This is a genomic window from Arthrobacter sp. AB6, from assembly GCF_031844545.1.
In the GTDB taxonomy this organism is placed as follows: Bacteria; Actinomycetota; Actinomycetes; order Actinomycetales; family Micrococcaceae; genus Arthrobacter.
Map to the genome: position 1 here is coordinate 1 of NZ_JAUZVL010000009.1, position 55909 is coordinate 55909.

At 64.9% G+C, this 55909-nt stretch carries 57 protein-coding genes and 1 tRNA gene (1 of these 58 cut by a window edge); 21 read left to right on the forward strand and 37 right to left on the reverse strand.

Going from position 1 to position 55909, the window contains the following annotated elements:
- Positions 1-35: 35 nt before the first annotated feature.
- The 4 genes from Q9R30_RS09245 to Q9R30_RS09260 all read right to left on the reverse strand — a co-directional run bounded on the left by Q9R30_RS09245 (position 36) and on the right by Q9R30_RS09260 (position 4405).
- Positions 36-1706 (reverse strand): ubiquinol-cytochrome c reductase cytochrome b subunit, encoded by a 1671-nt coding sequence (locus tag Q9R30_RS09245; protein WP_104997998.1) that lies wholly within the window; start codon positions 1704-1706, stop codon positions 36-38.
- Entirely contained in the window at positions 1684-2757 is a 1074-nt protein-coding gene (locus Q9R30_RS09250; protein WP_104997997.1) for a ubiquinol-cytochrome c reductase iron-sulfur subunit, read from the reverse strand. Before Q9R30_RS09250 ends, Q9R30_RS09245 begins: the two co-directional genes overlap by 23 nt.
- Positions 2758-2855: 98 nt before the next feature.
- Positions 2856-3644, reverse strand: a complete 789-nt coding sequence (locus Q9R30_RS09255; protein WP_104997996.1) for a c-type cytochrome — start codon at positions 3642-3644, stop codon at positions 2856-2858.
- Between the two features lie 86 nt (positions 3645-3730).
- Positions 3731-4405 (reverse strand): heme-copper oxidase subunit III, encoded by a 675-nt coding sequence (locus Q9R30_RS09260; protein WP_267895209.1) that lies wholly within the window; start codon positions 4403-4405, stop codon positions 3731-3733.
- Between the two features lie 111 nt (positions 4406-4516).
- Here Q9R30_RS09260 and trpD point away from each other — a divergent pair, with 111 nt between their 5' ends.
- Positions 4517-5572 carry an anthranilate phosphoribosyltransferase gene (gene trpD / locus Q9R30_RS09265; protein WP_311217410.1) on the forward strand — a complete coding sequence of 352 codons (1056 nt, stop codon included), beginning with the start codon at positions 4517-4519 and terminating at the stop codon, positions 5570-5572.
- Between the two features lie 14 nt (positions 5573-5586).
- Here trpD and Q9R30_RS09270 read toward each other — a convergent pair whose 3' ends face one another.
- Positions 5587-5868: an Lrp/AsnC family transcriptional regulator gene (locus tag Q9R30_RS09270; protein ID WP_013601017.1), complete on the reverse strand. Its 282-nt coding sequence runs from the start codon at positions 5866-5868 to the stop codon at positions 5587-5589.
- Between the two features lie 103 nt (positions 5869-5971).
- A complete protein-coding gene (locus Q9R30_RS09275) occupies positions 5972-6364 on the reverse strand; it encodes a DUF3054 domain-containing protein (RefSeq protein ID WP_104997993.1) in 393 nt (130 codons plus the stop codon).
- 72 nt (positions 6365-6436) lie between these two features.
- On the opposite strand from Q9R30_RS09275, the gene Q9R30_RS09280 reads away from it, so the two are divergent.
- A complete protein-coding gene (locus Q9R30_RS09280; RefSeq protein ID WP_104997992.1) occupies positions 6437-6910 on the forward strand; it encodes a VOC family protein in 474 nt (157 codons plus the stop codon).
- Positions 6911-7252: 342 nt separating this feature from the next.
- On the forward strand, positions 7253-8065 hold the full coding sequence (locus tag Q9R30_RS09285; protein WP_234005373.1) for a BTAD domain-containing putative transcriptional regulator: 813 nt from the start codon (positions 7253-7255) through the stop codon (positions 8063-8065).
- Between the two features lie 638 nt (positions 8066-8703).
- Here Q9R30_RS09285 and Q9R30_RS09290 read toward each other — a convergent pair.
- Together Q9R30_RS09290 and Q9R30_RS09295 are read right to left on the reverse strand one after the other, a co-directional pair.
- Positions 8704-9117 (reverse strand): hypothetical protein, encoded by a 414-nt coding sequence (locus tag Q9R30_RS09290; RefSeq protein WP_311217411.1) that lies wholly within the window; start codon positions 9115-9117, stop codon positions 8704-8706.
- Positions 9118-9299: 182 nt separating this feature from the next.
- Positions 9300-9713: a hypothetical protein gene (locus Q9R30_RS09295; protein ID WP_199775231.1), complete on the reverse strand. Its 414-nt coding sequence runs from the start codon at positions 9711-9713 to the stop codon at positions 9300-9302.
- A 188-nt stretch (positions 9714-9901) separates the two neighbouring features.
- Here Q9R30_RS09295 and Q9R30_RS09300 point away from each other — a divergent pair, with 188 nt between their 5' ends.
- The 3 genes from Q9R30_RS09300 to Q9R30_RS09310 are packed head-to-tail and all read left to right on the forward strand — an operon-like array spanning position 9902 to position 12964.
- Complete coding sequence (locus Q9R30_RS09300; RefSeq protein ID WP_104997989.1) at positions 9902-11113, forward strand: type III polyketide synthase; 1212 nt, start codon at positions 9902-9904, stop codon at positions 11111-11113.
- 5 nt (positions 11114-11118) lie between these two features.
- The gene (locus Q9R30_RS09305) at positions 11119-11814 is read left to right on the forward strand and encodes a class I SAM-dependent methyltransferase (protein WP_311217412.1); all 696 of its coding nucleotides are present in this window, start codon (positions 11119-11121) and stop codon (positions 11812-11814) included.
- 1 nt (position 11815) lies between these two features.
- Positions 11816-12964, forward strand: a complete 1149-nt coding sequence (locus Q9R30_RS09310) for an NAD(P)/FAD-dependent oxidoreductase (RefSeq protein ID WP_311217413.1) — start codon at positions 11816-11818, stop codon at positions 12962-12964.
- A gap of 35 nt (positions 12965-12999) precedes the next feature.
- Here the strand turns inward: Q9R30_RS09310 and Q9R30_RS09315 are convergent, their stop codons facing one another.
- Entirely contained in the window at positions 13000-13413 is a 414-nt protein-coding gene (locus Q9R30_RS09315; RefSeq protein WP_104997986.1) for a nuclear transport factor 2 family protein, read from the reverse strand.
- 58 nt (positions 13414-13471) lie between these two features.
- On the opposite strand from Q9R30_RS09315, the gene Q9R30_RS09320 reads away from it, so the two are divergent.
- The 5 genes from Q9R30_RS09320 to Q9R30_RS09340 all read left to right on the forward strand — a co-directional run bounded on the left by Q9R30_RS09320 (position 13472) and on the right by Q9R30_RS09340 (position 17307).
- On the forward strand, positions 13472-14152 hold the full coding sequence (locus tag Q9R30_RS09320; protein ID WP_104997985.1) for a peptide deformylase: 681 nt from the start codon (positions 13472-13474) through the stop codon (positions 14150-14152).
- A 95-nt stretch (positions 14153-14247) separates the two neighbouring features.
- Positions 14248-15129: a putative RNA methyltransferase gene (locus Q9R30_RS09325; protein WP_311217414.1), complete on the forward strand. Its 882-nt coding sequence runs from the start codon at positions 14248-14250 to the stop codon at positions 15127-15129.
- A 125-nt stretch (positions 15130-15254) separates the two neighbouring features.
- Positions 15255-15719 carry an NfeD family protein gene (locus Q9R30_RS09330; protein WP_311217415.1) on the forward strand — a complete coding sequence of 155 codons (465 nt, stop codon included), beginning with the start codon at positions 15255-15257 and terminating at the stop codon, positions 15717-15719.
- A gap of 33 nt (positions 15720-15752) precedes the next feature.
- Entirely contained in the window at positions 15753-16694 is a 942-nt protein-coding gene (locus Q9R30_RS09335; protein ID WP_311217416.1) for an SPFH domain-containing protein, read from the forward strand.
- Positions 16695-16959: 265 nt separating this feature from the next.
- On the forward strand, positions 16960-17307 hold the full coding sequence (locus Q9R30_RS09340) for an RNA polymerase-binding protein RbpA (protein WP_013600997.1): 348 nt from the start codon (positions 16960-16962) through the stop codon (positions 17305-17307).
- Positions 17308-17415: 108 nt separating this feature from the next.
- Here Q9R30_RS09340 and Q9R30_RS09345 read toward each other — a convergent pair whose 3' ends face one another.
- The 18 genes from Q9R30_RS09345 to Q9R30_RS09430 form a co-directional block, all read right to left on the reverse strand.
- Positions 17416-18162 carry a polyprenol monophosphomannose synthase gene (locus Q9R30_RS09345; protein ID WP_311217417.1) on the reverse strand — a complete coding sequence of 249 codons (747 nt, stop codon included), beginning with the start codon at positions 18160-18162 and terminating at the stop codon, positions 17416-17418.
- 94 nt (positions 18163-18256) lie between these two features.
- On the reverse strand, positions 18257-19912 hold the full coding sequence (locus Q9R30_RS09350; RefSeq protein ID WP_311217418.1) for an amidohydrolase family protein: 1656 nt from the start codon (positions 19910-19912) through the stop codon (positions 18257-18259).
- 54 nt (positions 19913-19966) lie between these two features.
- Complete coding sequence (locus tag Q9R30_RS09355; RefSeq protein WP_311217419.1) at positions 19967-22900, reverse strand: DEAD/DEAH box helicase; 2934 nt, start codon at positions 22898-22900, stop codon at positions 19967-19969.
- Between the two features lie 19 nt (positions 22901-22919).
- Positions 22920-23714, reverse strand: coding sequence for a twin-arginine translocase subunit TatC (gene tatC, locus Q9R30_RS09360; RefSeq protein WP_104997978.1), 795 nt, complete (start codon positions 23712-23714; stop codon positions 22920-22922).
- A gap of 48 nt (positions 23715-23762) precedes the next feature.
- Positions 23763-24035, reverse strand: a complete 273-nt coding sequence (gene tatA, locus Q9R30_RS09365) for a Sec-independent protein translocase subunit TatA (protein ID WP_104997977.1) — start codon at positions 24033-24035, stop codon at positions 23763-23765.
- 27 nt (positions 24036-24062) lie between these two features.
- The gene (locus Q9R30_RS09370) at positions 24063-24416 is read right to left on the reverse strand and encodes a hypothetical protein (protein WP_104997976.1); all 354 of its coding nucleotides are present in this window, start codon (positions 24414-24416) and stop codon (positions 24063-24065) included.
- Between the two features lie 10 nt (positions 24417-24426).
- A complete protein-coding gene (locus tag Q9R30_RS09375) occupies positions 24427-26406 on the reverse strand; it encodes a WYL domain-containing protein (protein ID WP_311217420.1) in 1980 nt (659 codons plus the stop codon).
- A gap of 119 nt (positions 26407-26525) precedes the next feature.
- The gene (locus tag Q9R30_RS09380; protein ID WP_104997974.1) at positions 26526-26921 is read right to left on the reverse strand and encodes an FKBP-type peptidyl-prolyl cis-trans isomerase; all 396 of its coding nucleotides are present in this window, start codon (positions 26919-26921) and stop codon (positions 26526-26528) included.
- A gap of 106 nt (positions 26922-27027) precedes the next feature.
- A complete protein-coding gene (locus tag Q9R30_RS09385; RefSeq protein ID WP_104997973.1) occupies positions 27028-27954 on the reverse strand; it encodes an FKBP-type peptidyl-prolyl cis-trans isomerase in 927 nt (308 codons plus the stop codon).
- A 113-nt stretch (positions 27955-28067) separates the two neighbouring features.
- Positions 28068-29432, reverse strand: coding sequence for a Pup--protein ligase (gene pafA, locus Q9R30_RS09390; protein WP_104997972.1), 1365 nt, complete (start codon positions 29430-29432; stop codon positions 28068-28070).
- A gap of 13 nt (positions 29433-29445) precedes the next feature.
- Complete coding sequence (gene prcA / locus Q9R30_RS09395; protein WP_104997971.1) at positions 29446-30156, reverse strand: proteasome subunit alpha; 711 nt, start codon at positions 30154-30156, stop codon at positions 29446-29448.
- 1 nt (position 30157) lies between these two features.
- Entirely contained in the window at positions 30158-30976 is an 819-nt protein-coding gene (gene prcB / locus Q9R30_RS09400; RefSeq protein ID WP_104997970.1) for a proteasome subunit beta, read from the reverse strand.
- Positions 30977-31058: 82 nt separating this feature from the next.
- Positions 31059-31262: a ubiquitin-like protein Pup gene (locus tag Q9R30_RS09405; RefSeq protein WP_104997969.1), complete on the reverse strand. Its 204-nt coding sequence runs from the start codon at positions 31260-31262 to the stop codon at positions 31059-31061.
- 85 nt (positions 31263-31347) lie between these two features.
- A complete protein-coding gene (gene dop, locus Q9R30_RS09410; protein ID WP_311217421.1) occupies positions 31348-33018 on the reverse strand; it encodes a depupylase/deamidase Dop in 1671 nt (556 codons plus the stop codon).
- The gene (gene arc, locus Q9R30_RS09415; protein WP_104997967.1) at positions 33015-34766 is read right to left on the reverse strand and encodes a proteasome ATPase; all 1752 of its coding nucleotides are present in this window, start codon (positions 34764-34766) and stop codon (positions 33015-33017) included. Before arc ends, dop begins: the two co-directional genes overlap by 4 nt.
- 82 nt (positions 34767-34848) lie before the next feature.
- Positions 34849-35916, reverse strand: a complete 1068-nt coding sequence (locus Q9R30_RS09420) for a tRNA (adenine-N1)-methyltransferase (RefSeq protein ID WP_104997966.1) — start codon at positions 35914-35916, stop codon at positions 34849-34851.
- 91 nt (positions 35917-36007) lie between these two features.
- On the reverse strand, positions 36008-37174 hold the full coding sequence (locus tag Q9R30_RS09425) for a site-2 protease family protein (RefSeq protein ID WP_311217422.1): 1167 nt from the start codon (positions 37172-37174) through the stop codon (positions 36008-36010).
- Positions 37167-37910, reverse strand: coding sequence for an HAD family phosphatase (locus tag Q9R30_RS09430; protein WP_311217423.1), 744 nt, complete (start codon positions 37908-37910; stop codon positions 37167-37169). Before Q9R30_RS09430 ends, Q9R30_RS09425 begins: the two co-directional genes overlap by 8 nt.
- A gap of 151 nt (positions 37911-38061) precedes the next feature.
- Here Q9R30_RS09430 and Q9R30_RS09435 point away from each other — a divergent pair, with 151 nt between their 5' ends.
- Positions 38062-38967, forward strand: a complete 906-nt coding sequence (locus tag Q9R30_RS09435; RefSeq protein WP_104997964.1) for a PAC2 family protein — start codon at positions 38062-38064, stop codon at positions 38965-38967.
- 9 nt (positions 38968-38976) lie between these two features.
- Here the strand turns inward: Q9R30_RS09435 and mshC are convergent, their stop codons facing one another.
- Both mshC and Q9R30_RS09445 read right to left on the reverse strand, forming a co-directional pair.
- Positions 38977-40254, reverse strand: a complete 1278-nt coding sequence (gene mshC / locus Q9R30_RS09440; protein WP_311217424.1) for a cysteine--1-D-myo-inosityl 2-amino-2-deoxy-alpha-D-glucopyranoside ligase — start codon at positions 40252-40254, stop codon at positions 38977-38979.
- Positions 40255-40269: 15 nt separating this feature from the next.
- Positions 40270-41103, reverse strand: coding sequence for an undecaprenyl-diphosphate phosphatase (locus Q9R30_RS09445; RefSeq protein WP_104997962.1), 834 nt, complete (start codon positions 41101-41103; stop codon positions 40270-40272).
- A gap of 52 nt (positions 41104-41155) precedes the next feature.
- On the opposite strand from Q9R30_RS09445, the gene Q9R30_RS09450 reads away from it, so the two are divergent.
- Positions 41156-42091: an aldo/keto reductase gene (locus tag Q9R30_RS09450; protein WP_104997961.1), complete on the forward strand. Its 936-nt coding sequence runs from the start codon at positions 41156-41158 to the stop codon at positions 42089-42091.
- Between the two features lie 10 nt (positions 42092-42101).
- Here the strand turns inward: Q9R30_RS09450 and Q9R30_RS09455 are convergent, their stop codons facing one another.
- Positions 42102-42368 carry a hypothetical protein gene (locus tag Q9R30_RS09455; RefSeq protein ID WP_104997960.1) on the reverse strand — a complete coding sequence of 89 codons (267 nt, stop codon included), beginning with the start codon at positions 42366-42368 and terminating at the stop codon, positions 42102-42104.
- A 40-nt stretch (positions 42369-42408) separates the two neighbouring features.
- On the opposite strand from Q9R30_RS09455, the gene Q9R30_RS09460 reads away from it, so the two are divergent.
- Positions 42409-42642: a DUF5703 family protein gene (locus tag Q9R30_RS09460; RefSeq protein ID WP_104997959.1), complete on the forward strand. Its 234-nt coding sequence runs from the start codon at positions 42409-42411 to the stop codon at positions 42640-42642.
- Between the two features lies 1 nt (position 42643).
- Here the strand turns inward: Q9R30_RS09460 and Q9R30_RS09465 are convergent, their stop codons facing one another.
- Together Q9R30_RS09465 and Q9R30_RS09470 are read right to left on the reverse strand one after the other, a co-directional pair.
- A complete protein-coding gene (locus Q9R30_RS09465) occupies positions 42644-43804 on the reverse strand; it encodes an acyl-CoA dehydrogenase family protein (RefSeq protein WP_311217425.1) in 1161 nt (386 codons plus the stop codon).
- Between the two features lie 11 nt (positions 43805-43815).
- Complete coding sequence (locus Q9R30_RS09470; RefSeq protein ID WP_104997957.1) at positions 43816-45120, reverse strand: M20/M25/M40 family metallo-hydrolase; 1305 nt, start codon at positions 45118-45120, stop codon at positions 43816-43818.
- Between the two features lie 170 nt (positions 45121-45290).
- On the opposite strand from Q9R30_RS09470, the gene Q9R30_RS09475 reads away from it, so the two are divergent.
- A tRNA-Leu gene (locus tag Q9R30_RS09475) sits at positions 45291-45373 on the forward strand.
- 418 nt (positions 45374-45791) lie between these two features.
- On the opposite strand, the gene Q9R30_RS09480 is transcribed toward Q9R30_RS09475, so the two are convergent.
- Complete coding sequence (locus Q9R30_RS09480) at positions 45792-46487, reverse strand: HNH endonuclease family protein (protein ID WP_311217426.1); 696 nt, start codon at positions 46485-46487, stop codon at positions 45792-45794.
- A 179-nt stretch (positions 46488-46666) separates the two neighbouring features.
- On the opposite strand from Q9R30_RS09480, the gene Q9R30_RS09485 reads away from it, so the two are divergent.
- Entirely contained in the window at positions 46667-47323 is a 657-nt protein-coding gene (locus tag Q9R30_RS09485; RefSeq protein WP_311217427.1) for a GDSL-type esterase/lipase family protein, read from the forward strand.
- Positions 47324-47661: 338 nt separating this feature from the next.
- Here the strand turns inward: Q9R30_RS09485 and Q9R30_RS09490 are convergent, their stop codons facing one another.
- Both Q9R30_RS09490 and Q9R30_RS09495 read right to left on the reverse strand, forming a co-directional pair.
- Positions 47662-48633, reverse strand: a complete 972-nt coding sequence (locus Q9R30_RS09490; RefSeq protein ID WP_311217428.1) for a glycosyltransferase family 9 protein — start codon at positions 48631-48633, stop codon at positions 47662-47664.
- Entirely contained in the window at positions 48630-49772 is a 1143-nt protein-coding gene (locus Q9R30_RS09495) for a glycosyltransferase family 9 protein (protein ID WP_311217429.1), read from the reverse strand. The genes Q9R30_RS09490 and Q9R30_RS09495 overlap by 4 nt, the downstream gene beginning before the upstream one ends.
- Positions 49773-49978: 206 nt before the next feature.
- Between Q9R30_RS09495 and Q9R30_RS09500 the strand changes: the two genes are divergently transcribed.
- The 5 genes from Q9R30_RS09500 (at position 49979) to Q9R30_RS09520 (ending at position 54634) form a co-directional block, all read left to right on the forward strand.
- Complete coding sequence (locus Q9R30_RS09500) at positions 49979-50281, forward strand: DUF4193 domain-containing protein (RefSeq protein WP_066275770.1); 303 nt, start codon at positions 49979-49981, stop codon at positions 50279-50281.
- Between the two features lie 159 nt (positions 50282-50440).
- Positions 50441-51181, forward strand: coding sequence for a M50 family metallopeptidase (locus Q9R30_RS09505; RefSeq protein ID WP_311217430.1), 741 nt, complete (start codon positions 50441-50443; stop codon positions 51179-51181).
- Between the two features lie 9 nt (positions 51182-51190).
- The gene (locus Q9R30_RS09510) at positions 51191-52303 is read left to right on the forward strand and encodes a glutathione S-transferase family protein (protein WP_311217431.1); all 1113 of its coding nucleotides are present in this window, start codon (positions 51191-51193) and stop codon (positions 52301-52303) included.
- A gap of 25 nt (positions 52304-52328) precedes the next feature.
- Positions 52329-53438, forward strand: coding sequence for a serine hydrolase domain-containing protein (locus Q9R30_RS09515; RefSeq protein ID WP_311217432.1), 1110 nt, complete (start codon positions 52329-52331; stop codon positions 53436-53438).
- A gap of 77 nt (positions 53439-53515) precedes the next feature.
- On the forward strand, positions 53516-54634 hold the full coding sequence (locus tag Q9R30_RS09520) for an FUSC family protein (RefSeq protein WP_311217433.1): 1119 nt from the start codon (positions 53516-53518) through the stop codon (positions 54632-54634).
- On the opposite strand, the gene Q9R30_RS09525 is transcribed toward Q9R30_RS09520, so the two are convergent.
- The gene (locus Q9R30_RS09525) at positions 54631-55542 is read right to left on the reverse strand and encodes a MaoC/PaaZ C-terminal domain-containing protein (protein ID WP_311217434.1); all 912 of its coding nucleotides are present in this window, start codon (positions 55540-55542) and stop codon (positions 54631-54633) included. The genes Q9R30_RS09520 and Q9R30_RS09525 overlap by 4 nt on opposite strands.
- Positions 55539-55909 carry the final stretch of a 3-oxoacyl-ACP reductase gene (locus Q9R30_RS09530; RefSeq protein ID WP_311217435.1) on the reverse strand. The gene runs 970 nt beyond the window's last position, so 371 of the gene's 1341 nt are visible here — the last part of the coding sequence; its start codon lies beyond the right edge, outside the window; the stop codon is at positions 55539-55541. The genes Q9R30_RS09525 and Q9R30_RS09530 overlap by 4 nt, the downstream gene beginning before the upstream one ends.

Consider the following 55909-nt stretch of genomic DNA (forward strand, 5'->3'; position numbering starts at 1 on the left):
AATGGACCGGGCCTTCCATGTTTCCCGTGTAAACCCTAGTGGGACAGGCTCTTTGCTTCCTCGGGTGCTTCCACCGCAGCGTGGCCGTGGCCGTGCGCAGCTTCAAGCTCAGCAGGAGTCGCAGGTGCTACCCGGTCCTCGAAGAACCACTTGGAGAGGAACGCGCGTCGCTTTTCCTTGCGGGTTACGACGCCGTGTTCATTCGGTACGGCGGGGAGAACCTCTGGCGATTCGAAGCCCACCAGCTTGTAGCGCTTGTACTCGTCCAGGGGCGCGTGAACCTCGATGAACTCGCCGTGCGGGAGGCGGACAATGCGGCCCGTCTCGCGTCCATGCAGGGCGATCTCGCGGTCCTTGCGCTGGAGGGCCAAGGCCACGCGCTTGGTGACGATGAAGGCGATGACCGGGCCAATAAAGAACAGGGCCCGCAGCCAGTACGTGACGTCGTTCAGGGAGACGCTGAAGTGGGTGGCGATGAGGTCGGACCCTGCAGCTGCCCACATCACGCAGTACCAGACGAAGCCGGCCATACCGATGGCCGTACGGGTGGGAGCGTTACGGGGACGGTCCAAAACGTGGTGCTCACGTTCGTCCTTGGTGACCCAGCGCTCGATCCACGGGTACATGAACATGACCGTGAACAGGATGCCTGCCGGGACCAGCGCCGGGAGCAGGACATTCAGCGTGAGGGTGTAACCGAAGATGACGTACTCGAAGTGGAAGTCGCCAATCACACCCGGCATCAAACGCAGGGCGCCGTCGACGAACCCGATGTACCAGTCGGGTTGGGTACCGGCGGACACGGGGGAGGGGTCATACGGGCCGTAGTTCCAGATCGGGTTGATCGTGAAGAAGCCTGCCATGAGGGCCAGGACACCGAAGACGATGAAGAAGAATCCACCGGCCTTGGCTGCGTAGACAGGACCCAACGGGTAGCCGACAACGTTGTTGTCGTTGCGGCCGGGGCCCGGGTACTGGGTGTGCTTGTGAATGACCACCATGAAGAGGTGAAGGACGATCATCAGCAGGATGAGTGCCGGCACCAGCAGGATGTGCAGCATGTACAGGCGCCCGATGATTGCGGTGCCCGGGAATTCTCCACCAAAGAGGAAGAAGGAGATGTAGGTACCGATGACAGGGATGGACTTGATCACACCGTCGATGATGCGCAGGCCGTTTCCGGAAAGCAGGTCATCAGGCAGCGAATAGCCGGTGAACCCGGCGGCCATGGCCAGGATGAGCAGGACGCCGCCCACTACCCAGTTCATTTCGCGGGGCTTGCGGAAGGCGCCGGTGAAGAAGACCCTCAGCATGTGCACTGCGATGGAAGCCACGAACAGCAGTGCTGCCCAGTGGTGGACCTGGCGCATGAACAGGCCGCCGCGGATGTCAAACGAGATGTCCAGCGACGAGCTGTACGCCACGGACATCTCGACGCCCTTCAGGGGAACGTACGAGCCGTCGTAGTGCGTCTCGGCCATGGACGGATCAAAAAAGAATGTCAGGAACGTGCCCGAAAGCAGGAGGATGACAAACGAGTAGAGGGCCACTTCGCCGAACATGAAGGACCAGTGGTCCGGGAAGACCTTGCGGCCGAATTCGCGGAGGATTCCGGAACCGCCCACACGGGCATCGACGAAGTCGGTAATCCGGCCCGTCTTGGTTTTGGCGACGAAAGCCGGCTCAGCTGGTGATGCTGCGCTCATGCATATCACGCTCCCAATAACTTGGTCCTACAGGTTCTTTGAAGTCGCTGGTAGCGACCAAGTAGCCCTCGTCGTCAACTGCGATGGGCAGCTGGGGGAGAGGACGGCTGGCGGGGCCGAAGATCACCTTGCACTCTTGGGTGAGGTCGAAGGTGGACTGGTGGCACGGGCACAGCAGGTGGTGCGTCTGCTGCTCGTAGAGGGCAACAGGGCAACCGACGTGGGTGCAGATCTTGGAGTAGGCGACAATGCCGTTGTAGCCCCAGTCCTCACGGCCCTGGGAGGGGTTAAGCGATGCCGGGTCCAGCCGCATGAGCAGCACAACGGCCTTGGCCTTTTCGTTGAGCTTGCCCTCGTGGAGGTCGTTGAGCCCTTCCGGAATGACGTGGAAGGCGGAGCCGATGGTGACGTCCGAGGCCTTGATGGGCGTTCCGTCAGGGTCCCGGGCAAGCCGCTTGAGCTTGCCTTCCTGGGGTGCCCACATGGTGTGGGCCAGTTTGTCGTCCGGGCGAGGTCCGAGGTCACCGAAGATGGCGACGGCGGGCAGCGGCGCAAGGGCGACGGCACCGAGGAGGGTGTTCCGGATCAGCGGACGGCGCTTGATGCCCGTCTCTTCGACGATGTCATCGACGATGCGGACTGCCGCCTGGCGGTCCTCCTCGTAACGGATCGCGTGGCGTTCCTCGGAAACTTCGTGGTCCGGCATGAGGGCCTTGGCCCAGTGCACAATGCCGGTACCGATGCCGAGCATGGCAAACGCCGTGCCAAGGCCCAGCAGCATGTTCTGAAGCCGGATGGTGCCGATGCTCGATTCTTCGCCTCCCAGGTCAATGGCGAAGTACGCCACCAGGAAGATCAGGGTTCCAACAACAGAGATGCCAAATAGTAAGGCGACCTGCCGTTCTGCCCGCTTTGCGGCCTTCGGGTCCGTGTCAGCCAGGCGCAAACGGTGCGGAGGGATTCCAGGATCCTGGAATTTCTCCACCTCATTCTGACCAGCCGTAGCTACGGTGCCCGAGTGGTTCGGACTGCCGTCACTATGGTTGCCCATAATTCGCCTCATCCTTCTCTCGTCCCGGCGGGTGCCGGGTTAGTTTCTAATATCAAGCTGCTGACGGATCAGCAGAAGTGTGTGGTGGTTCCCAGGGGTCAGGACGTCCGGGAAGTCAGCCAGATCGTGAAGGCGATGATGACACCGAGGCCTGCAACCCAAACAAACAGGCCTTCCGCCACCGGGCCCAGGGACCCGAGGTCTGCTCCGCCCGGCGAGCCGCTGGTTTCGATCTGCTTCAGGAAGGTGATGATGTCCCGCTTGCCTTCGGGGGTGATGTTCGAATCACTGAACACCGGCATGTTCTGGGGGCCGGTGGCCATGGCTTCGTAGATGTGCTTGCCGGACACGTCCGCGAGTGCAGGGGCGAACTTGCCGCGGGTCAGGGCGCCGCCGGCTGCTGCCGCGTTGTGGCACATGGCGCAGTTGGTGCGGAACAGCTCGCCGCCTGCTGCTGCGTCGCCGCCTTCGTCAAGCAGGCTTTCTTCAGGAACCGCCGGGCCGGCACCCAGGGAAGCGACATAGGCCGAAAGCTGCCGCGTCTGCTCATCGTTGAACTGGACGGGCTTCTTCATGGCCTGCGGACCGTTCATCTGCATCGGCATGCGGCCGGTACCCACCTGGAAATCGACAGCTGCTGCGCCAACGCCAACCAGTGAAGGCCCGTCCTGGCTTCCGCTGGCACCCATGCCGTGGCATGTGGCGCAGTTGGCCGCAAACAGCTTGCCGCCCTCTTCCACGTCATTGGCGCTGTAGGAAGTGCTGGAGGCCTTGGCCTCGTTGACGGTGGTAGCCGCGGCGTACAGCCCACCCGTGATGAGGAGCCCCATCAGGAGCAGCGCTAGTGCTGCTAGTGGGTGACGCCGCTTTTGTGAGAGTGCCTTCACGTGGTGGTTCCTTTATTCGATCCTGCGCCGGCTCCGGGAGCCGCTACCTGAAATTCTGCCTCTTGTAGAAAAAGAATCAAAGCTGGCTACTTGAGTACGTAGATGACCAGGAAGAGGCCGATCCACACGACGTCCACGAAGTGCCAGTAGTAAGAGGTGACAATCGCTGACGTCGCTTCAAAATGCCCGAACTTCTTCGCGGCGAAGGACCGGCCCATGATGAGCAGGAAGGCGATGAGGCCGCCGATGACGTGGAGGCCGTGGAAGCCGGTGGTCATATAGAAAGCGGAGCCGTAGGCGTTGGAGGACAGCGAGACGTGCTCAGAGACCAGCATGGCGTATTCCATGGTCTGTCCGGCTACGAAGAACGCGCCCATCAGGAACGTCAGGGTGAACCATTCGTTCATTCCCCAGCGGGCGAACTGGAAAGCGCCCCCGGTCCGGCGCGGCTGAAGCCGTTCAGCCGCAAAGACGCCCATCTGGCAAGTAAAGGAACTGGCCACGAGGACGATGGTGTTGACGAGCGCAAAGGGGAAGTTGAGCTTGGCTGTCTCATCGGCCCACATCTGCGCACTCGTGGAGCGCAGCGTGAAGTACATGGCGAAGAGACCGGCGAAGAACATCAACTCGCTGGACAGCCACACAACGGTTCCAACGGAAACCATATTGGGGCGGTTCAGCGTGGGGTGCGCCGGGGTACTGGGGGCATGGGTCGCAGATGTCACATAGACATTATGTCTGTAAAAGTCCGTGCTGCCCAACGCAAACCGCCTTTTCGGGGGACTTTTTCTACAAAGACGCGAAATCGCCCGGAAAAGTTCCCGGAGGGGTTCACATTGGTCACGCCCCGGCACGCTCGATAGCATCAGGAGGTGACTTCACAGGCTTCCGCACCGTCCGGCAATTCTTGGCCCCGCCTGATCTCCGCCTTAATTGGCGGTACTGACCTGACAGCGGACGACACCTCCTGGGCGATGGACACCATCATGTCGGGAGAGGCCACGCCCGCCCAGATTGCCGGATTCCTGGTGGCGCTCAGCTCCAAAGGCGAGACGGTTGAGGAGCTCTCGGGCCTGGTGGCTGCAATGCTTGCCCATGCGAGGCCTGTGACCATCTCCGGCGAGAAGCTGGACATCGTCGGCACCGGGGGAGACCAGTTAAACACCGTGAACATCTCCACGATGGCAGCCCTGGTCGCCGCAGGGGCCGGCGCCAAAGTGGTCAAGCACGGCAACCGGGCCGCGTCGTCGTCGTCCGGCTCCGCCGACGTACTTGAAGCCTTGGGTGTGCGGCTCGACCTGACCGTCGACGAAGTGGCCCGCAACGCCGAAGAGGCCGGAATCACGTTCTGCTTTGCGCAGGTGTTCCATCCCTCGTTCCGCCACACCGCCGTTCCCCGGCGGGAGCTGGCTATCCCCACCGCTTTCAACTTCCTCGGCCCCCTCACTAACCCTGCCAACGTGCAGGCCTCAGCGGTCGGCGTCGCAAACGCCAGGATGGCGCCGCTGGTAGCTGGCGTGCTGGCGCAACGGGGGAGCAGGGGCCTGGTTTTCCGCGGCAACGACGGCCTGGACGAGCTCACCACCACGGGGCCGTCCACAGTGTGGGAGATCCGTGATGGCCGGGTGACAGAGCTGACGTTCTCTCCGCAGGACCTGGGCATCCGCCTTGCCACCGTGGAACAGCTGCGTGGTGGAAACGCAGAGGTGAACGCGGCCGTTGTCCGGGAGGTCCTCGCCGGCAAGGAAGGACCCGCCCGGGACGCCGTCCTGGTCAACGCAGCGGCCGGACTGGTGGCCTTCGACCAATCGGCCGAGGGCCCGTTCCTCGACCGGATGCGGACGGCTTTTGCCCGCGCCGCCGAATCCATTGATACCGGGGCCGCCGCAGCCGTCCTTGGGAAGTGGGTCGCGCTCACCGCCCGGTGAGCACGGCCAGTTGCCTACTGCTCAAAGCCCAGCGAGAACGCTGCGTCCAGGTCATGCTGGGAGTAGGCGCGGAAGGCAATATGGGTTGTGGTGTGGACCACGGCAGGGACCTTGGAGAGCCTGTCGGCGATGACGTCGGCCAGGTCCTCGTGCCGGTGGACCCGTGCCACGGCAATGAGATCCCATTCTCCGGTGACGGAATAAACCTCGCTGATTCCCTCGATCGCGGAGATTTCCTCGGCTGTTTCAGGAATGCGGGCAGCGTCGGTCTTGATCAGAACGAATGCAGTGATCACGTTGAACCCTTCCGGATCTGTTGCGCCGTAGCAGTGCCCGGCAAGTTTCTGCTGCCAGCCTATTACATTGGCAGGAGCCTGCGGCCGGGCACCCCTGGCCTGTTCAGGCGCCGCGGCGGCGCCGGAACATTGCCAGCAGCAGGCGATAGCCAAGCAGCAGGAGCCCCAGGCTAAGCAAGGCCACCATGACAAACGGGAGCACCACGGTCTGGCCTGTCAGGGCGCGCAACACCATCCCTCCTGCCACGCTGCCGAGCCAAACGGCAATGCCGGCGGACCGTACCGAGAGGGGATCCCGCCATGCCCTTGCGATGATCCACCCCATCGCAGCACCCGCCAGGAACGGCCAGGCGGTCAGCATCACGCCGGTCACCACGTCGCCGCGCTGGTGGGCGTCGCGTCCGACGGCGGCGAACACCAGGATCATGACGGCGTCGGCTCCCGCCGCTGCCAGGGGCAGGCGGACGGCATGCGGTTTCACATTGCGGGAAGTCATGGATCCGAGCTTAACGCCAGCCGTTGTGTGCCGTGGACCGCGGCATTAGGCTCAAGCCGGAAGGGAGCCACCATGCCTCGAAAAATCGGGACCTGCCTCTGGTTCGACAACCAGGCGGAAGAAGCGGCACAGTTCTACACTTCGGTTTTCGACGATTCAAGAATCCTCAACATTTCGCGCTTTGGTGATGGCGGACCCGGCGCGGCGGGCGAAGCGATCGCCGTCGACTTTGAACTCGAAGGGCGGGGCTTCACCGCCCTGAACGGTGCCCGGGGATCCGCCTTCACTGAAGCTGTCTCGTTCGTGGTGGACTGCGAGGACCAGTCCTCGGTGGACCGGTACTGGGCAGCTCTGACAGACGGCGGCTCAGAGAGCCAGTGCGGTTGGCTGAAGGACCGTTTCGGCTTGTCCTGGCAGATCGTCCCCTCAGTCCTCCCGTCCTTGATCGCAGGCCCCGACCCCCACGGATCGCAGCGTGCCATGCAGGCCATGTTGGGGATGCGTAAGCTGGACATCGCCGAACTGCAGAAAGCGTATGACGGCTGACCCTGCCGGGAAACCCGCTGCAGTCTCCGGTGGACCCGTGTTGCCGAAGTATCTGCTGTTGGAGGCCGGGTGAACAAGCCACTGTGGATCTGTTGCCTCGTTGGCGCCGCTGTTGGAATTACCCTTGGGCTCGCGGTCTTTGACAGTCCGTTCCTTGGTTTTGCACTGGGACTTGGGATTGGGGCCGTGGTTGGCGCCGGGATCGGGTCCACGCGTTAGATTCCGTACGGGGTGGCCTCCGCTTCGGATAGGGACCTCTCCCTTAGGAAGTATGGGGATGGCCCCATTGACAGGACCCACCGTCCTGAGGATGCTCATTCGTACCATCCACCACATGTTTTGTTGAACCGAAATCAGGTTCCCATGGGCGCCGACGGCTATGGAGAGTTGAAACTGGAACTGCTCGGGTCCTGGCGTCTCTGCCGGGACGGCGTGGTTGTGCATGTTGCTGCGCGCCAGCAGCGGCTGATCGCGGCGCTGGCCATCAAGGGTCCGCTTCTCCGAACCTATCTCGTCGGCTTGTTGTGGCCCGAGTATCCGGATTCCAAGGCGTTGGAGAGTCTGCGCGTCAGTGTCCACTTGGTTTCACGCCAAGTGCCCGGGCTGATCGTCAACGAGGGCCGGATGCTGTACCTCAGCGACAACGTGGACGTTGACCTGAGGCGGGTCCGGCTGCAGGCCAGGACGCTGGGCGGTGCAGGGCTGAAGGGAGACCCTGCATCCTTGCTGGACGGGCTAAGTGATGCCCAACTGCTTCCCGGCTGGTACGAGGACTGGATGATCGTTGAACAGAGCCGGCTGCAGCAGGACCGCTTACGGGCTTACGTAGCCATCGCTTCGTATTCACTTGCCGTGGGTGACACCGGGACGGCAGAGGCAGCCGCCGAGGCCGCGGTGGAGATCGAGCCACTCTATGAGACTGCCGTGAAGCTCCTTATTGAGGCTGAATTGCAGCACGGCAATCCCGCCGCCGCGCTCAGGGCTTACGAAGGCTACCGGAAGCAGCTTGGGGAAGAAATGGGTTTGCTGCCTTCGGACTCGGTGAGCGCGCTTCTCGCCGGGGCCCTTGAGCGGCGGCCGGGTTTGGGGACGGAACAGTCAGTTCCTCCCCGTCACCCCTGGCTGAGCGGCCAGCCAGCGCTTGACCACGCTTAGGACCTCCGCGGGGTCGGCTGTGGCCACGGTCCTTTGAGTGCTGCTGGGAGTCTGTCCGAAGGTTATCCTCGCCCGAAAACCCTGTGGGTGGCCGGGCTCGTGCCAGGTTCGGATGACCATGAAGCCGGCGGAGGGGGGCTCCTGCCCTGGTCGTTGGTCGCCCGCTGGCTCGGACCAATGCTGCTCTTGCATCATCCCGGTCACCCCGCCCCGTCCTGGCTCAAATGCTTGTGGGAAGGTACAGGCTTCCGCCGCGCCGATCCCCTGGCTGCCAGAAGTGCCCTCCGTTGAAGTGGAGGGCTTACCCTTCGTCCCTTTGATCTTGGTGGAGGAAAATCAGGAGTTGGCTCGCGTTTCCGAAATATTGACGCAAGATTGGCGGCGGGGCTCCCATCCAGTGCACGTGGTGCCGTTACCGGTGCCGTGAGCCGCAAGCCCGCTCACGTTCTGAAAGTGACCGTTCCGGGTGAGGGGGAGCGGCGCAGTTCCACCGCGAGCGTGTGTGGTCCGAGTTGGGTGAGTCCGGAGCGGACAGTTTTTGGAAGCGGGAACTGCACATATCGCTCCGAGTCCTATGCGGGCGCTGCAGTTCCCGCTTAGCTGTCGGTTTCCCGTTCGTTCCTTGCTGCAGTCGGCTATTAGAAATACATACCGAATATGGACGCCACGTAAGCAAGGAGCAGGACGTATCCCAGTGCGAAGGCCGTTTGGTAGGGCCATCGAGTGCGGCGAAGTTCCCGTTCACCTACTGAGTGCTGAGCGGCCGTCCCGGGGCGGACCGCCCGAATTGGAGGCAGCTGGACTCGAAAGATGCTCACAGCGAAAACTTGGAGGATTGCGGCCGCGAAGGCCAGCAAGGGCTGGCCGAGGAAACCGGTGACGGCGGGAAGCAGGAGTTCCACTCCGATGGCTACCACGTTCCCTGCCAACTGGAGCCGTTCGAAGAAGTGATCCGCTCGGGATCCTTCCTTGATGGGGAATCGATAGCGTCCGGCTACGCAGACTGCCACTGAAGCAAGGACTATGGCCAGCAGTATCAGAAACCGTTCCATCTGGGTCACCTCCTGCTAGCCGTCGGGGCACTGCGATCATGGATACGGGGATCGCAGTGCACTCCAATGAGGTCCCCGCGCACTAGCAGCCACGTCCCCAGGGAGAAGCCTCGCAGATCATCCGTCACGAGACCGACCTTAGTTGTTCGCGGACCGACCGTGCTGCAGCGAGGTCAGGCGCGTCAGGATCCCAGAGGAGTCAAACGCGCACCACCTGCGTAGCCGGCCATTGGGACACCGGCGTCAGCGGCGTGTTTGTGAATGACTTGGTAGCTGTAGCCCAGGGCATTTGCGACCAGGGTGGGTGGCAGTTCTTGGACGAGGCCGCGCAGAGCGGTGTTCCGGGCTCCGCCGGTGTGGATGCCCAAGGCACGTAGTTGGCCCATCATCGCGTCGGCGTGGATGTGCTGGCCCGGCAAGGTGCCGGGGAAGAGCCACTGGCTCCCGCCGTTGCCGGTCTGCTGGTTGGGCCGGTCGTGCAAATAGTCCCAGAACATAGGGGCAATCTGCGCAGGAACCAGGACGGGGACATTGCCCAAGCCCAGGTGCAGCCCTTCGGGCAGGGCCTTATCCCAAAACGGGGAAGCGGGTATCACCAGGTCCTATTCTGCATATTCTGCAATTGGATCACTTCTACTTGACATAATGTAGATTATCGGCGTTTCTGGGAGGGTCGGGACCACGGGTCCACCAGCGCAGTATTACCGCCCGGGACCGGTAACTCCGCAGGTCAACGCCCAGGCCTACCGTTGCCTTAATCCAAGGGCTCGCTAAGAATGAACCAATGACGGTCTACGTGCGTTCACTTGAAACTGCAGTTCCGAAAACGAAGCTGATCCAGTCGGAAGCCCGGGATGTCTTTGCGGCGCAGCCTGGCCTGTCCAGGCTGGGTGCCCGGCTGGTGAACACGTGCTTCGATTCGGCCGCCATTGACACACGCTTTACTGCCGTCGAGGAACTGACCAACGACTTCCGCTCGGATGATCCGCAATTCTATGACCCTGCCACCGGCCTGCTCCTGAACCCCGGCACCAAGGCCCGGAATGAGATCTTCGGCCGCGAAGCCACCAAGCTCTTCGTCGAAGCTGCCCGCTCCGCCGTCAACGCCTGCCCGGAACTCAATTTACTTGACATAACTCACCTGGTGACCGTCTCCTGCACGGGATTCTTCAACCCGGGGCCCGACTACAAGATTGTGCGCGAGCTTGGCCTGGATCCGGCCGTCCAGCGCTACCACCTCGGCTTCATGGGCTGCTACGCGGCCTTTCCCGCGCTGCGCGCAGCAAAGCTGTTCTGTGAAGCGGACCCCAACGCCGTAGTCCTGGTGGTCTGCGCGGAACTGTGCTCGCTGCACGTCCGTACCTCCAACGACCCCGACACCATCATGGGGTCAGCCCTTTTCGCCGATGGAGCGGCAGCCGCCGTCGTCACCGCCCGGCACGGCGCCGAAGACCATGCCCTGATGCAGCTGGACCATTTCGAAACAGTCCTCACCCCCGTCGGCGAGGATTCCATGGCCTGGAACATTGGTGACCACGGCTTCGAGATGGTCCTGGGCAACTACGTCCCGCACATCATCGACGACCACATCGTCGGGGCGCTGGCGCCCCTCCTGGCGCGGGAACCGGAACTGGCAGCACTCCCCTACTCCTCCATCCGCCACTGGGCCATCCACCCGGGCGGCCGCAGCATCCTTGACAAGGTCGAGTCCAGGCTCGGCCTGACGCAGGAACAGCTGGTGCCGGCCCGCGAGGTCCTCCGCAATTACGGCAACATGAGCAGCGCAACCGTCCTGTTCGTCATCAAGCACATCCTGGAACAGGACCCGGAGCCGGGTGACGAAAGGATTTGCTCCATGGCCTTCGGCCCCGGGCTCACCGTGGAAACGGCGGTCTTCACCAAACTGCGGCAAGCGCCGCGTACAACGCGGCCGGGGCACAATTCCCCCGAGGAACAGGCTCAGGAGCGGCTGCCGGCGGAAGCGCCAGTGGCCTGATCCCCGTGGATCTCCTGCTGCGGCGGCGCGCCGCCTGGGCGGTGGAAATCATGGACCTGCCCGACTGCGACCCGCAGGCCCTGGACAACACGTACCGACAGTTCGCTGTCATTAACCGGATGCTCTCCGGCTGGCGCCGGCTCTACGTGCGGGAGCTGCGTCCTTTCCTGGCGGGCAGCCCCCGGCCCGGGACGCTCCTGGACATTGGCTCGGGCGGAGGCGATCTCGCCACCCTGCTGTCGCGCTGGGCCGCGCGCGACCACCTGGCCCTGCACATCACGGGCATCGATCCCGATCCCCGGGCCGCCGCCTTCGCCGAGCGGCGCCCTGAAGTTCCGGGACTCACTTTCCGGCAGGCCCACAGCGCCGACCTGGTCAGCGAGGGACGGCAGTACGACTTCGTGATTTCCAACCATGTCCTGCACCACCTTGATGAGGCGCAACTGCAGGAACTGCTGGCGCATTCGCAAGTGCTGGCCGGAAAGGCCGCGCTGCACAACGATCTCCGCCGCAGCCCGGTTGCCTATGCCCTTTTCAGTGCCGCTGCCCTGCCTTTCCGCCATTCCTTTATCCGCGCGGACGGGCTCACGTCCATCCGGCGCAGTTACACGCGTCTGGAACTGGCGGCCATCGCTCCCCCCGGCTGGGTGGTCAGGCCAGGCAGTCCTTTCCACCAGGTCCTCGCTTATTCGAGGGACTGACGTGGCAACAGACGTGGTCATCGTCGGCGGCGGCCCGGTGGGCCTTTACCTGGCGGCTTCCCTGCTCCAGGAGGGCGTCTCCGTACGCCTCCTCGAGCAGCGGACAGAACGCAATATCCACACGCGTGCCATCGGAATCCATCCTCCTGCCCTCAAGGCGCTGGACGGCATCCACCTGGCCGATGCCATGGTGCGGGAGGGCATGCCGATAACTGCGGGTTTGGCCCTCAGCGGCGGGAGGACCGTGGGCACCATGTCGTTCGCAGGTGTTTCGGAGGCCTTTCCGTTCGTGCTGGCCCTCCCCCAGTACCGGACGGAACAACTCCTCGAGGAACGCGTCCATGCCCTCGATAGCGGGGCCATCGTCAGGGGCGTGCGCGTCACAGGAGTGAACGACGACGGCGCTGCGGCCGCCGTCGCCGTCGAACCTTCCAGCGATGCAACGGCAGGCGATGGCAGCTTTGAAGCGTCATTCGTGGTCGCCGCCGACGGCGCAAGGTCATTGCTGCGCGATGCCCTCGGTATGCCCGTCCGCACCAAGGCCTATCCGGACCACTACCTGATGGGCGACTTCGCCGACTCCGGACGCCATGGGCAGATGGCTGTCCTTTTCCTCGAGCCGGAGGGGATTGTAGAGTCCTTTCCGCTCCCGGGCGGCCTGCGGCGGTGGGTGGTACGGCTCGGCCGGCCCGCGGGAGGAGCCGACGCCGGCCGGCTGGCACGCCTGGTCCTGCGGCGGACGGGAATACTGCCGGACGTTCGGACCAACACCATGCTGAGTGCCTTCAGCGTCCGCTCCACGATGGCCCGGCGGACCGTGGCCGGGCGGGTAGTGCTGGTGGGCGACGCCGCCCACGAAATCAGCCCGATCGGCGGCCAGGGCATGAACCTTGGCTGGCTGGACGCCCAAGCCCTTGCTCCCGTGCTCCGGGAGGCCGTGGCGGGAAAGCCGGTGGACGGGCGGCTGAAGGAATTCGCCGCCGCCCGGCGGCGTGCCGCTGCGGTTGCCAGGCGCCAGTCCGAAGTGAACATGCTGTTGGGACGCCCGCTGCCGCCGCCGCTCCTTAGGCTCCGTAACCTTGCCATCGGCGGTGCCGCTTCAATCCCGGCCATGAACAGGTGGACGGCCCGGCGCTTCACCATGCAGTAGGGCCGGTAAAGCGCGGACATGGTGCCCGGCGGGAGTCAGCGGAAGTAGCAGTCGTAGCTGTCCTGGCTCACGATTTTTCCGTCAGCAACCTCAAAAACCGACGACGTCCGGGCCCGGATGGTCTCCCCCCGGTCCCAGTAGCGGAGGTCCATCCGGACTGTCGCGGACCAGTCTGCCTCCACGGCCACCCTTCCGCCCTCACAGGTTGTGCGCCTGATGTGGAACTTCTGGTCCGACACCACCTCGGAGCTTTGGTCCGCGCCGGCAAGGACCGAAGCGAGCGTGCGGGTGGAGCCTTCCGGAGCCAGGAGGTGCGGTGCTTCCACCAGCACGAAGGTGTCCGCCAGGAAAGGCCTGATCTCGGCGGCCCCTCCGCCTGCTTCCAGGGCCCGGATGAATCCGAGGACCCGCTCCAACGGAGAGATGCTCAGGGGAGGGTGTTCAGCCATGGAAACGACACTAACCCACTGTGGCCGGCAGGACGACGGAGGCCAGTAGGCTTTCCCCATGAGCCCCATCCCGCCGGAGACCACCGTCAGCGATGAACAAATCCGGGAAGCCGTGGAGCGGATCCTTTCGGCCGAAACCATCCCGCCCATCGTGCAGGCCGGCCACCCCGCCCTCCGACAGCGCGCCGCCGCTTTTGACGGTCAACTGTCCTCCGACCAGCTGGAGCGCCTCATCGCGCTCATGCGGCAGGTGATGCACGAGGCCCCCGGCGTGGGACTGGCGGCACCGCAGCTCGGCATCCCCCTCCAAATCGCGGTCGTCGAGGACCGGTTCGACGTCGATCCGGAGGCCGCTGCGTTGCGCAAGCGCAGTCCGTTGGAGTTCATCGCACTCCTAAACCCCCGATACACCCCGCTGGGCACGGAGTATGCGTCCTTTTACGAGGGCTGCCTTTCCCTGAACGGGCTTCAGGCAGTGGTGGCCCGTCCCGAGAACGTCCTGCTGGACTTCCAGGCGCCGGATGGCTCGCCGGCCCGGCGGGAGTTCGCAGGCTGGCAGGCCCGGATTGTGCAGCACGAAACCGACCACCTGAACGGTGTCCTGTATGTGGACCGGGCCCAGCTGCGGTCGCTCAGCAGCAACGCGGAGTACGCCGCCCACTGGGCGGAGCCCGGGATCAGCAAAGCCCGGGCAGGGCTTGGATTCGACACCGGCCCGGTCAGCGTCGCAGGCTCCTAGCTGGACCCGTCCGGGTCGCCGCCTGCCCGCGGCCGCCACCGGCCCTGGCGGGCAGCCACGCGGAGAGTCAGGCCTGCCGCCCTAAGATGGTGGCTATGCCCGCTCCCAACCTTCCCTTGCTGTGCCCGGTGTGCTTCCAGCCTCTGGAGCCGGCGGGACCGCATCCCGGCGGCCAAGGCCGCCTTGTTTGCGGCTCTTCCCACAGCTTTGACGCTGCCAGGCAGGGGTATTTCAACCTGCTGGTGGGAAAAGGCACCGCGTTCGAGGCGGACACGGCGGAGATGGTGGAGGCCCGCTTCAACTTCATGGGGAAAGGGCACTACCTGCCGCTGGCGGAGGCGGTGGCAGCCGCCGTCGTCCCTTCCCTGCCCAGGGATCCCGCTGTCGTCCTGGACTCAGGTACCGGCACCGGGCACTACCTGCGTGTTCTGCTTGACGCGGCGGAGGCCGATGGCCTTGATGTGGCTGCCCTTGGCCTGGACATCTCGAAGTTCGCCCTGCGGCGCGCCGCGCGGCTCAACCCGGAGGCGGTGAACCTCGCCTGGGACGTATGGCAGCCGTTGCCGGTACGGGACAACTCTGTGGACGCGGTCACGGTTATTTTCGCACCCCGGAACGCAGCGGAGTTCGCACGCGTGCTGCGGCCGACGGGCCTGCTGGCTGTGGTGACACCCCGGCCCGGTCACCTCGCTTCCATTGCGGAATCGGCTGGCATGCTGAGGATCGAAGAAGGCAAGGAGGACCGTTTGGCCGGGGCCATGCAGCCGCACTTCAGGATCGAGAGCGCCCGGGACGTCGACTTCCCCCTTGCGCTCACCCGCCGGGAGGCAGCGGACCTTGCGCTCATGGGCCCGGCGGGGCATCACAGCGACCGCACCGCCATCGCCGCCAGGCTGGAGGGCCAGCCGGAGCCTGTTGCGGCCGAGGCCCGGTTCCGCCTCACAGTCTTCCGCCCCGCCTGGCCCCGGAAGCAGTAACGACTTGGCCACTATCCCCGGCAACTCCCGGCGGCCCGCCCACAGGAAGGCTACCCGCATTAGGATGGAAGAACAGTTACTGGAGGGTCCGCGGTAGCGGCTCCCCGTAGCGAAGGGGGAGCACGTTGTTCGAATGGTTGGGCGAAAACTGGTGGGCACTGTGGCTCACCGCTTTCCTCGCTTTTGCAGTGATCGAGATGATCACCCTTGACCTGTTTTTCATCATGCTCGGCGGAGGAACCCTCGCCGCCCTGGTGGCTGATTTCGCCGGCGCCGACCTCTGGCTGCAGATAGTGGTTTTCTGCGTCGTCTCCCTGCTCATGATCGCCTTTGTCCGTCCGGTGGCCCTGTCCCACTTGAAGAAGGGGCCATCCGAGCAGCGCACCAACGTTGACCGCCTGATCGGTGAGCAAGCCGTCGTCATGGAATCTGTCTCCTCAGCCGGCGGCCTGGTGAAAATCGGCGGCGACATCTGGAGCGCCCGCTCAGCGGCAGGAGTCCTTCCCGCCGGCCAAAAAGTTGTGGTGGCCGCCATAGACGGTGCCACCGCCGTGGTTTCGGCAGCATCCGAACCCGACGCCAAGTCCTGACACAGCCTGATCAATTGGGGAAGAAGGAAATGTATGGATAACGCAGGAGGAGCCGCACTCGCCATCGTGCTGGTGGTCCTGATCGTGTTTGTGATTATTGTCCTGGTCCGGGCGGTCCGGATCATCCCACAGGCACGGGCGGGCGTTGTTGAAAGGCTGGGCAAATACCAGCGGACGCTCAATCCGGGACTGACCATCCTTATTCCCTTCGTTGACCGGCTCCTGCCGCTGCTGGACCTGCGCGAGCAGGTGGTCTCCTTCCCGCCGCAGCCTGTCATCACCGAGGACAACCTGGTGGTCTCCATCGACACTGTGGTGTACTTCCAGGTCACCGACCCGCGCGCCGCCACGTATGAGATTGCCAACTACATCCAGGCCGTGGAGCAGTTGACCACCACAACTCTGCGCAACGTGGTGGGCGGGCTGAACCTCGAGGAGGCGCTCACGTCCCGGGACCAGATCAACGGACAGCTGCGCGGCGTCCTGGACGAGGCTACGGGCCGCTGGGGCATCCGTGTGTCCCGCGTGGAACTGAAGGCCATTGATCCGCCCCACTCCATCCAGGACTCGATGGAGAAGCAGATGCGCGCAGAAAGGGACCGCCGGGCCGCGATCCTGACGGCCGAAGGAACCAAGCAGTCAGCCATCCTGACCGCCGAGGGCCAGCGGCAGGCCGCCATTCTCAAGGCGGAGGGTGATGCGAAGGCCGCCATCCTCCGCGCCGACGGTGAAGCGCAGGCCATCCAGAAGGTCTTTGACGCCATCCATCGCGGCAATCCGGACCAGAAGCTGCTGGCGTACCAGTACCTGCAGACCCTGCCCAAGCTGGCGGAGGGCTCCTCCAACAAGCTCTGGATCATCCCCAGCGAAGTAGGCGAGGCACTCAAGGGGATCGGCAACGCCCTGGGCGGAACCAGCCTGGAGTCCACCGGAGGGCTATTCGACGAAGCGGGAGCCAAACCGACGGAGCCCTAAGGCCCAACAGCGGAAGGACCGGCTGACAGTCCTTGCCGGTTTCGATGAGGGGTTCGCGCGGCCGCGGGCCCCTCTTTTGGCTGTTCATGCTTAACGCCGGTATAATTGTGTATTTGTCCGGCTGGAGCAGATCCGCTGGAACAACAAAGCTTCGCGATGCGTTGAATCTAAAGATGCAGCACAGAGCACACAGTAGTCCGACGGTACGTGTTTACCGCCGGCCGGCGCGGTGTTGTCCACCGCGCACCGACCAAAGGGAGAAATCATGAGCGATCGCAGCCTGCGGGGCATGCGCCTTGGCGCGCAGAGCATGGAGACCGAGTCCGGAGTCGAGCCGGCTCCGCGCCAGCGCGTCGAGTACCGGTGCGAAGACGGTGAGCAGGTCTTCGTTACGTTCTCCTCAGAAGCGGAAATTCCCCCGGTGTGGGTTTCCAAGACCGGCAAGGAAGCCCTCCTGGTTGATGGCGAACGCCCCGACACCAGCAACGACAAAGCGGTCCGTACCCACTGGGACATGCTCCTGGAGCGCCGCTCACTCCCCGAACTGGAGCAGATCCTCGAAGACCGGCTGACCATCCTGCGCGAACGCCGCGGAGAACGGCGCTCCGCCTAGGGGAACCAAGCCCGAGGCTTTTAACAGGAAGGGGGCTGTCCCTGCACTTGGTGCAGGGACAGCCCCCTTCCTTGTTTAACCCGGCTTCTACGCGCGGCGTTGCACCGGTTAAGGCTGCTGCGCCGGTGCCTTCTTGCCGGTCAGGGTGTGCCAGCGGGCCTGCAGGCCCCACTTGGTGACATTGACCATGGCCTCGAGCACGATGTTGCCGCTCATCTTGGAGGCTCCCAGCTCCCGCTCGACGAAAGTGATGGGCCGTTCTTCGATGCGGAGCCCCATGCGGGCCACGCGGAACGCGAGGTCCACCTGGAAGCCGTAGCCAACCGAGTCCACCTGGTCCAGGTTGAGCTTTTCCAGCGTTGTCCTGCGGAACGCGCGGTAGCCGCCCGTGACGTCCTTGATCTTCAACCCCAGCATGAGGCGGGCATAGGTGCTGCCTACCCTGGAAATCACCTGCCGGTAGAGGGGCCAGTTGACGACGCTGCCGCCGGGTACCCACCGGGAGCCCATGGCAAGGTCCGCGCCCTGCTCAACGGCTTCCAGCAGCAGGGGAAGCTGCTCGGGCTGATGGGAACCGTCAGCGTCCATTTCAACCAGGACGTCATATCCGGCGTCCAGGCCCCACCGGAAGCCGGCAATGTACGCGGCGCCCAGGCCTTCCTTGCCCTTTCGGTGCAGGACGTGCACCTGGGAGTCCTCGGCAGCGAAACGGTCCGCGAGCTGGCCGGTGCCGTCCGGGCTGTTGTCATCCACCACCAACACGTCCGACGCAGGGACCGCCGCGCGAAGCCGCTGCAGGGTCTTGGGCAGCGATTCCAGCTCGTTGTAGGTGGGAATGATCGTGAGGACGCGCACAAAGGGCCTTTCCTGGGGGAAACGGTCAGAGCGCCCGGCCGCGAACAGGGCCGCGGCAGGCGCAACTACCAATTATAGGGTGGTGGCCGCCCGGTCAGGACCGGAGCGCAGGACTTGCGAAAAGTTCGACGCCGTTCCGGACCGTCTGCAGGCACACGGGGTCGCTGCCGGTGTCCAGGGCAGGCAGCAGCGGTGTCCGCGCCCTCGGGTCGGTGCTCCAGGACTGGACCCGGCCGTCGGCCACCTGGACCATGAGTTCCTCGACCTCCCAAACGGCGAAACTCGCAGGAGCTCCCGGCACAAGCTGTCCTGCCATGGGGTCGGAATATTTGGCCGCCCGCCATCCTGCACGGGTGTGGCCCAGGAACGCTGCGCGGGCTGAGATCCGCTCATCCTGGTTGTGGTGCTCCAGGCAGGCGCGGACGCTGGACCATGGCCGCAGGGCCGTCACGGGGCTGTCGCTGCCGAAGCACACGGGAACCCCGGCGGCATAGAGCCTGGCAAAGGGGTTCATGGACCGGCTCCGCTCCCCCAGCCTCTGTTCGTACAGCCCTCCGGGGCCGCCCCAGGCAGCGTCGAACGCTGGCTGGACGCTGACCGTTACCGCGTACCGGGCCAGGGTTCCGACGGCGGCGGCATCCACCATCTCCACGTGTTCGAAGCGGTGGCCGGCGGCGCGCACCCGCTGCTCACCCACCTCACGGGCTGCCAGCTCGAGGGCGGCCAAGGCAGTGTCCAGCCCGGCGTCCCCAATGACGTGGAACCCGCCTTGGACCCCTGCAAGCGAGCACGCAGCGAGGTGGGCTGCAGCTTCATCAACAGTCAGGTACAGGTTCCCGTGCTCGCCCGGCGCGTCCGCGTACCCGGACCTTAGTGCCGCCGTCCGTGATCCGATGGAGCCGTCGATGTTGAGGTCGCCGGCCAGCCCCCGCACGCCAAAGCCAAACTGGTCCAGGAGCCTGCGGGCATGTTCTTCGGAGGACGCCAGTTCCCCCCAGTAGGGAAGGACTTCAGGAACTCCGGCACTTTCCGGGCCACCATTGTTCCATCCGGCGGCAAGCCGGAGGTCCTCCACTCCGCCGATGTGCGGTGCGCCCATTTCCGCGACTGCCACGTAACCGTTTGCCGCCGCTTCGGCCAATGCACGGCCCTGATGGCGCCGCAGCTCGTCGTGCGGCAGCCGGCGGGTAGCCTGGCGGGCGGCCGTGTGCGCTGCCCGGCGGACCCTCGCCCCGCCGTCGAACCCATCCAGCTCCCGGACGCCCGCCGCGTGGGCCAGGGACCCGGATACCAGCGCGGAGTGCACGTCCACCCGGGAGAGGTACACGTGGCGCCCCGCGGACGCCCGTTCCAGTTCATCGGCGGTGGGCAGGGTGTCATCCGTCCAGGTGGTCTCATCCCAGCCGTGGCCCAGGACAGGTCCTTTGCCGGGTACGCAGGCTACGGCGTCCAGCAGTTCCTTGGCTGAACGGATTCCGCCCAGCTGCAGTGAGTCCAGCGCGATGCCGGTCTCGGTCAGGTGGAGGTGCGAGTCCACGAAACCCGGCGCCACCAGGGCACCCCGAAGATCGATGATCTCCATTGAACTGTCAGCGATGGACGAGGCCGCCTGTTCGGATCCCACCCAGGCAACCGTGCCGCCGTCAACCACCATGGCCGTGGCAAAAGGGTCTGCCGCGCTGTAGACGGACCCGTTCCGGTAGAGGACAGTCTTGGCTCGGGCAGCGGGCAGCGGTTCAGGCTGGGACATGCGGGGCAGTGCTCCTGGGGTTGGTGTGGGCCGGTGGGTGGCCGGCGAAGCTTGTCAGAGTACGGAAGAGTAGGCCACGACGCCACGGCGGATCAGCGAGATTGCTTCGGCGCAGAGCCGGGCAAGGCCGGGTTCCAGGCCGGGAATCTTGGCGAGCTGGTCGAGGAGGTCGACAACCTGCTTCACCCACCGGACAAAGTCGCCCGCTGCCAGGTCCGTGCCGCTCAGGACGTCCTGCAGGTGGCGGCCGCGGGCCCACTTGTAGATCGGCCAGACGAGCCCCAGTTCGGGTTCGCCGGTCAGCGGAAGCTTGTTCTCCTCTTCCACGTCCTCCAGGGCAGACCATTCGCGGATGACGATATCCACCGACGTCTCCAGGGAAATACTGGGCATCCGCGGCCGGAGTCCCCGGTCTTCCCGCTTTGCCTGGTACACCAGCACGCTGGCCAGGGCGGCAACTTCCACGGCATCCAAGTCATCGAACGCGCCCAGCCGCAGGGACTGGGAAATGAGGAGGTCCTTCTCCCCGTAGATCCGCCGCAGCCGCTGGCCATCGGGGCTGATGCCCAGCCGGCCGTCGGCAGCTGGCTCCAGATACCCGTAGGCGGTCAGGACGTCGCACACACGGTCGAAGGTCTTGGCGATTGTGTTGGTCCGGCCCTGGATCTGGCGCACCAGCCCGTCGGTTTCCCGCCGCAGCTTCCACCAGCGTTCGGACCAGCGGGCGTGGTCCTCCCGTTCGCTGCAGCCGTGGCACGGGTGGGCCCGGAGGGCGCGGCGGAGGTCGGCGATGCGTTTTTCCTGGTTGGGCAGGGCCGTTGCAAGGCCGAAATCATGGTTGCGGTTGTTGCCCGGGGCGGGCGAACGGTTTTCCCGCAGCGCGTTCCGGGCCGAGGACGCGAGATCACGGCGGGATTTGGGCACTTTGGCGTTGAAGGACTTGGGAATGCGAATGCGCGTCACCGGCGCAATGGGGCCTTCCAAGTCATCGGTGCCGATTCTCCTCAGTTGATTGTCCAGCGTCAGGACCGCAGGCCGGGGCTCGCGGCTGGTGTGGTCCGAACTGAGCACAATTGCCGGGCCGGGCGCCCTGCCCCCGGGAACATTCACCACATCGCCCGGCAGCAGGCGGGCCAGGGAATCGTCACTCAGCGATTTCCTGACGCGGGACTTGGTGCGCGAACCGGCGTTTTCGGCGTCGGAGAGTTCCCTCCGCAGCCGGGCATACTCGGTAAAATCGCCCAGGTGGCAGGTCATCGACTTGGCATAACCCGCCAGCGACTCCTCCCGGCTGCGCACCTGCTTGGCAAGCCCCACCACGGAACGGTCAGCCTGGAACTGGGCAAAGGAAGACTCAAGGATTTCGCGGGCCCTGGCGCGGCCGAACTGGGCCAGGAGGTTGATGCTCATGTTGTATGTGGGCCGGAAGCTTGAGTTCAAGGGGTACGTGCGCCGGGACGCCAGGCCGGCGACCGCCGTCGGATCCGTTCCTGGCTGCCACAGCACCACGGCATGGCCTTCGACGTCGATGCCTCGGCGGCCTGCACGGCCGGTCAGCTGGGTGTACTCACCGGCGGTGATGTCCACATGGGCTTCACCGTTGAACTTGTCCAGTTTTTCCAGCACCACGGACCGGGCAGGCATGTTGACGCCCAGGGCCAGGGTCTCCGTGGCGAAAACGGCTTTGACCAGGCCGTCCGCGAAAAGCTTCTCCACCACCTCCTTGAAAGTGGGCAGCATGCCCGCATGGTGGGCGGCGAAGCCCCGGATGAGTCCGTCACGCCAAGTCCAGAAGCCCAGGATGTCGAGGTCGTCCGGCGGGATGTCCTGGCCGGCTTCGTCAACGCGCTGGGCGATGATCCGCTGTTCCTTCTCGGTAGTAAGCCACAGCCCGGAGCCGACGCACTGTGCTACGGCGGCGTCACAGCCGGCCCTTGAGAAAATGAAGGTAATGGCAGGGAGCAGGTCCATCCGGTCCAGGCTTGCGATGACCTGGGGACGGCTGGCGGGACGCACTCCACGCTCGTCCCCGCCCCCGCCAGGACGGTCGTTGCCGCGCCGCCCGCGCTGGCCGCGTCCGCCGGGTCCCCCCTGGCGGCTGCGGAAACCCTGCTGGATCTCGCTGCGCGCTACCTTGAGGAGGTCGGGATTGACGTCGAAGCCGCGGCCCTTCGCGCTGTCCTTCGACGAAACCGGCTGCGTCTCCCCCTCGTCCACCGGCGGAGCGATTTCGTCGAAAGTGGTTTCGCCGGCGAACAAGTCCATGATCTGGCGGCCAACCATCACGTGCTGCCAGAGAGGTACCGGCCGGTGCTCGGAGACGATGATGTCGGTATCACCGCGGACGGTGTCCAGCCACGCTCCGAACTCCTCGGCATTCGAGACCGTGGCGCTGAGTGAGACCACCTGCACCTCGCTGGGGAGGTGGATGATCACTTCCTCCCAGACCGCGCCCCGGAACCTGTCGGCCAGGTAATGCACCTCGTCCATCACCACGTAGCCGAGGTGGTCCAGCGTTGCCGAATCCGCGTACAGCATGTTCCGCAGGACTTCCGTGGTCATGACGACGACGGGGGCGTCACCGTTGATGCTGGTGTCGCCGGTGAGGAGGCCAACATTCGCGGCCCCGTATTTCTCAGAGAGTTCTGTGAACTTCTGGTTGCTCAAAGCTTTGATGGGGGTTGTGTAAAAAGCCTTCATGCCGCGCTGAAGCGCCAGGTAGATGGCGAATTCACCGACGATGGTCTTGCCGGCGCCTGTGGGTGCCGCCACCAGCACTCCCCTGCCCTCCTGGAGGGAGCGGCATGACTGCCGCTGGAAGTCGTCCAGTTCGAAGTCAAGGGTCCGGACGAAGGCTCCGAGGTACGTTGCCGCTTCGGCCCTGCGCTCGGCGCTGGCACGGTACCGCTCGGCAGGAGAGAGCTCTTCAGTGTCGGTGGGCCCGGCAGGAAACGGTCCAATGGAAGAAGGCCCGGTGTTGGAGGACATACCCCAAGCCTAACGGGGCTCAGAGGTTCTTGAGCTCACTTCCGGGGGTGGCGATATCCGCTGTGGCCTCGGTTTCAGCTGCCCGCTTGGCTGTCCTGCGTTCGCGGCGCTTGTCGTTCATCAGGCAGATGCCGATCGCGGCAAAGAAAAGCACCAGCAGCGGACCTGCAAGCATGAACATCGAGATGGCATCTGCTCCGGGAGCGGCGATGGCAGCGAGCACGAACACGAGGAACACTGTGATGCGCCAGGCCTTGAGGATAGTACCGCCGGAGATGATGCCCGCCATGTTGATGCCCACCAGCACCACGGGAACCAGGAAAGCCAGGCCCAGGACCAGGACCATGCGGGTCACGAACTCGATGTAGGTGCGGGCATCGATAACGCTGGAGGACCCCTCCGGGGTGAACTGCGTCAGGGCGTGCACCACCTGCGGCACAACCAGCCAGCCGGCCCAGATGCCGGCCAGGAACAACGGAACGGCCGCCGCCATGTACCCCAGCGTGTACCGGCGCTCCTTGGAGGTCAGGCCGGGCGTGATAAAGGCCCAGAGCTGGTAGATCCAGATGGGGCTGGAAATGACCACGCCGATGAGGAGTGACATTTGCAGCTTGAAATCGAACGGAGACGCAATGCTTCCGAAGTTAATGGCCGAGAGCCCGCCGGTCTGCTCGGAGATGCGGTTGACCGGCTCGGCAAGGGCCTTCAGCAGCGGATCGTAAAGTATCCAGCCCCCGATGCCGCCAATGACGACGCCGATCGCCGACTTTATCAGCCGGTTTTTGAGCTCTTTGAGGTGGTCCCAAAGAGCCATCCGCCCCTCGGGGTTGGCTTTACGGGCCCGCGACAGTGCCACTGGGGGTCAGGCGCGGTTCGACGGCGGAACGTCAGTGCCGTCTGTCGGCTCACCGGGCTTCGCCTTGGGGTGGTTGACGATGGTGCCTTCCACCGGGCCTGAAGCGTCAGTGGAATCGGTCTTGCCGTCGTTCTTCATTTCCTTGACTTCGGACTTGATGATCCGCATGGACTGGCCAAGGCTGCGGGCCATGGCCGGAAGTTTGGGCGCGGCAAAAAGGAGCAAAGCAACAACGATGATAATTACGATGGGCCAAGGGCCATCAAAGAGTCTTCCCACGGGAAATCCTTTCGTCTCAATACAATTTTACTTCGGGGTGAAGTCCAGATCGCCGAGTGCCTGCGGCTGGCCCCGGTCTATCTTGCGCTGCACCCGCCGAAGGCGGCGTTCTTCCTGTCGGGACGACTTGGATGCCTCGTAATCATGTCTCATGACAGTCGGCGAGGCAAAAACCGCGGACCCCGGGCGGGGCGTCACCGGCGCTGTGGAGGCCCCGGACGTTTCAAGGGGGCCCAACTGCCCCAGCTTTTCACCGGCCGCCCCCAGGTCCTTGACGGTTGCCATGAACTGGCGGAACAGCCGGATGCCCAAAAGGACATAGAAGAGCAGCGAGAGCGCTATGAGCGCCACCCATATCAGGATCCAGGACCACCAAGGCATGCTTCGAAGTCTAGCCGCCGTACATGGCCAGGGATGCCGCCAGCCAGCTGCGGGCCGCCTCCGCCAGCTCCGCAGGAGCAAGAATCCGGGCAGAACCGCCGTGCTGTGCCACGAACATAGGCAGCCATGCGGTGTTGCCGAAGCGGATGTCCGCCACCAGTCCGCCGTCGGGCAGTTCCGCCGTACGTTCCGCGTAATAGTCGTCTGCCAGTCCCCTCCCCTGCCGGGTGAGCTGGACGGTTACGGTGGTGTCGTCGTCGTTGGCGGTGAAAAGCTTTGCAGGCACCCCTTCCGCCGGCGTGATGCCGGCGGGAATCGGAGCACCGTTCGGGTACAGCTCCTGGACCCTGTCCAGGCGAAAATTCCGCAGCCCGCCGACTGCGTGGCAGTAGGCCTCGAAGTACCAGGTGTTGTCAAGGGAATAGAGCCGGAGCGGGTCGACATCGCGTTCGGATACGGCGTCGCGCTGGGGCGACAGGTACGCCAGCCGCAGCTGGGAGCGGGACTCGATCGCCTGCCGCACTGCGGCGTGAGTGGCGGCATCTGCCGGTGCGACCTCGGGCCCGGCAAGGGAAGCCGCCCTGAGCCCTTCTTCACCGGCTGCCGCCAGGAGTTTTAGCGTCACCGATTCCAGGGCGCCGCCCTCGGCTACTTCCGGCAGCCCGTTCAGTGTCTCCAATCCGGTCAGGAGGGCGCAGGCCTCCTCCACAGTGAAACGGACCGGTTTCGTCAGGTCCAGGTCCTGGGTGATGTACACGTGGTCGTCGTCCCACTGGATGTCCAAAAGATCATCGGGGTATCCCTCGGGAAGCCCGGAGCAGATCAGAATCTGCAGGTCGTCCTCCAGCTCCTTCCTGCTGACGCCGAAGTGATCGGCGACGTCCTGGATGTGCAGGCCCTGGTTGTGCACCAGGAAGGGCACCAGTTGGAGCATGCGCTTAAGCTGGTCCTCGGAAGTGCGTTTACGGACACTTCTGGCGCGAGCCTCGCTGAAGCGGTAGGAGGGCGCAGGTGCCGCGCTAAAATCCGCGGCGGCGCGCAGCCTCCGGCGGACGGCTTTGACGAGCCCGGCGGGTGACACTGCCCGCGCATCCGGGCCGTAGGAGGCGAGTTCCTCGGCCAGGCTCTCGGGGTCCCTGAATTGCAGGGCCAACCGCTCATAGCCCGCCACGGGCGCGCCGTCGGCGTTGCCTGCCTCAGAGCTCCGCCGGCGCAGTGCCAGCAGGCGTCCTTCCCTGACGTCCACGATCGCGGTGCGCAGCGGAAGTTCCGGGAGGCGGGCCAGTTCCTGCCGCACATTGAAGTCCGCGGGCGGAGTGTAGAGCTCTTTGTCCAGGGTTGTCACCGCACTGGTAATGCGGGAGAGCCGGAAGTGCCGGGCGGCATTCCGCGCCCGGTCGTGGCCCATCAGGTACCACTGGCCAAACCGGCTGCCCAGGCCCCACGGTTCCACCGTCCGCAGTTCTTCCTTGCCGGTGGTACCCGCAAGGTATGCGAATGTGACGGGGTGCCGGGAGTGCATCGCGGCGACCAGGTCATCGAAGGCCTGACCGGCAGGTTTGATCCGTGGCTGGACGCCGGCGGGCAGGCCGACGTCGGCCATTCGGCCGGAGGCCTTGAGCTTCCGGAGGGCGCTTTGGGCAGAGGTGCCCAGGGCGGCGCGTTCCCACAGCTGGGAGGCAAGGAGGAGCACGGTCCATTCCTCGGGACCCAGCTGGACATCAGGAAGGCGGTTCGATTCCTTGCCGATCCGGTAGCGGGTGGTGGCAGGATCGTCCTCGCTCCATCCCATGTCCGTCAGTGTCTCCACCTCGAAGCCGAACTGGCGCAGGTCGTTCTTGTCGCGTTCGAACATCCGGCCGAAGGCAACGTCGTTTCCTGACTGGTCGTGGTAGACCTTTTCGCGCAGCTCACTGCGGCGCAGGCCGTACCGGGTGTTCAGGAGCGCGATGAGCAGGTTGAGGAGACGTTCAGTACGGGATACGGACACTCTGGTTACGTTACTAAAGTCCGGGCCGGAACGCAGAAAGCGTGGCAGGCCCGGGTGTCTAAGGTCCTGGGCCTGCCGCGCTTTCCGCGGTGATGGATACCGTTGAGGGCTGATCCCCGTCAGCGCACCCCTACGAGGTCCACTACGAAGATCAGGGCTTCATTCGGAGCGATGGCTCCGCCGGCGCCGCGTGAGCCGTACGCCAGCTCGGAGGGGATCTCCAGGCGACGGCGGCCGCCCACCTTCATGCCAAGCAGGCCCTGGTCCCAGCCCTGGATGACCTGGCCGACGCCTACGCGGAAGTCGAGCGGTGCGCCGCGGCCCCAGGATGCGTCGAACTCTTCACCTGTTGACCAGGCAACGCCCACGTAGTGGGTGGATACGGTGTCGCCCGCCTTGGCTTCCCGCCCGTCGCCCTCAATGAGGTCGGTGATGACCAGTTCCGTTGGGACATCGCCTTCGGGAAAGTCGATCTCGGGCTTCTGGCGGTCGAAATCACGCTGGCCAAATGACATGGTTACTCCTTAGGTCTGTTAGATCTGTGCTGTTTGTGTCTTGCTGCTCGCGTCTGGGGCTGCTGTCCGGTGCCGCGGCGAGGCAGCGGCCCGACTGTAAGTGTTGCTACTTCGCCCCGAGGATGTCCACTACGAAGACGAGATCCCCCTTGGCCTCGCCCTGTCCGGCGTCGCCGTAGGCAAGGTCCTTCGGGATGACCAGGAGGACGCGGGAACCAACCGTTTTGCCGGCAAGGCCCTGGGTCCAGCCCTTGATGACGCCGGTGAGCGGGAAGCTTGCGGGTTCGCCGCGTTCGAAACTCGAATCGAACTTGGTGCCGCCAACGAGGGTCACGCCTACGTAGTTGACGGTGAGGGTGTCCGATTCCTTGACGGTGGCGCCCTTGCCCTTGATGAGGTCCTGGGACACCAGGGCCGTGGGGGCGGCTACGCCTTCGACGTTGATTTCGGGGATGCCGTCTTTTTCGGTAACTGTGGGCAGTCCTGCCGGTGGGGTCACGGTCTCGCCCTCGGGCTTTTCCAGGACGGGTGCAACATCCTCAGCGGACAGGACCTTGATGACCAGCAGCTGGGTGGGCTGGGCTTCGGCTCCGGCTGACGCGGCCTGGCCGGGCACGGCCAGTGCCAGGCTGGAGCCTACTTTCGACCCGACGAACGCGTTGTAGATGACCTCGCTGCCGGTCTTCAGCTCCTCGTTCAGCTCAAGCGGTTCCGGTTCACCCGGGAATGTGTCCTCGAGCGTAGTGCCGTCGGTGCCGTTCAGGGCGAGGATGGAGATGTTGGCAACCTGGTTGGCCTTAACCGTTTCGCCGCTGCCCTCGGTGACCACCTTGATGGTGGGCTCTGCCACTTCCAACGGCTTGGTGAATTCAACACCGGGGGCTTTCTTGTCCCCGTTGTCGGTCAGTTTGAGGGAGTCGAACTTGGCAGTCTCACCGGCGGAAACGCTGGTGGGTTCCGGCTCTGCGGTTGAACCGCCGCAGGCGGTCAGCAACAGCAGGCCGGGAAGAAGGATTGCTAGTAGTCGGCGCACGTAGAAAACTTTCGTCGGGGCAGGATGGATGCGATGTTCCGCATGGCAACGGCCGGCATCGCGCAGGGCCCCTTATAAAGGGCCCTATCCAGAATAGCCCCTGAAGCTGGGTGTCAGCCCATAGAGTCAAGGAGCGCATCCACACGCTCGTCGACGCTGCGGAAGGGATCCTTGCACAGGATGGTCTGGTGCGCCCGGTCATTCAGCTTAAGGTGCACCCAGTCAACCGTGTAGTCCCTGCCCAGTTCCTGGGCGCGGCGGACGAAGTCGCCGCGCAGCTTTGCGCGGGTTGTTTGGGGCGGGACGTCAACGGCGTCTTTGACCACGGTATCGTCCACAATACGGCGGACTGCACCCCGGGACTGAAGCAGATAGTAGAGGCCGCGGCTGCGCGAGATGTCATGGTAAGTAAGGTCCAGTTGGGCGATCCGCGGAGCGTCCAGGCCCAGCCCATGGCGTTCACGGTAGTTGTCCATGAGCTTCTTCTTGATGGCCCAGTCGATTTCGGTGTCGATGCCGCGGAAGTCGCCGCTTTCGATGGCCTTGAGCGTGCGCTCCCAAAGGTCCAGGATCAGCGGGACGTGGGGGTTGTGCGCGCCGTGCTCTTTCACGAAAGCGGTGACCTTCGTCAGATACTCCTGCTGGATTTCGAGTGCCGTCAGCTGGCGTCCGTTCGCCAGGCGGACCAGTGCGCGGCCACTGAGGTCGTGGGAGATCTCACGGATGCTGCGGATCGGGTTTTCCATCCGCATATCCCGCATGATCACCCCGGCCTCGATCATGCGCAGCACGAGGTCCACGGTGCCGATCTTCATCATGGCCGTGGCTTCAGACATGTTTGAATCGCCCACGATGACATGCAGGCGCCGATAAAATTCCGCATCCGCGTGCGGCTCGTCGCGGGTGTTAATGATGGGTCGGGACCTGGTGGTGGCGGAGGACACGCCCTCCCAAATATGGTCGGCCCGCTGGGAAAAGGCGTACGTTGCCCCGTGCGGTGTCTTGAGGATCTTGCCGGCGCCGGCGATCAGCTGGCGGGTGACCAGGAACGGGATCAGGATTTCTGCCAGCCGCGAGAATTCGCCGCGCCGGGGAATGAGGTAGTTTTCGTGGCTGCCGTAGGAGTTTCCGGCGGAGTCAGTGTTGTTCTTGAACAGGTAGACCGTTCCGTTGAACCCTTCGGCCGCAAGGCGGGCCTGTGCCTCGTCCACGAGGTCATCAAGGATCAGCTCCCCGGCCCTGTCATGGGCAATGAGCTGCGCCAAGTCATCGCATTCGGCGGTGGCGTATTCCGGGTGGGACCCCACGTCAAGGTAGAGCCGGGAGCCATTGGTCAGGAAGACGTTGGAGGACCGCCCCCAGCTGACAACTTTGCGGAACAGGTACCGGGCCACCTCCTCGGGAGCAAGGGGCCTCGAGTCCGGGCTCGAATACGAGATGCCGAATTCGGTTTCGATGCCGAAGATTCTTTTGTCCATCTGTCCAGTCCTCCTAGGCCAGCATTGCAGTGATCTCTGCGTCAGTAAGCCGGCGGAAGGCACGCCTCGATCCGCGGCTGCTTTCTGACTGCCGGTCCAGGACCGCCACCTCCAGCGCTCCAGCCGGCAGTGCCTTAGCTGGTTCTTCCCCCTCGACCGGCGGAACCAGCCCCGCCATTGCCAGCCGCACAGCGTCCGCAAAGCTCAGCGAGCTGCGCCAGCCCTGGCCAATCACGGATGAGACTTTGTCTGCCTGGCCGCCCATCACAACAAAGGAGTGTTCGTCGGCTATGGAACCATCAAAGGTTAGCCGGTAGAGGTGGTCCTCCGCCTGGGTGGGGCCAACCTCTGCCACGGCGAGCTCCACCTCGAAGGGCTTCTGTTCGGCAGTGAACACCGCACCAAGGCTCTGTGCGTAGACGCTGGCCAGTCCTCTGGCCGTCACATCCTCCCGGTCATACGAGTACCCGCGCACGTCGGCGTAGCGGACCCCGGCCTGGCGGAGGCTTTCGAATTCGTTGTACTTGCCGACGGCGGCGAACGCGATTTTGTCGTAGATCTCACCGACTTTGTGGAGCGAGGGTGAGGGGTTTTCCGCAACGAGCGCAATGCCGTCCTGGCAGCTGACGACGACGACGGACCTGCCGCGTGCGATGCCCTTCCGTGCAAAGTCGGCACGGTCCTTCATTAGCTGCTCGGGCGATACGTAGAACTGCTGCGTCATCTCAGGCCTCCCGTCCAGCGATGGTGCGGGCCTCGATGACGTTCCTGGAAGCAGATGCCAGTTCGCTGTCCGGAATCCGCCGCACGCCCGTGCTGTCCACCGTGTAGATGACGGGCCAGAGTTGCCTCACTGTGTCCGGACCGCCGGTGGCTGAGTCGTCGTCGGCGGCATCGTAGAGGGCTTCGACCGCGACGGCGGTAGCTTCTGCAGGGGTAAGGTTTGGCCGCCAGAGCTTCTTCAGGGCGCCGCGTGCGAAGACGGATCCGGATCCCACCGTATGGTGCTCACGTTCCTCGTACCGGCCACCGGTGACATCGTAGGAGAACAGCCTGCCGACACCGGCGCTGGTGTCGAACCCGGCAAAGAGCGGCACTACTGCGAGTCCCTGCAGTGCCAGGGGCAGGTTTCCCCTGATCATGGCGCCAAGCCGGTTTGCCTTCCCTTCAAGGCTGAGGAGCGTGCCCTCAATCTTCTCGTAGTGCTCGAGTTCCACCTGGAACAACCTGGTGAGGTCAATCGCGATGCCGGCAGTCCCCGCAATTCCCAGGACGGAGTAGCGGTCGGCCGGAAAGACTTTTTCGATGTGCCGGCTCGCTATGACGTTGCCCATGGTGGCCCGCCGGTCCCCCGCCATCAGCACGCCGCCATCGTAGCTCATCGCAACAATCGTGGTGGCGTGCGGAACCTGTAACGGGGCGGCGGGCACAACTCCCTGGAGGGACCGGTTGTAGGGCAGAAGCTCGGGCCGGTCCCGCTGCAGGTGTTCGGTGAACGATGAGGTGGCGTTGGCGGCTACCTGGTTGGCGGTTGATTCCTGCACTCATGCACTCCTTGAACGTGGTACTTCAACGTCGGTACAGATTAGGGCCGTCCGCGGCTTCCGCCAGCTCCGGGGTCCGGGGTTACTGACCGCCCTTTTGGACGAATGCCCGGACGAATTCCTCGGCGTTGGATTCGAGGACGCCATCGATTTCGTCGAGGAGGTCGTCCACGCCTTCCGTTGATGCCGATGCCTGCGCCTCAGGCGGCGCGGGCGGCGACTCGGGAATGTCCTCTTCGACCTGGCTGTCGCGTGACTGCGGCTGCTGTTGCTCCTGGCCTGCCATTGCTACCCCTCCTTATATCTGTCTTCGGATCCGGCGGATCCTCCGATATGCCCATCCTGCCACGGTGTGGGCCAACCGGGGCGGTTTACGCCGCAGGCGGAGCGTTATGTCCCAGAAGCTCCGCGAGGAACGGGCCCGCGTCCCGGTAGCGTTGGAACAACGCTCCGGTCAGGGCTTTGGTTCCCCGAAGCGGTTCCCTGGTGGGCACGCGCTGCAGCCGGCCGTACCCCGGAACATCGAAGATGACGGAGTCCCAACTGGCACCTACGACGTCCTTGCCGAAGCTGCTGATGCACTTGCCCCGGAAGTATGCGCGGGTATCGGCCGGCGGTTCAGTGACGGCCGCGGCGATGGCATCGTCTTCAAGGATTCTTTGCATCCGGTCCCTGGCGAGGAACCGGTAATAAAGCCCCTTTTCAGGCCTGATATCAGCCCACTGCAGGTCGACGAGGCCAAGCCTGGCGTCGTTCCACTCGAGTCCGTCGCGTTCACGGTATCCGTTGAGCAGCGACAGCTTGGCGAGCCACTCCACCGAGGAAGCTGCGGCGGCCCGGTCATTGTCGAGCTGGGTCAGGACTGTGGCCCAACGCTCGAGGACGTCGTGCGTGTGGCCGTCGCCGTCCACGGCGTCTCCAACCCCCGTATCCTGAGCCAGCTTGGCTGCGGCCTCGTGGTATATCCACTGGAGGTCAAGGGCGGTGACCCGCCTGCCGTCCAGCAGCCGCAGCTTTGCGGTGAGCGAAGTGTCGTGGCTGACCGCCTGGAGTGCAGGCACCGGCTCGTATACTTCGATCTTGGGCGCCAGCCCCGCCTCAATAAGGCTGAGGACCATGGACGTGGTTCCGAATTTCAGGTAATTGGAGACCTGGCTGAGGTTTGCGTCACCGATGATGACGTGCAGGCGCCGGTACTTGTCCGCCGTTGCGTGCGGTTCGTCGCGGGTGTTGATGATGGGCCGGCGGATAGTGGTCTCCAATCCCACTTCCGCTTCGAAGAAGTCGGCCCGCTGGCTGATCTGGTAACCCGGGGTGGAGGCGTCCTGGCCGATGCCCACGCGGCCGGATCCGCACAGGACCTGGCGGCTGACGAAGAAGGGCGTCAGGCCCCGCACGATGTCGCCGAAGGGGACGGAACGCGGCATGAGGTAGTTTTCATGCGAGCCGTAGGACACCGACTTATTGTCCGTGTTGTTTTTGTACAGGTTGACGGGCGGAAGGTCCGGATCTGCTGCCAGCCGGCGCACGGTGGCCAACGCAACGAGGTCTCCAGCAGCGTCCCATTTCACCGCGTCCCGCGGGTTGGTCACCTCCGGGCTGGAGTACTCGGGATGGGCATGGTCGACGTACAGCCGTGCGCCATTGCCGAGGACCATGTTCATCAGCAGCGTTCCGGACTCGTCCTGCCCGTCAAGCTCCAGTTCCTCCCGCCCGTACGCCAGTGCCACCGTTTCCGCGTCAAGCACCGGGGGCTGGTCGGTGAGCTGGCTCGGATGGGCTGAGCCTCGGTCCAATGTCCAGCCGCGGGCGTCATGCAGCGGCTCCTCATCCGTATAGTCCCAGCGTGTTTCCGCTCCGCCGGCGGCACGCTGCCGGGTTACCTGCGCATAGGCCTGGACCACCCTGGCACTCATCATGGTGGCGTTGGCGGTAGGGGCGGAGGGGGCATGGATGCCATACTCCGTTTCCGCCCCCATCACCCGCATGGCCCCGCCGACCGGCAGAGCTCCCCCGGCCGCGGGTTCCCGTGCACCGGTCATAGATACTGCCCTGTGGTCGGCATGGTTTCGATCGACTTGCCGGGCTCCTGCCCTGCCTTGCCTTGGACGATGGTCCGGATGTACGTGATCCGTTCGCCCTTCTTACCCGAGATGCGTGCCCAGTCATCCGGATTGGTGGTGTTGGGCATGTCCTCGTGCTCGCGGAATTCGTCCACCACGGCGCGCAGCAGGTGCTCGATCCTAAGACCCTTCTGGTGCGTGGTGAGAAGGTCCTTGATGGCATACTTCTTGGCCCGGTCCACAACGTTTTGCACCACGGCACCAGAGTTGAAGTCCTTGAAGTAGAGCATTTCCGTGTCGCCGTTGGCGTAGGTGACCTCCAGGAACTCATTGGACTTGTCAGTGGAGTACATGGCCTCGACAGTGCGCTGGACCATCGCATCCACTGTCGCCTGGACATCGCCGTCGTGCTCAGCGAGGTCAGATTCATGGAATGGCAGGTCCGGGGTGATGTACTTGTTGAAAATGTCCGCGGCAGCCTCCGCATCCGGTCGGTTGATCTTGACCTTGACGTCAAGCCGGCCCGGCCGGAGGATTGCCGGATCGATCATGTCCTCACGGTTGGACGCGCCAATGACGATCACGTTGTCCAGCCGCTCCACTCCGTCAATCTCGCTGAGCAGCTGCGGCACGATGGTTGTTTCGACGTCGGACGAAATCCCGGTGCCGCGCGTGCGGAAGAGGGAGTCCATCTCGTCGAAAAACACCACGACCGGGCTGCCATCGGAGGCCTTTTCGCGTGCCCTGGAGAAGATCAGCCGGATGTGGCGCTCGGTCTCACCGACGTATTTGTCCAGGAGTTCGGGCCCCTTGATGTTCAGGAAATAGCTTTTCAGGTCCACGTTGCCAGAACGCTCTGCGGCGCGGGCGGCAAGGGAATTGGCCACGGCCTTGGCGATGAGGGTCTTGCCGCAGCCGGGAGGGCCGTACAGCAGGATGCCCTTGGGAGCTTTCAAGCCGTGTTCCCGGTAGAGGTCAGGGTGGAGGAACGGCAGTTCGACGGCGTCGCGGATCTGCTCGATTTGGGGCCCAAGGCCGCCAATGTCCTCGTAGGTGATGTCAGGGACTTCCTCCAGCACAAGGTTTTCCACCTCGGAGCGGGGCACCTTTTCGAGGGCGTATCCGGTCCTTGAGTCAACCGACAGGGCATCGCCCACCCGCAGCTTTTCGGCGAGGAGCGCTCCGGAAAGCCGCACAACCCGCTCTTCATCGGCCCGCCCCACCACCAGGGCGCGGTCGGCACCGAGCATTTCCTTGAGCGTGGCGAGCTCGCCGGCCCGCTCGTATCCCAGTCCGGCGACCACAAGGAGTGCCTCGTTGAGCAGGACCTCCTGGCCAACGGCCAGCTGGTTGATGTTCACCAGGGGGCTGATGCCCACGCGCATCTTCCGTCCGGCGTTGAAGATGTCCACCGATTCCTCGGTTGCAGCCTGTCCGCTGTTGCCGGGCGAGGGCTGCCGCTTGGGATTCAACTGCAGGATGGTACCGAAGCTGTAGGGCGGTTGCCCCTCCTGGTCCAACGCGTTTTTCAGCCGAAGGATCTCGGCCTTCGCGGTTTCAAGCATGCTGACCAGCTTGGTGTTGTTTTGCGTCGCCGCAGCCAGCTGGCGGTCAATGTGCCTCAGCTTGTCCCGGAGGATGTTGACCTGGCGGTCGGCAACCGAGAGGTCATTGGCGGCAGACTGCTCTGCCGGTGTACGTCCGGAGTCCTGGTCTGGAGTCTCCATGATGTATCAGCCCCTTCCTGCGCTTCTATTAAGACATTAGCCCCAACACGGCAGGTAGGGATGGCGACTCCCGAAATGTGGACTACTTCGTGACCTCGGGCTCGTCCTTGACATTCGTTCCGGCGATGGCGTCCCGCGCTGCGCGCCGGAGCTTCTTGTCGGAGACCTGCCGTTCCCCGACCGCGCCCGGGGTCCAGGCGTTGACGTCCTCTTCATTGAAGTCGGTTTTGGAGGGGCGGCGCTTTACCGAGATGCCGGTAACGCCGTCGGCCAGGCGCCGGGTGACCAGCAGGAAGCCGGTATGCGCCACCATCCTGTGGTCCGGCCGGACGGCCAGTCCTTCAAGGTGCCAGCCCCGGACCAGGGATTCCCAGGCATCCGGTTCAGTAAAGCGGCCGTCCGCCCGAATGGCTTCGGCAGTGCGGGAAAGCTGGGTTACGGTGGCCACGTAATTGATCCAGACGCCGCCGGGCGCCAGGACGGTGGCCACGGCATCCAGGCATTCCCACGGGGCCAGCATGTCCAGGACCACGCGGTCCACGGAACCAGGCGCTTCGCTCCGGACCACCTCGTCCTGGAAATCGCCCAGGGAGATCTGCCAGGCCGGGTGGGGGCCGCCGAAAATCGTCTCGACATTGCCGCGGGCGATGTCCGCGAACTCCTCACGACGCTCAAAAGAGTGGAGGTAGCCTTGGTCGCCTACTGCCCGGAGCAGGGAAATCGACAGGGCTCCGGAACCCACGCCCGCTTCCACGACGCGCGCGCCGGGGAAGATATCAGCCATCGTCACGATCTGCCCGGCGTCCTTGGGATACACCACTGCGGCTCCGCGGGGCATGGACAGGACGAAGTCGGAGAGCAGCGGGCGCAGGGTCTGGTACTGCTGGCCAACGTTGTTGACAACCACCGAGCCGTCAACCTTGCCAATGATGTCATCGTGGTTTAGGAAGCCCCTGTGCGTGTGGAATGCCCCGCCGCTCTCAAGGGTGATGGTATTCATGCGCCCGCGCTCGTCGGTCAACTGGACACGCTCGCCTTCGCGGAACGGACCGCGCCGGCGGGCAGCGCCCACGGGTTGCGGGCCGGCTGCAGAAGCACTGGCTTGACCGGAAGCTGCTGCGGCTTCGTTGACGGCGGTTTCGCTGCTCATGAATTTCCTCGCTCCTGTACAACATGGCGCCGGAATGTCTGTTGCAGACAATCCGGCTTTGCGGCGGCAATGCACCGGCCGGCAGGTAACTCTACCGGTTTTGGCGCTGCCGGCGTGTATCGGGCCGCCGCGGTTTTCCAGTAACGGCGGCCAGGACCGCGTCCTGGGAAAGAAGTCCGGTCACCTTGCCATTGTGGTCCACCACGGCATAGTGCCGCCCTTCGAGCTGGGACAGGAACTGGAGCAGCTCCTGTCCTTTCGACCATTCGGGAACATAAGCCCCCGGTGCAAGGGCGAAGGAAACAGCCGTGATGGGGGTTGACGCGGCGGCGTGCGCTGGGACGGATGACAGGGCGGTGGCATCCACCACTCCCTCCGGCCGACCGTCCGGCCCGCAGACCACCAGGGACAACGCACGTGCGCCATCGTGCCGCAGGGCTTCCGCAACCGTTGCCGTGGCGGGCAACCCGGTGGCCGGCGTCGAAAGCGCTGCGGCGCTGACCAGATGGAGCCGTCCCCGGAGGGTTCCCTGCTGGATGGAAGCCGAGGCACCCATCCAGAGGAAGCTGGCCACCAGGACGGTGATCATCAGCAGGCTGAAGTCCGGCGACTTTCCGGCCAGCAACGGCCGGGCAACGAACCAATAGCAGATGGCGACGACGATGATCCGGCCGCCCCACCCGGCGGCCACAGTGCCTTTTGCCTGGCTTCCGGTCACCTTCCATACGGCGGATTCCACCAGCCGTCCGCCATCGAGGGGAAGCCCCGGGAGCACGTTGAAGACGGCAATCAGGAAGTTCGCCCACATAAAGATGTTGATGAGGATTTCGGCAACGCTGCCCATGGCCGCTGTTCCGAGCACCAGCCAGGCGCCTGCAGCCAGCACGAAATTCGCGGCGGGTCCGGCGAGTGCCACCAGGACTGACCGGCCCGGCGTCGCGGTAAAACTCTCGAACTGGGTATGCCCGCCCCAGAGGTTGAGCACGATCTTCTGCGTCGGCCAGCCGTAAATTCTCGCTGTCAGGGCGTGGGCGAGCTCGTGGACCAATACCGAAATAAGGAGCAGGACGGCGTAGGCGAACGCCACAATGTAGGCGCTGGCGCCAAGGGCGGGGTTCTCTTCGCCCAGGACCGGGCCATACACGATCACGGTGAAGGCGGCGATGACGAACCATGAATACGCGAGCACCACTGGCACTCCGGCGATCCTCCCCAGCGGGATGCCCTCGCGCCGCACCGGCACACTGGTTTCAGCCACCGGAGACCTCCGGTGAACGGGCAGGCGCAGAGGTAGACCCGAGGAGGGCAGGACCGGCCAGCACCAAGGCCTCAAGGTCCGTCACGGAGCGGCCGGACAATGAATCCCAGAGCGTGTACCGATGATCCTCGGGAAGGGGCACAATGTGCGGAATAGCTACGGTTGCCACGCCGGACGCGACAGCCGCCGCCACACCCGGCGCTGAGTCCTCCAGCGCGACGCAGTGGTGGATGGCCAGGTCCGGGTCAGAGTCCTGCAGCCATTCGACGGCGGTGAGGTACGCCTCCGGATGCGGCTTGCCCTGCGCCACAGTGTCCCCCGTGACCAGGACTTCGAAGTACGGCCGCGGAAGGCTGGCAACCACCTGGCGGGCCAGCGGCCCCTCGGACATGGTGACCAAGGCGCAGCGCACCCCCGCGAGGTGAAGCTCCTCAAGGAGTTCGCGCGCACCGGGCCGCCACGGCACATGCCGTTGCACGCTGCTGACAACCGCCGCGGTCAGGGTGTCGATGATCTCGCGTATTCCAAGGTCCACGCCGGCCTCCTGCAGGATGCCGGCGGAAAAGGTCAGGGACTGGCCAACCAGCTGCATGGCCTGTTCATGGGACCAGGTTCCGCCGTGGGCTTCCACCAGTGCGTGTTCGGCGGCAATCCAGTAGGGCTCTGTGTCGACAATTGTCCCGTCCATGTCCCACAGGACGGCTTTGAGCGGGGAACTGTCGGCTGGCAATCGCATGCCTTCAGTCTACGGGGACAGCCTGGGCACGGGCTGACGGCTACGCCTTCGGCGAATATCAGGCTCCTTCGCGCCGCCCGCCCTGCTTGCGGCGGATTTTGCGGCGCTTCATTCCATGCACAGCCGCGGTCCTTGGACGTAGGGTGAAGAAATGAATAGCTTCGAGGGAGACACCGCCGAACCGGGTGCCGGACCCGAACGGGAGCGGTTCCTGCAGCCGGTCGCTGACGGACAGCGCGTGACAGTGATGCTTGCCGCCTTTGAAGGCTGGAACGACGCCGGAGAAGCGGCAAGCGATTCGTTGCGCTACCTGAACAAACTGTGGGGCGGCAAGAAGGTGGCGTCCATCGACGCGGACGAGTATTACGACTTCCAGTTCACGCGGCCCACCGTGCGCCGGAATGCTGCCGGTGAACGCAAGATCAAGTGGCCCTCCACGAGGATCTACAAGGCCAGCGCGCCGGATTCGAATGTGGACGTCATTTTTGTCCAGGGGACTGAACCGTCATACAAGTGGCGTGCCTACACGGCCGAACTCCTGGTGCACGCTGAAGCGCTGAACGTTGACTACGTCGTCCTGGTCGGGGCGCTCCTGGCGGATGTTCCGCACAGCAGGCCTATTCCCGTCAGCACTTCTTCTGACGACGCCCCGCTGCGGGAGCGCATGAACCTGGAAGCTTCGCAGTACGAAGGCCCGGTGGGAATCGTTGGCGTGCTCTCGGAGGTGGCCCTGCTGGCAGGAATCCCCACCGTCTCGCTTTGGGCCGCAGTCCCCCACTACGTTGCCCAGGCGCCGTCTCCGAAAGCGCAGCTGGCGCTCCTGCACCGCATCGAGGAGCTGCTCCAGGTGCCGCTGGACACGCATGAGCTGGCCGAGGAAGCAGACGCCTGGGAACGGGGTGTGGATGAGCTCGCCACGGAAGATCCCGAAATCGCCGCCTATGTCCGGCAGCTTGAGGAGGCAAAGGACACGGCCGACCTCCCCGAAGCCACCGGGGAGTCGATTGCCCGCGAGTTTGAGCGCTATCTCAAGCGGCGCGGCCAGGACCGGCCCTGAACGGGCGGCCTAGAGAACCACGCCAAGCAGGGCGTCCACCGCGTCCTTGACCATGGCCTGGTCCGGGGGACTTGCCGGGCCGGCGTCGTTGTTTGCCTGCTCCGCCCAGCGGGATACGGCCGCGACGGCAGCCGGGGCATTCAGGTCGGCAGCCAGCGCTGCCCGCATCTCGGCAACGAGCGGGACGGCGGATCCCTTCGGAGCGTGGCCCAGCGCCCGGCGCCACGCGGCCAGGGCGGCCTTGGCGTCCAGGAATCCTTCATCCGTCCAGGACCAGTCGGAGCGGTAGTGGTGGACAAGGATGCCCAGGCGGATGGCGGCAGGGTCCTCCCCCGCTGCCCGGAGTTTCGACACGAGCACCAGGTTCCCTTTGGACTTGCTCATCTTCTCGCCGTCCAGGCCCACCATGCCCGCGTGGGCGTAGTGCCTGGCAAGCGGAACACCGGCAAGTGAATACGCGTGGCCGGCACCCATTTCGTGGTGCGGGAAGATCAGGTCCGAGCCGCCGCCCTGAACCGTGAAGGGCGAGGGCAGGTACTTTTGCGCGATCACGGTGCACTCAATGTGCCAGCCGGGCCTGCCCGCTCCCAGGCTGCCGCCCGGCCAGCTTGGCTCTCCTTCGCGGGCCACCCGCCACAGCAGTGGATCAAGGGCCTGCCGCTTTCCTGCCCGCCCGGGATCGCCGCCGCGTTCCGCGAACAGCTCAAGCATCTCGCTCTCCGTCAACCCTGAGATGCATCCCAGCGTCCACGCGTCCGGTGCCACGGACTGCTTTCCGGCCGCTTCGACGTCGTAATAGACGTCTCCGTCAGGCTCGCCGTGGGCGCCGTGCACTTTGTAGGCCAGTCCCAGGCTGATCAGCCGTTCCACCTCCGGGACTATCAGGCCGATGGATTCCACAGCACCCACATAGCGGTCCGGAGCGAGCACGTTGAGTGCTTCCATGTCCGTCTGGAAGAGCTCAATCTGGCTGGCGGCGAGCTCCTGCCAGTCAACGCCCGTGGCCGCGGCGCGCTCCAGGAGCGGATCGTCCACGTCCGTGACGTTCTGTACGTAGTCAACCCCGTGGCCGGCGTCCCGCCAGGCCCTGTTCAGGAGGTCAAAGGCCACGTAGCTGGCGGCGTGGCCCATGTGGGTGGCGTCGTACGGCGTGATGCCGCAGACGTACATCGAGGGGCGTCCCTCGTTCTCCAGGGCAACCTCACGGCCTGCTGCGGTGTCGAACAGCCGGAGAGCGGGCATGCTTCCGGGCACGTCGGGAACGGGACGGGATTTCCAGGATTTCACACGCCAAGCCTAGTGCTAGGCGCTGATGACATTGAAACCGAGCAGGAGGTACAGGGCCAGGCCCAGGAAGATCCGGTACCAGACGAACAGCCGGTAGCTGCGGGTGGAAACGAACTTCAGGAACCAGCCGATGATGATGTAGCCCACCACCAGGGCGATGACGGTGGCAAGCGCGGTTTCCGGCAGGCCGTAGGGGCCGGTGATGCCCTCCTTGGACACCGTCTTGTACAGCTGGAAGAGACCGCTGCCAAAAACCGCCGGAATGGCCAGCAGGAAGGAGTACCGCGCGGCCGCTTCCCGGGTGTACCCCATCAGGAGGCCCGCAGTGATGGTGCCGCCGGAACGGGACACGCCGGGGATTAGCGCCATGGCCTGGGCGAAGCCGTAGAGGATGCCGTGCTTGTACGTCAGGCGGCTCAGGTCGCGTTCCTGCCTGCCCACTGCGTCTGCGACCGCCAGGATCAAGCCGAAGACAATCAGCATGGTGGCGACGATCCACATGCTGCGGAGCACCGATTCGATCTGGTCCTGGAACAGCAGCCCCAGGATAACGATGGGGAGGCTACCCAGGATGACAAGCCAGCCCATCCGGGCATCGGGGTCCTGCCGCGAGACTTTTCCGGTGAGTGAACCGGCCCACGCCTTGACGATCCGGACGATGTCCCGCCAGAAATAGATGAGTACCGCCGTCTCGGTCCCCAGCTGGGTGATGGCGGTGAAAGCAGCGCCGGGATCCTCGGCATTGGGCAGGAACTGTCCCACAATCCGCAGATGCGCGCTCGATGAAATCGGAAGGAATTCGGTCAGTCCCTGCACAAGGCCCAGCAGGGCCGCCTCAAACCAGTTCACGCTAAGACCCTACGTCATGGGCAGCGCCGGTTCTGCCCGTAAGCTAGCTGCTATGCAGCAGCGTTACGTCGGCAACAGTGGATTGCGAGTTTCCGCCCTTTCCCTCGGCACCATGTCCTGGGCCGGCGAAACGGACGAACAGGACGCCTCGGAACTGCTGCGCACCTTCCTTAATGCCGGCGGCCGGCACGTCGATACTGCCGCCTCGTACGCGGACGGGCGGTCGGAGGCGATGATCGGCTCCATGCTGGGCGACGTCGTGGCCCGGACGGAGGTTTCCATCTCCACCAAAGCGGGAATGACGACGCCGGATGGCCGGCGCGGTGTGGACACGTCGCGTAATGCGATGCTCACCGGACTGGAAGCAAGCCTCGCCAGGCTGGGCACTGACTACGTGGACATCTGGTTCGCGCAGGCCTGGGACCGCAATGTGCCGCTGGACGAGACGCTGTCCGCTTTGGAATTTGCTGTCCGCACCGGCCGCGCGCGGTATGTGGGTGTGTCCAACTTCAACGGCTGGCAGGCGGCGAAGGCCGCGGCAATCGCCGGCTTCCCCCTCGTCGCCGCGCAGGCGGAGTATTCGTTCCTTCAGCGCAGGCCGGAAGCCGAACTGATCCCTGCCGTCGAGGACGCCGGCATGGGACTCATGGCCTGGGCGCCGCTTGGCCGCGGCGTGCTCACGGGCAAGTACCGCGGCAGCATCCCGTCCGGATCACGGGCTGCCTCCGCAACCGAAGCCGGGTACGTCGAGCCGTACCTGGAGGAGCAGCCGTCCCGGACCGTGGAAGCTGTCTGCATGGCCGCCAAAGGCCTTGGCCGGACACCGCAGGACGTTGCCCTCAGCTGGCTCCTGTCCCAGCACGGCGTAGCCACCGCAATTGTGGGCCCGCGGACGCCGGCCCAGCTGAAGGAGCTGGTGGATGCCCAGCTCTCGCCGCTGCCGCCGGAGATTGCCCGGGCCCTGGAGGACGTGTCAGCGCCGGAGTAGGTCCGCGGTCCTACTCCTGGACGATTTCCAGGTCTTCGTCGTCGTCCACGTCGCTTTCGTCGTCCTCTTCGTCCTCGTCATCAAAGACCTGGAGCGGCGTGACCTCGTTATAGGCCTCATAGAGTGCGTCTTCGTAAACTTCGAAGGCGTCTGCAACTGCAAAGAATGCCGCCTCCACGGAGGGGTCACCGTCTCCGCGGCGGTTGGATGCTGCTATAAGGTGTTCTTCCAAAGCGGTGGTCAAGGACTGAAGCGCGACACGCGGATCGATGCTCATGACTTCACGTTAGCCGGAAAAGGACGAAAATGGAGAGCAAATGAAGGAACAATTTCTCACCAGCTCGGTCCAGCGCCAACGGGACTATTTGAGGCAGTACGAGTACCTCGTACTGACGGTCAGCCCTGACGATTCCCTGCATGAGGCACGGCGCCGCCTGGTGGAACACTCCGAGTACGGCAAGTGGGAGCTGGAGCGCAGCAAGCTGTACGTGGGCGGAGGACGGCGCTTTTGGCTCCGCCGCCGGGTGCTGCAGGTCCAAAGGACCGTCTAGGTCAATCCTCCAGCGGACCCAGCCAGGCGTTGGCCACCGTGTTGTGGGCAGATTCGTCATCGGACGGATGGAACATGCCGGCCAGCACGTCCCGGTAGAGCCGCTCCAGTTCCGATCCCCGGAAATAGCTGGATCCCCCGCTGACGCGGATGGCCAGGTCCACTACGCGCCGCGCCGTTTCTGTAGCGTTGACTTTCAACCCCACCAGCTTGGGGAACCACTGCGGTCCATGGTCCACCAGGGAATCCACGTCGGCTGCGACGGCCCGCAGCTGCGGGTACAGGTTATCCATGGCCATTGCGGCCTCGGCAACCTTCCAGCGGATGTCCGGGTCCTGCGCGCAGCTGCGTCCGCCATTCTTGAACGAGGTGCGGCGCTGGACGTTCTCCACCCCCAGGGCAAGGGCCCGCTCCCCCAGTCCGGTGTAGACGGCGGCGAGCAGCGTCTCGAAGCATGCAAAGATCGCGAAAATCAGGGGGTCCCTGCTGGGACCGACGGGGATCCTGCGGAAGACGCGCTCCGGCGGAACGCTGGCGCCGTCCAGGACGGTGGTGCAGGACCGGCTGGCCCGCATCCCGAGCGTGTCCCAGTCGTCGAGGATGCGGTAGCCGGGCGTTTCACGCGTGATGAAGCCGTGGACCAGTTCCCCCTCGCCGTCCCGGCCGGAAGGGTCCTTCCCGAAGATTCCCAGCCTCGTCCACGCGGGTGAGAGGCTGGTGAAGATCTTGGCCCCCGTGAAGGAGTAGCCGCCGTCCGGCAGCGGCGCGGCCGTGGTCCGGGAGTCGAACAGGACGGAGTCGTTGCCGGCTTCCGAGTTGCCGAACGCGAAGACCTCGCCGTTGGCCGCTTCCTTGAGCACAAAGTCCAGGGATCCGTCGCCGCGGGCGCCTAGGACATTCGCGACGCCGGTCCACACCAGGTGCATGTTGACGGCCAGCGCGGTGGCCGGGGCGGCCGTTGCCAGCCTCCGCTGGCACTGCGCCGCCGCCTCAAGGCCAAGCCCCGCTCCGCCGTCGGACCCTGGAACGAACAGCTTCAGGTAACCGGCCGCCGCGAGGTCGCTGAGGTCCTCGTGAAAGAAGGCGTTGTCCCTGTCGTAGCCGGCGGCGCGGCCGCGGATCTGCTCCAGTAACCCGTCCGGCAGGATCTCTTCCGGCGTCATGGCGGTGTGGCTTAGTAGTTGGTGAGGAGGGTGTTGAGCACCCTGGCGCCGAATTTGAGTGAGTCTGCGGGTACGCGCTCGTCCACGCCGTGGAACATGCCGGTGAAGTCCAGGTCGTCCGGCAGCATCAAGGGTGCAAAGCCGTACCCTGTGATGCCGAGCCTGCTCAGCGACTTGTTGTCCGTGCCGCCCGAGAGGGTGTAGGGCAGGACCTTGGCACCCGGGTCTTCCGAGTGCAGGGCATCGATCATGGAGTCCACCAGGTTCCCGGCGAAGGGGACCTCAAGGGAAACGTCCTTGTGCACGTAACTGACGTCGACGCCGGCGCCCGCGAGGTCGCGAACGATCTCCAGGACGTGGTCCTGCTGGCCCGGAAGTGTCCGGCAGTCGATCAGGGCCTCGGCGGATTCGGGAATGACGTTGTGCTTGTAGCCGCCCTTGAGCAGGGTGGGGTTGGTGGTGTTCTGCAGGGTTGCTCCCACGAACCTGGCCACCGTCCCCAGCTGGCTCAGCAGGATGTCCGGGTTGTCGGCGTCGAACTCAACACCGGTGAGTTCGGTCACGCCGTCCAGGAACTGCCGGGTGGTGGGGGTGAGTTCGATGGGCCACTTGTACTCGCCGATGCGCGTCACGGCTGCCGCGAGCCGCGTTACGGCGTTGTCGGTGCTGATCTGGGAGCCGTGGCCCGCCCTGCCGTGGGCCACGAGGCGGAGCCAGGAGATGCCCTTCTCCGCTGTCTGCAGCAGGTACGTGCGCTGCCCGCCGATGGTGGCCGAGAAACCGCCCACCTCCGAAATGGCCTCCGTGGCGCCCTCGAACAGTTCCGGTCGCTTGTCCACGGCGTAGCGGGCTCCGTAGGCGCCGCCGGCTTCCTCATCCGCGAAGAAGGCGAAAATAATGTCGCGTTTCGGCTTCTTGCCGGACCTGGCGAAGCTGCGCAGGACGGAGAGGATCATGGCGTCCATGTCCTTCATGTCCACGGCGCCGCGGCCCCAGATCAGCCCGTCCTTCAGTTCGGCTCCGAACGGGTCCACGGACCACTGGTCCCGCAGCGCGGGCACGACGTCCAGATGGCCGTGCACCACCAGGGCACTGGCGGAGGGATCCTCACCTGCCATGCGCGTGACCACATTGGCGCGGCCCGGTGCGGACTCGAAGATTTCCGCCGCAAGGCCCACTTCCTCAATCAGCCCCGCGGCGTACTCAGCCGCAGCCCGCTCGCCCGGCCCCGAACCGTCACCGTAGTTTGACGTGTCTATCCGGATGAGCTCCTGGCAGATCCGGACAACTTCATCCTCGGGCAGGACGTCAGGCATGGAAAGCTCCTCACTTGGATTGGTGCGTTGGAACGGTGCTGAAATCGCTGCCCTCAGCCTACCCACTGGGGCCGATTCCATGTTTCCCGAAAGTTCGTGTTAGAGTTTTTCTCGCTGCTTCGGAGAAACGCGAAACGCTGAAAGGCGGAAACGTTCCCCGAATACCACCTGCGCGGGTGGCGGAATGGCAGACGCGCTAGCTTGAGGTGCTAGTCCTCGAAAGGGGGTGGGGGTTCAAGTCCCCCTCCGCGCACACAGGGAAAACCCCGGATTCCAGACCAGGAATCCGGGGTTTTTTGTGCCTCCCGCCATGCCTTCACGACGAACCGATTTCCGTCGTTCATGATTGGCGGCATGGGGAAGGGATCTTCCGGCCGGGCCACATTCTTAGGCGCGCTCATCGGAGTGGCGGGAGTCACTGGCGGGGTCTGGGTACTCTGGGCCAACTTCTGCCTGTGGACCTGCACCATCGCCCAGGGCACCGCCTTCGACTGGGGCCTTGCGCTGACGGGGCTCTCCTTTTTGCTGCTGGTGGCTTCCCAGGTTTTCGCCGTAGGAGCGATCCGCCGACGCGACGGGAAGCCCTGGGCGGTCGCGGCCAAGGAAGTAACTCTGGCGCCTCCCCGTCCCCTTCAACCCGCCCCGAGGCTCAGGTTTGGCTCAGTGCCGGCTCAATGCCGGCAGCCGGTCAGGATGCCGGCCAGGGCGTCCTGCTCGGCCTGGGTGACCCACAGCTGATACTTGGCCTTGACGGCGGTCTGGCGCACCACGTACTCGCAGCGGAAGGCCTTGTTTGGCGGCAGCCACGAGGCAGCATCCTTGTCTCCCTTTGCACCATTGGCGCCGCCATCCGACGCCATCAGGTTCAGGGGGTCGTTGGCGAACTGCTTCCGCTGTTCCGTGCCGAGCTGCTGGGCCCCCTTTTGCCAGGCGTCGCTCAGCGGAACGAGGTGGTCGATCTGGACGGCGGAGCTCGTCCCGTCGCCACGGACGAAGTTTATGGTGGTTCCGGTGTACTTATCGGCCAGAACGCCTGAGGTGACCACGCAGTCGTGCGTTCCGGGTTTGAACGTCTCAGCTTCAAGGTCGCGGGCGAGGATGTCGTTCCGGGTGTCGCAGCCGTTTCGGTCGACGTCGGCCCACGCCGGACCGAACTCTTCCCGGGTGTATCCCGTCCTCGGTGCGCGGCCCTTGACCGGAATCTTTTCCAGCTGCGAGAGGGCAGCTGCGGCTGCATCCCCCTCGTAAGCCGGCCCGGCCTGAGGGCCCGGTTCAACAGCGCCCCCCGGACCTCCTGCCAGGACTTCGGCAATGTCGCTTCCTGCCCGTGCTGCCGTCTCACAGCCGGCGAGCGCGCCTGCCAGCAAGAGGCCGGTGAGGACGGCAAATGTGGTGGTGGTCCTGTTGATCGTTGTCGTCCTTCAAGTAGGCGGGGTCCCCTCCACGCTACCCGGGCCGGTATCCGGCCAACGGCAGGCGTGGGCATTGTGCCGGTCACACCGCCTTGCCCGTGGCAGGCCCGGCGGTAACGGTGCAGTATGAGCGTATGGAGGAACGTCCGACGTCGGCCGCCGGCCATGGCCACATCGTCCTGCTGGGTGATTCCATCTTTGACAACGGCGCCTATGTCGGGGGCGGGCCTGCTGTCATCGCGCAGCTGAGGCAGGAACTCCCGGGATGGCAGTGCACGTTGCTGGCGGTCGACGGCGACGTGGTCCCCGGCGTCTCCCGGCAACTCGCTTCGCTGCCGTCCGACGCAACCCATCTGGTGGTAAGTGCGGGCGGCAACGACGCCTTGGGCTATGCGCCATTGCTGCAGGAGCGTGCCCCCTCCGTCGGTGATGCGCTCGCGTTGCTTGGTAAAGCCCGGGAAAGATTTGCAGCGGACTATGAGGAAATGGTGGACAGGGTCGAAGCGGCAGGCCTGCCGTATGCGGTATGTACTGTCTATGACACTCCCCCGTCAGCGCCCGGAAGGAATGTCATCGAGGCAGCACTGTGCCTCTTCAACGATGCCATCGCCAGGGCTGCCTTCTCCCGCGGTGCTGCCCTCATCGACCTTCGGCTTATTTGCAGCGAAGACGCGGACTACGCAAATGCGATCGAGCCGTCAGCACAAGGCGGACGGAAGATCGCCCGGGCCATCGCATCCTTCACGGCGGCAGCGAATCGGGAGGCAGGCTCAATCGTGATTGTGCGCTGAGAGCGGCAGCCGCCCTGCCCTGCGCCTGGATGTCGGCCGTCAGTGCACGCGTAGCCTGCGGGGCCTGTGGCGCCTGGCCTGTTCCTCCGGCCGGGAATCGTGCGCCGCCGGGCGGTACCTGACCCGTCGTTTCCCTGGCCGGCTGGCTCTGCGCTCCTGACGCCGGGCTTTCCGTTCAGGGCGGTCTATTCTGGACAGGATCGCGAACGTTCCCGCCATCCAGAGGAACGCCACTGCAAATACCAACGCAATCCCAATGTCAGCGCCCATAACCCATCTTAGGCCCTGCCACCCGGCGGAGGAGCCCCCAGGACGGACGGTTCACCTGCCCGGCAGCGCTACAGCACACCCAGCTCGCGGATGGCGGCCAGGACGTCCGGCGCAGTGACTGCCAGAAGCGCAGGGTCGGGCTGGTCAGCGAAGGTGTCTCCCCGCCGCAGTTCGGCCCGGGTCAGGACAACGTGTGGTCCTGGCGGGGGTCCCCAGATCTCGGGTGGGGCTGGTCCAAAAAGCACCACCGACGGCGTGCCATATGCCGATGCGAGATGTGCAGCCCCGGTGTCAGCTGAGATCACCAGGCGTGCGGCAGCGATGGTTGCAGCGAACTCCCCCAGTCCAAGCCGCCCGGCAAGCACCGCTCCATCCGGGAGGCCCGCACGTCGACAGACATCAACCGCCCTGTCCCGTTCACCGCTTCCCCCCGTGAAGACAACGTTGTGTCCTGCCTTATCCAGGGCTGCGGCCACGGCAGCGAACCGATCAGCCGGCCAGAGCCGGCTGCCATAGGCGGCGCCGACATGAAGGACCGTCGCATCGGGAACCGGGCTGGGTACATGCGGTGTGTTCAAGCCCACGTCCAAGGGGTCGGCGTCGATCCCGTGCCATTCCAGGAGCCGTACCCACCGTTCCCGCTCATGCAGTTCTTCACGCCACGGCGGCCCGTCACCGTGTCCGCTGCGGTGGCCGATGGTCTGCCGCGCCTTCAGGGCTTCGATGCGCCCTTGGCTTTCCGGGCCGCAGCCGTGCAGGTTCACTGCCACGTCAACGACGCCCGCTTCCAGCGCCAGCGGCTCGTCCAGGCCGTGGGTGGGCAGCAGCTCATAGCCGCCCACCAGCCCCAGGGCCTCCGAGAGCCACCCTTGGGCCGCGTACCGCAGCCGGTGTTCAGGGAAGGTGCGGCGAAGGCCCTTCAGGGCAGGCACCGCAACCAGCATGTCCCCGAGCTTCAAGGCACGCAGGACAAGAAGCTCCGGCTTCCCGTCCGGGCGGTTGCCCGGACCCGTTTCCGTGGAAATGTACGTGCCGCTCATGCGTCCACTTTCAACTCGGTAGCTGCCAGGCTGCGTACGTCCTCGTGCACATCCCGCACGGCAACGCCGGCCACCGCCGAGTCATCGTGCGGGCACCGCGGCGCCGTCCAGCCAACCTGGGTGATGTCTATCCCGCAAGTGGGGCAAGCGGTCAGCCAGGAGGCGTGGATGCGGTGGAGGCTCCTGCCCAGCGCTCCGGCATTTATGACATTGCCCGCCCAGAAGATACCCACCGTCGGAACTCCAAGCGCCTGGGCGAGGTGCCGCGGGCCGCTGTCATTCCCCACCATTACCGCTGCGCGGACCAGGAGCGCCACAAGCCTGCCCATGTCCAGGTCACCGGCGAAGGAATGGATACGGGCGGAGGCTGCCTGCTCCACTACCTGTTCGGCAAGGGCGCGTTCGCCCTCATCTCCGATGACCGCAACACGGAAGCCATCCGCGGCGCACGCTGCCGCAAGTTCAGCGAACCGGCTGACGGGCCAGCGGCGGCGGGGATCAGTGGCGCCGGGATGCAGCACCACCCATGGGCCGGCGCCGTCGTCGGGCATTACGACGGCGGAGGATGCGCCGCTGAACGCCGGCGCAAGGCGGGCCTCCAGGTCAACAGGGAAAGCGCCGGCCAAGCCAGCCACCTCCAGCGCCCGCAGGGGCTCATGCTGGTAATAGATATATGGGACCGTCCGCTCAAGGCTGGCAGCATCCGACGTCCGGGTGCCTACCGTGTGCCGGGCCCCCAGCCGGAGCAGGAACGGATTTGAGTACCGGCCGCCGCCATGGAGCTGGACGGCCAGGTCGAACCGGCGTCGGCGCATGTCATTAAAGAACGCGTCCATCTCCGCCGGGTCCTCCTCTCCCGGGCGGACGCCTTCAGCGTATGGCAGCACGCACACCTCATCCACCGGGCTCTTGGTTGCGGCAAGCAGCGTTTGGTGCACGGGAGTGCCCAGCAGGGTAAGGGTTGCGGCAGGGTAGGCTGCCTTGAGCGCGGTCATGGCAGGGATGGCGAAGATCAGGTCGCCAAGGCCTCCGCCGCGCAACACGGCGATCCTGGATACGGACTCGAATTTCTCCAGGACGGGACCAACTCCGGTACCAACCCGCGCTGAACCACCAAACTCCGCAGTGAGCTGCTCCACACGCACCCCTTACCAGTAGTGCGGACCGCGCATTTGCCGCGCCGTCCGCTGCCCACGCAGCCCCATTGCGGCGGTAAACCGCATGCTGCCTCCTGTGAACCATTACCCAGGGGACGGTCAATATACTCCGGCTATTGGGGAATAGCCGCATGATGCTGTACGTTTCATACGCGACAGGCGAACCAAAGAAAAGAGAAGCACCTAAAGTGGCAACCGATTACGATGAACTGCGCTCCGACGTCAAGGAGTCGCAGGACAACTCACTCGAGCAGCTCCAGTCAGCAAATGCTCCAGACGCACGCAGCGTTGTGCTGGAGCTGGATGAGGCTGACGGGCTCGACGGCGCCGGCGTGCCCGGAGGCGAGTTCGTGGCCGAAGAGCTCGTGGTACAGGTCATCCCGCAGGCTGAAGACGAATTCACCTGCTACTCCTGCTTCCTGGTCCGTCACCGGTCCCAGATTGCGCGCCAGAAGGATGGCCACAGCTACTGCACTGAGTGTGAAGGCTAGTTAAGACAGCCAACGTGGGGCTGCGGGAGCGTCCGCAGTCCCACCGATCCTGAGGCACGCCCGGCAGCTGGCGTGCCTTTCGGCTTTAAGCCTGCACCCAGCCAACGCGGGTACCGTAGCGGCTATGGCTCACCATGATCCCGCCGGCGAGAGGCCCTGATGACGACGCCCGGAGCACCCTGGGATAGATTGCTGGCAGCATTCAGCCGTGCTGACCCTCCCAGCGTGACACTGGCCGAACTGGCACTGGCGGTGCTGATAGCTGCCGCCTTGTCGGTGCCCCGCCGCTCCTGGCGATACTTCGGCCTGCTGGCCACGGCCACGCACGAGATGGGGCACGCTGTTGCTGCGGTGCTGAGCGGCCAGCGGCTGGCCGGGATCCGGCTCCTCCTTGACCATTCCGGCACCACCACCACGTACAGCCGCAGCAGGCTTGCCACCGCATGGTCCTGCTTTTGGGGGTATCCCGTACCGGCAATGGTGGGCGCGGCGTTTGTCTGGTGCGGCTTCAGCGGGTGGGGACCGGCCGCCGTCGCAGGCGGCGCCGTGGCCCTGGCTGCCTCGCTGGTGTTCCTCAGGAACCTCGCCGGCGTCCTTATCACTTCCGCCGCTATTGCCATCACCCTGCTTCTGCTCCTCTTTGTGCCGGCTGCCTTCGTTGGCCATGTGTCTGTCATCCTCGGCCTGGCACTGCTGGTGGCCGCCGTGCGTGACCTCGTCAAGCTCACCGATGTGCACCTGCGCCGCCGGGACCGGCTGGCCAGTTCCGACGCTTACCTCCTCTGGCGAGCCACGTCCGTACCCTCCGGCGTCTGGATCCTTCTGTTCGCGGCCCTGGTGGCAGGTTCGTGGCTATGGGCCTGGCAGCCGATCTCCACTGTCCTGCCCGCGGGAGCATAGGGTGGTCCCATGAGCCAGGAAACCGACACCACCCATCAGGCGGCAAAGGCACAGGCCCCGGGAAAAACTGCAGAACACAGCACCCGCGGCGCCTACGTCACCGGTGGAGCGGAGTTCAACCGCGACACCAACTACATTGAGGACCGGATCACGAGGGACGCAACCCCGGGTCCGAACGGCGAACCAGGCTGGCCGGTGGAAGCTGGACGCTACCGGCTGATCGCGGCACGTGCCTGCCCCTGGGCCAACAGGACCGTCATCGTCAGGCGCCTGCTTGGCCTCGAAGACGCCATTTCACTGGGACAGCCGGGGCCCACCCATGATGCCCGGTCGTGGACGTTTGACCTCGATCCGGGCGGGCTGGACCCCGTCCTCGGTATCGAGCGGATCCAGGACGCCTACTTCAAGAGGTTCCCGGACTATCCCCGCGGCATCACGGTCCCCGCGATAGTGGACGTTGCCAGCGGCGCCGTGGTGACCAACAACTTTCCGCAGATCACCCTGGACTTTTCCACCGAGTGGACCGCGTTCCACCGTGCAGGGGCGCCGGACCTGTACCCGGAGCATCTGCGCGAAGAAATCGACCGGGTCAATAAGCGCGTCTTCACCGAGGTCAACAACGGTGTTTACCGCTGCGGTTTCGCCGGATCCCAGGAAGCGTACGACGCCGCCTACGCCCGGCTGTGGACAGCCCTGGACTGGCTCGAGGACCGGCTCTCGCGGCAGCGCTACCTGGTGGGTGACACCATCACTGAGGCCGACGTGAGGCTGTTCACCACGCTCGCCCGGTTCGATCCTGTCTACCACGGCCATTTCAAGTGCAACCGGCAAAAGCTCAGCGAGATGCCCGCCCTGTGGGGCTACGCACGTGACCTGTTCCAGACTCCCGGTTTCGGCGACACCATCGATTTCGTCCAGATCAAGCAGCACTATTACATCGTCCATGAGGACATTAACCCCACGGGCATAGTCCCCGCAGGACCGGATCTAACGGGCTGGCTGGAACCCCATGGCCGGGAATCGCTGGGAGGCCGCCCCTTCGGGGACGGGACACCGCCCGGGCCCGTCAGGGAAGGGGAAGAAGTCATGCCCGGGCACGGGGCTCAAACCGACTGGCAGTAAGCGCTTTCTGGATAGGCTGGTTGCCATGCAGACACCTCACGGCTTCGTAGCGCCCGGTTTCAACAACGTCCTGGACCTGTTCGATTCTCTACTGCGCGAGGATCCGCAGTACAGTGCACAGCTGGCCGCTTACAAGGACGGGGTCCCGGTCGTGGACCTGACGGGCGGGCCGGACATGGCGCCCGGCACCTTGACGGGGGCGTACTCCTGTTCGAAGGGAGTGGCTGCCATGGTCATTGCGCTACTGGTCCAGGACGGTCTGCTCGACCTCGACCAGACCGTAGCGCATTACTGGCCGGAATTCGGCGCGCATGGCAAAGACTGCCTCCTGGTGCGGGAGGCCTTGTCGCACCAGGCCGGGCTCATGGGCATCGAAGGCGGCTTCGGACTGGACGAGTTCACCACCCCTGGAGCCGCGGCCCGGCTCGCGGGGGCTGCTCCAACCTGGCAGCCTGGCCGGCAGTTCGGTTACCACGCACTCACCATCGGGATCATCATGGAAGAGCTGTGCCGGCGTACAGCAGGGGAAACCCTGCAAGAGCTCTATGAAGGTCGGATCAGGAGCCCGTACGGTATCGACTTTTTCCTTGGACTCCCTGTGGAACAGGAGTCCCGTTATCGCGACGTCCTCTATGAGCCCGGGCCGACGGAGCCCTGGCTCGATCCGCTCAGCCTCGAGGGCCTGAACAGCAACGCCCCGGTCAGCACCATCATGGAGCTCCCCAACATCCGCATCGTCCGGGCGGCGGGGATGTCCGCGGCCGGCGGCGTGGGAGCAGCCGCGGGCCTGGCGCGCCTCTACGCGGCAGCCACCACCGGAATCCAGGACGGCGACCCGTTCCTGGAAGCCGCCACCATTGAGCAGATGTCGCAGGAACAGGTGTGGGGCCTTGACCGCTCCTCCGGCCTGGACAACGCGTTCGCCATCGTGTTCATGAAGCCGCACCCGACGCGAAACTTCGGCAGCCATCGCGCGTTCGGGCATGAGGGCGCCAACGCGGCGCTGGGTTTTGCGGATCCGGCCTACGGCTTGGGCTTCGGCTACATTCCGCGGCGACGGGAGGATGGAAGAACGCCGGGCCGTGCCCACCGGCTGGCGGCAGAGGTGCGCCGTTCAGCGGCAGAACTGTCCTGAACCCACACCCGGGAACACTGTGCCTCACTGACCAGCACCTTTGTAGGCAGCCGCACGGGCGCCGTAGGGTGGTACGAATGCGCCAGTCTCAAGCACGCCCGGACACCAGGTGGGCCAAGGGGACCCTTTTCCTCAAACACGCGGCGCCCGGCCTGTCGTCGGCCTTTGCCGCGCAGCGGCTGCAACTGGCGGCCAAGGCGGCTTTTGCGGCCGGCCTGGCTTTTGCCATCGCCCCGCATCTGCCCGGAGCTGCTGCGAACTATCCCTACTACGCCCCCCTAGGTGCGCTGGTGGCGATGTACCACAATGTTGCCGGCTCAGTACGGCAGGGCCTCGAGGCCCTTGCCGGACTCGCAGTGGGCATCGGCCTGGCGTACGTGTTGGTTACCGTCACGGATCCGTCGCCGCTCGCCGTCGCGCTCATTATGGGAATCGGCGTGCTGCTTGGCGGCCTGCCGGGGATCGGCTCTGGCAGTGACTGGATTCCGACGGCGGCGCTGCTGGTTCTGCTCGTGGGCGGCAGTAATCCGGACGACTTTTCGTTCGGTTACCTCCTGCAGATGGGTTTTGGAGTTGCCGTTGGGATCGGCGTCAACTTCCTGATATTCCCACCCCTGCACTTGAATGCCGCCGCGGCCAGCCTGGACGAGCTCCGCCTTGCCCTCGGCCGCCAACTCACCGACATGGGGTCGGCCCTAAAGGAAGAGTGGCCGCCCAAACACGAGGACTGGTCAAGCCGTTCAGACGAACTGGCCGCTGCGGCCCGCTCGGTCCGGCACCTGGTCAAGGAGGCTGACGCAAGCCGGCGGGCCAATCCCAGGCGGAAACTGCACCCCCGCGACGTCGATCTTGATTACCGTAACCTGCGCGAACTGGAGAGGGTGACCTTCCACATCCAGGACATCACTGATGTGCTTTCGGACGTGATTTGGGAGAGCAAGGCACCGTACAGCGTTCCCCTGCAGGACACCGGTCCGCTGGCTGAGGCGTTGTCAGCAACCGGCAACCTTCTCCGCTCGTTCAGCGAGGACGACACGTCGGCCCAGGACGGGCATTTCGAAGCGGCAAGGGAGGCGGTGGAAACCTGTATGGCTGCCACCGCCGGAAGGCAGGCGGAGCAGGGAATGGTCCCCGCGTCCGAATCGGTCCTGCTGAGCCTCCACCGCATCCTGCGGTCTGTCCGGACATCCGGCTAGAGGGCGCTGACCGAGCCGCTGAAGTGGCGGCGGCCCGACCTGGGATTCCATGCCACGAAGTCGGAGCGCGTCCGCGCGCCGGCACCACCTTCTTCGGTATTGATCTCCAAGGCAACCAGGCCGGGAAGGAACACCGGGGAGTCGAAATCCACATCCCAGGTGAAGGAATCACCACGGGACGGGCCGACGTCGGCGAGCGCCCTGGCCGCCAGGTACATGCCGTGGGCAATGGACCGCCGCATCCCCAAAGCCTTGGCGGAAAGCACGCTCAGGTGAATGGGATTGAAGTCACCCGATACCGCCGCGTAAGCACGGCCGGTGTCAACACCAAGCTGCCAAAGTGCCGTTGGGTTGGGCGCCTTGAATTCCGCCCGGGCGGAGGCCGGCGACGGTTTGTCGATTCCGGGGAGGAAGACCCCCTTGGCCAGGTACGTGGATACCCCCAGCCAGGAGGCCTCACGGGCCCCTGCCAACCGCACGTCCGCCACGACGTCCACCTGCGTCCCTGTACGGTGCCCGCGAAGGTTTTCAACCCTCGCGGAGACGTCCAGGCTGTCGGAGAAAAGTATCGGGGAGCGCTGCTGCACGCTGTTGCGAAGGTGGATCATGCCGAGCAGGGGCAACGGGAAGTCATCCCTGTTCAGCACGCTCATGGCCAGCGGAAAGGCGAGTGCGTGGATGAACCCGGCAGGCAGCACGTCGCTGGCCGTCTCACCGATCAGGTGCTGGTACGCGGTCAGCGTGGCAACGTCCACGCTGACCCCCCGTACTTCATGGCTTTCGGCCGGCAGGACGGATCCATCCTGGCTGCCCAGCAGCCTGCGGCGCGCGGCCTGGGCGGCGGCGTTGACGTAGAGCTTGGACAGCGAGGGCATCTCCCCCAGGATGACCGGCTGGGCGGGCATCATGCCCCCACCATGTTCTGTCCGCAGACCCGCAGCACCTCGCCGTTGATGCCGGCCGCTGCGTCACTGGCAAGGAAGGACACGGCTTCGGCAACGTCCGATGGCAGGCCGCCCTGCTGCAGAGAGTTCAGCCGCCGGCCGATCTCGCGGAGGGCGAACGGGATTCGGGCGGTCATCTCGGTTTCTATGAACCCCGGGGCCACAGCGTTGATGCTGCCGCCGAGCGCGGCCAAGTGCGGAGCGGTGGCCCTGACCATTCCCATGACACCGGCCTTGGATGCCGCATAGTTGGTTTGCCCCCGGTTGCCGGCGATGCCGCTGGTTGAGGCAACCGACACGATGCGCGGGGATTCCCGGAAGTGACCTGAGG

Excerpts from the sequence above, each read along its gene's own strand:
- Q9R30_RS09245 (WP_104997998.1), bottom strand. The coding sequence starts at position 1,706 with ATGAGCGCAGCATCACCAGCTGAGCCGGCTTTCGTCGCCAAAACCAAG.
- Q9R30_RS09505 (WP_311217430.1), top strand. The coding sequence starts at position 50,441 with ATGACGACGCCCGGAGCACCCTGGGATAGATTGCTGGCAGCATTCAGC.
- pafA (WP_104997972.1), bottom strand. The coding sequence starts at position 29,432 with ATGGACAAAAGAATCTTCGGCATCGAAACCGAATTCGGCATCTCGTAT.
- Q9R30_RS09455 (WP_104997960.1), bottom strand. The coding sequence starts at position 42,368 with ATGAGCATCGATCCGCGTGTCGCGCTTCAGTCCTTGACCACCGCTTTG.
- Q9R30_RS09340 (WP_013600997.1), top strand. The coding sequence starts at position 16,960 with ATGAGCGATCGCAGCCTGCGGGGCATGCGCCTTGGCGCGCAGAGCATG.
- Q9R30_RS09300 (WP_104997989.1), top strand. The coding sequence starts at position 9,902 with ATGACGGTCTACGTGCGTTCACTTGAAACTGCAGTTCCGAAAACGAAG.
- Q9R30_RS09460 (WP_104997959.1), top strand. The coding sequence starts at position 42,409 with ATGAAGGAACAATTTCTCACCAGCTCGGTCCAGCGCCAACGGGACTAT.
- Q9R30_RS09380 (WP_104997974.1), bottom strand. The coding sequence starts at position 26,921 with ATGTCATTTGGCCAGCGTGATTTCGACCGCCAGAAGCCCGAGATCGAC.
- Q9R30_RS09490 (WP_311217428.1), bottom strand. The coding sequence starts at position 48,633 with ATGAGCGGCACGTACATTTCCACGGAAACGGGTCCGGGCAACCGCCCG.
- Q9R30_RS09370 (WP_104997976.1), bottom strand. The coding sequence starts at position 24,416 with ATGCCTTGGTGGTCCTGGATCCTGATATGGGTGGCGCTCATAGCGCTC.
- Q9R30_RS09275 (WP_104997993.1), bottom strand. The coding sequence starts at position 6,364 with ATGACTTCCCGCAATGTGAAACCGCATGCCGTCCGCCTGCCCCTGGCA.
- Q9R30_RS09520 (WP_311217433.1), top strand. The coding sequence starts at position 53,516 with ATGCGCCAGTCTCAAGCACGCCCGGACACCAGGTGGGCCAAGGGGACC.
- Q9R30_RS09335 (WP_311217416.1), top strand. The coding sequence starts at position 15,753 with ATGGATAACGCAGGAGGAGCCGCACTCGCCATCGTGCTGGTGGTCCTG.
- Q9R30_RS09515 (WP_311217432.1), top strand. The coding sequence starts at position 52,329 with ATGCAGACACCTCACGGCTTCGTAGCGCCCGGTTTCAACAACGTCCTG.
- Q9R30_RS09350 (WP_311217418.1), bottom strand. The coding sequence starts at position 19,912 with ATGTCCCAGCCTGAACCGCTGCCCGCTGCCCGAGCCAAGACTGTCCTC.
- dop (WP_311217421.1), bottom strand. The coding sequence starts at position 33,018 with ATGACCGGTGCACGGGAACCCGCGGCCGGGGGAGCTCTGCCGGTCGGC.
- Q9R30_RS09315 (WP_104997986.1), bottom strand. The coding sequence starts at position 13,413 with ATGGCTGAACACCCTCCCCTGAGCATCTCTCCGTTGGAGCGGGTCCTC.
- Q9R30_RS09320 (WP_104997985.1), top strand. The coding sequence starts at position 13,472 with ATGAGCCCCATCCCGCCGGAGACCACCGTCAGCGATGAACAAATCCGG.
- Q9R30_RS09525 (WP_311217434.1), bottom strand. The coding sequence starts at position 55,542 with ATGATGCCCGCCCAGCCGGTCATCCTGGGGGAGATGCCCTCGCTGTCC.
- Q9R30_RS09325 (WP_311217414.1), top strand. The coding sequence starts at position 14,248 with ATGCCCGCTCCCAACCTTCCCTTGCTGTGCCCGGTGTGCTTCCAGCCT.
- arc (WP_104997967.1), bottom strand. The coding sequence starts at position 34,766 with ATGGAGACTCCAGACCAGGACTCCGGACGTACACCGGCAGAGCAGTCT.
- Q9R30_RS09450 (WP_104997961.1), top strand. The coding sequence starts at position 41,156 with ATGCAGCAGCGTTACGTCGGCAACAGTGGATTGCGAGTTTCCGCCCTT.
- Q9R30_RS09430 (WP_311217423.1), bottom strand. The coding sequence starts at position 37,910 with ATGCGATTGCCAGCCGACAGTTCCCCGCTCAAAGCCGTCCTGTGGGAC.
- Q9R30_RS09465 (WP_311217425.1), bottom strand. The coding sequence starts at position 43,804 with ATGACGCCGGAAGAGATCCTGCCGGACGGGTTACTGGAGCAGATCCGC.
- Q9R30_RS09435 (WP_104997964.1), top strand. The coding sequence starts at position 38,062 with ATGAATAGCTTCGAGGGAGACACCGCCGAACCGGGTGCCGGACCCGAA.
- tatC (WP_104997978.1), bottom strand. The coding sequence starts at position 23,714 with ATGGCTCTTTGGGACCACCTCAAAGAGCTCAAAAACCGGCTGATAAAG.
- Q9R30_RS09510 (WP_311217431.1), top strand. The coding sequence starts at position 51,191 with ATGAGCCAGGAAACCGACACCACCCATCAGGCGGCAAAGGCACAGGCC.
- Q9R30_RS09420 (WP_104997966.1), bottom strand. The coding sequence starts at position 35,916 with ATGAGCAGCGAAACCGCCGTCAACGAAGCCGCAGCAGCTTCCGGTCAA.
- Q9R30_RS09355 (WP_311217419.1), bottom strand. The coding sequence starts at position 22,900 with ATGTCCTCCAACACCGGGCCTTCTTCCATTGGACCGTTTCCTGCCGGG.
- Q9R30_RS09485 (WP_311217427.1), top strand. The coding sequence starts at position 46,667 with ATGGAGGAACGTCCGACGTCGGCCGCCGGCCATGGCCACATCGTCCTG.
- Q9R30_RS09250 (WP_104997997.1), bottom strand. The coding sequence starts at position 2,757 with ATGGGCAACCATAGTGACGGCAGTCCGAACCACTCGGGCACCGTAGCT.
- Q9R30_RS09280 (WP_104997992.1), top strand. The coding sequence starts at position 6,437 with ATGCCTCGAAAAATCGGGACCTGCCTCTGGTTCGACAACCAGGCGGAA.
- prcA (WP_104997971.1), bottom strand. The coding sequence starts at position 30,156 with ATGACGCAGCAGTTCTACGTATCGCCCGAGCAGCTAATGAAGGACCGT.
- Q9R30_RS09470 (WP_104997957.1), bottom strand. The coding sequence starts at position 45,120 with ATGCCTGACGTCCTGCCCGAGGATGAAGTTGTCCGGATCTGCCAGGAG.
- Q9R30_RS09290 (WP_311217411.1), bottom strand. The coding sequence starts at position 9,117 with ATGGAACGGTTTCTGATACTGCTGGCCATAGTCCTTGCTTCAGTGGCA.
- Q9R30_RS09405 (WP_104997969.1), bottom strand. The coding sequence starts at position 31,262 with ATGGCAGGCCAGGAGCAACAGCAGCCGCAGTCACGCGACAGCCAGGTC.